The sequence below is a fragment of the Peptoniphilus sp. KCTC 25270 genome (genome assembly GCF_021012875.1).
Classification (GTDB): Bacteria; Bacillota; Clostridia; order Tissierellales; family Peptoniphilaceae; genus JAJMZJ01.
Window position 1 is genome coordinate 576,715 of record NZ_JAJMZJ010000001.1, and the last position, 57,671, is coordinate 634,385.

At 36.1% G+C, this 57,671-nt stretch carries 62 protein-coding genes and 2 tRNA genes (3 of these 64 cut by a window edge); 3 read left to right on the plus strand and 61 right to left on the minus strand.

What is annotated here, in order from left to right:
- From scfB to LQU94_RS03025, 51 genes are all read right to left on the minus strand, one after another.
- Window positions 1–1,325, minus strand: partial view of a thioether cross-link-forming SCIFF peptide maturase gene (scfB, locus tag LQU94_RS02780; protein ID WP_230635049.1) — the 5' portion only. The gene continues 28 nt to the left of window position 1, outside the view; only the first 1,325 of its 1,353 coding nucleotides appear in the window; the start codon lies at window positions 1,323–1,325; the stop codon falls past the left edge of the window.
- A gap of 46 nt (window positions 1,326–1,371) precedes the next feature.
- Window positions 1,372–1,518 (minus strand): six-cysteine ranthipeptide SCIFF, encoded by a 147-nt coding sequence (scfA, locus tag LQU94_RS02785; protein ID WP_230635051.1) that lies wholly within the window; start codon window positions 1,516–1,518, stop codon window positions 1,372–1,374.
- Between the two features lie 10 nt (window positions 1,519–1,528).
- The gene (yajC, locus tag LQU94_RS02790) at window positions 1,529–1,879 is read right to left on the minus strand and encodes a preprotein translocase subunit YajC (RefSeq protein ID WP_370631499.1); all 351 of its coding nucleotides are present in this window, start codon (window positions 1,877–1,879) and stop codon (window positions 1,529–1,531) included.
- 18 nt (window positions 1,880–1,897) lie between these two features.
- On the minus strand, window positions 1,898–3,013 hold the full coding sequence (gene tgt / locus LQU94_RS02795) for a tRNA guanosine(34) transglycosylase Tgt (RefSeq protein WP_230635053.1): 1,116 nt from the start codon (window positions 3,011–3,013) through the stop codon (window positions 1,898–1,900).
- An 8-nt stretch (window positions 3,014–3,021) separates the two neighbouring features.
- The gene (gene queA / locus LQU94_RS02800; RefSeq protein ID WP_255702372.1) at window positions 3,022–4,044 is read right to left on the minus strand and encodes a tRNA preQ1(34) S-adenosylmethionine ribosyltransferase-isomerase QueA; all 1,023 of its coding nucleotides are present in this window, start codon (window positions 4,042–4,044) and stop codon (window positions 3,022–3,024) included.
- Window positions 4,045–4,054: 10 nt separating this feature from the next.
- Window positions 4,055–5,338 carry a SpoIID/LytB domain-containing protein gene (locus LQU94_RS02805; protein WP_230635055.1) on the minus strand — a complete coding sequence of 428 codons (1,284 nt, stop codon included), beginning with the start codon at window positions 5,336–5,338 and terminating at the stop codon, window positions 4,055–4,057.
- A gap of 1 nt (window position 5,339) precedes the next feature.
- Window positions 5,340–6,350, minus strand: a complete 1,011-nt coding sequence (gene ruvB / locus LQU94_RS02810) for a Holliday junction branch migration DNA helicase RuvB (protein ID WP_230635057.1) — start codon at window positions 6,348–6,350, stop codon at window positions 5,340–5,342.
- 18 nt (window positions 6,351–6,368) lie between these two features.
- Complete coding sequence (ruvA, locus tag LQU94_RS02815; RefSeq protein WP_230635059.1) at window positions 6,369–6,971, minus strand: Holliday junction branch migration protein RuvA; 603 nt, start codon at window positions 6,969–6,971, stop codon at window positions 6,369–6,371.
- Between the two features lie 8 nt (window positions 6,972–6,979).
- Window positions 6,980–7,474 carry a crossover junction endodeoxyribonuclease RuvC gene (gene ruvC / locus LQU94_RS02820; RefSeq protein WP_230635061.1) on the minus strand — a complete coding sequence of 165 codons (495 nt, stop codon included), beginning with the start codon at window positions 7,472–7,474 and terminating at the stop codon, window positions 6,980–6,982.
- 42 nt (window positions 7,475–7,516) lie between these two features.
- Window positions 7,517–8,269, minus strand: a complete 753-nt coding sequence (locus LQU94_RS02825; protein ID WP_230635063.1) for a hypothetical protein — start codon at window positions 8,267–8,269, stop codon at window positions 7,517–7,519.
- Between the two features lie 80 nt (window positions 8,270–8,349).
- Window positions 8,350–9,348, minus strand: coding sequence for an aspartate--ammonia ligase (asnA, locus tag LQU94_RS02830; RefSeq protein WP_230635065.1), 999 nt, complete (start codon window positions 9,346–9,348; stop codon window positions 8,350–8,352).
- Between the two features lie 234 nt (window positions 9,349–9,582).
- Window positions 9,583–10,218, minus strand: a complete 636-nt coding sequence (locus tag LQU94_RS02835) for a zinc dependent phospholipase C family protein (protein WP_230635067.1) — start codon at window positions 10,216–10,218, stop codon at window positions 9,583–9,585.
- A 78-nt stretch (window positions 10,219–10,296) separates the two neighbouring features.
- Window positions 10,297–11,964, minus strand: a complete 1,668-nt coding sequence (locus LQU94_RS02840) for a glycosyl hydrolase family 18 protein (RefSeq protein ID WP_230635069.1) — start codon at window positions 11,962–11,964, stop codon at window positions 10,297–10,299.
- 153 nt (window positions 11,965–12,117) lie between these two features.
- Window positions 12,118–12,465 carry a 50S ribosomal protein L19 gene (gene rplS, locus LQU94_RS02845; protein ID WP_230635071.1) on the minus strand — a complete coding sequence of 116 codons (348 nt, stop codon included), beginning with the start codon at window positions 12,463–12,465 and terminating at the stop codon, window positions 12,118–12,120.
- Between the two features lies 1 nt (window position 12,466).
- On the minus strand, window positions 12,467–13,201 hold the full coding sequence (gene trmD, locus LQU94_RS02850; RefSeq protein WP_230635073.1) for a tRNA (guanosine(37)-N1)-methyltransferase TrmD: 735 nt from the start codon (window positions 13,199–13,201) through the stop codon (window positions 12,467–12,469).
- Window positions 13,198–13,698 carry a ribosome maturation factor RimM gene (gene rimM, locus LQU94_RS02855; protein WP_230635075.1) on the minus strand — a complete coding sequence of 167 codons (501 nt, stop codon included), beginning with the start codon at window positions 13,696–13,698 and terminating at the stop codon, window positions 13,198–13,200. The genes trmD and rimM overlap by 4 nt, the downstream gene beginning before the upstream one ends.
- Window positions 13,695–13,931 carry a KH domain-containing protein gene (locus LQU94_RS02860; RefSeq protein WP_230635077.1) on the minus strand — a complete coding sequence of 79 codons (237 nt, stop codon included), beginning with the start codon at window positions 13,929–13,931 and terminating at the stop codon, window positions 13,695–13,697. Before LQU94_RS02860 ends, rimM begins: the two co-directional genes overlap by 4 nt.
- Before the next feature lie 17 nt (window positions 13,932–13,948).
- On the minus strand, window positions 13,949–14,266 hold the full coding sequence (gene rpsP, locus LQU94_RS02865) for a 30S ribosomal protein S16 (protein ID WP_230635079.1): 318 nt from the start codon (window positions 14,264–14,266) through the stop codon (window positions 13,949–13,951).
- Between the two features lie 23 nt (window positions 14,267–14,289).
- Window positions 14,290–15,627: a signal recognition particle protein gene (gene ffh, locus LQU94_RS02870; RefSeq protein ID WP_230635081.1), complete on the minus strand. Its 1,338-nt coding sequence runs from the start codon at window positions 15,625–15,627 to the stop codon at window positions 14,290–14,292.
- Window positions 15,617–15,979 (minus strand): YlxM family DNA-binding protein, encoded by a 363-nt coding sequence (gene ylxM, locus LQU94_RS02875; protein ID WP_230635083.1) that lies wholly within the window; start codon window positions 15,977–15,979, stop codon window positions 15,617–15,619. Before ylxM ends, ffh begins: the two co-directional genes overlap by 11 nt.
- Before the next feature lie 72 nt (window positions 15,980–16,051).
- Window positions 16,052–17,221 carry an alanine racemase gene (alr, locus tag LQU94_RS02880; protein WP_230635085.1) on the minus strand — a complete coding sequence of 390 codons (1,170 nt, stop codon included), beginning with the start codon at window positions 17,219–17,221 and terminating at the stop codon, window positions 16,052–16,054.
- Between the two features lie 43 nt (window positions 17,222–17,264).
- Window positions 17,265–18,629 (minus strand): GlmL-related ornithine degradation protein, encoded by a 1,365-nt coding sequence (locus LQU94_RS02885; RefSeq protein ID WP_230635087.1) that lies wholly within the window; start codon window positions 18,627–18,629, stop codon window positions 17,265–17,267.
- On the minus strand, window positions 18,629–20,935 hold the full coding sequence (gene oraE, locus LQU94_RS02890) for a D-ornithine 4,5-aminomutase subunit OraE (protein WP_230635089.1): 2,307 nt from the start codon (window positions 20,933–20,935) through the stop codon (window positions 18,629–18,631). Before oraE ends, LQU94_RS02885 begins: the two co-directional genes overlap by 1 nt.
- A complete protein-coding gene (locus LQU94_RS02895) occupies window positions 20,935–21,300 on the minus strand; it encodes an ornithine aminomutase subunit alpha (protein WP_230635091.1) in 366 nt (121 codons plus the stop codon). Before LQU94_RS02895 ends, oraE begins: the two co-directional genes overlap by 1 nt.
- Before the next feature lie 17 nt (window positions 21,301–21,317).
- Entirely contained in the window at window positions 21,318–22,742 is a 1,425-nt protein-coding gene (gene ortB / locus LQU94_RS02900; protein WP_230635093.1) for a 2-amino-4-oxopentanoate thiolase subunit OrtB, read from the minus strand.
- Complete coding sequence (ortA, locus tag LQU94_RS02905; RefSeq protein ID WP_230635095.1) at window positions 22,739–23,050, minus strand: 2-amino-4-oxopentanoate thiolase subunit OrtA; 312 nt, start codon at window positions 23,048–23,050, stop codon at window positions 22,739–22,741. Before ortA ends, ortB begins: the two co-directional genes overlap by 4 nt.
- A gap of 220 nt (window positions 23,051–23,270) precedes the next feature.
- Window positions 23,271–24,716, minus strand: coding sequence for a signal recognition particle-docking protein FtsY (gene ftsY / locus LQU94_RS02910; protein ID WP_230635097.1), 1,446 nt, complete (start codon window positions 24,714–24,716; stop codon window positions 23,271–23,273).
- Window positions 24,682–28,260: a chromosome segregation protein SMC gene (gene smc, locus LQU94_RS02915; RefSeq protein WP_230635100.1), complete on the minus strand. Its 3,579-nt coding sequence runs from the start codon at window positions 28,258–28,260 to the stop codon at window positions 24,682–24,684. Before smc ends, ftsY begins: the two co-directional genes overlap by 35 nt.
- 4 nt (window positions 28,261–28,264) lie before the next feature.
- Complete coding sequence (locus LQU94_RS02920) at window positions 28,265–29,296, minus strand: elongator complex protein 3 (protein ID WP_230635102.1); 1,032 nt, start codon at window positions 29,294–29,296, stop codon at window positions 28,265–28,267.
- Window positions 29,289–29,993 carry a ribonuclease III gene (gene rnc, locus LQU94_RS02925; protein ID WP_230635104.1) on the minus strand — a complete coding sequence of 235 codons (705 nt, stop codon included), beginning with the start codon at window positions 29,991–29,993 and terminating at the stop codon, window positions 29,289–29,291. Before rnc ends, LQU94_RS02920 begins: the two co-directional genes overlap by 8 nt.
- On the minus strand, window positions 29,974–30,201 hold the full coding sequence (gene acpP / locus LQU94_RS02930; RefSeq protein WP_230635106.1) for an acyl carrier protein: 228 nt from the start codon (window positions 30,199–30,201) through the stop codon (window positions 29,974–29,976). Before acpP ends, rnc begins: the two co-directional genes overlap by 20 nt.
- Before the next feature lie 10 nt (window positions 30,202–30,211).
- Window positions 30,212–31,174 (minus strand): phosphate acyltransferase PlsX, encoded by a 963-nt coding sequence (gene plsX, locus LQU94_RS02935; protein WP_230635108.1) that lies wholly within the window; start codon window positions 31,172–31,174, stop codon window positions 30,212–30,214.
- A 136-nt stretch (window positions 31,175–31,310) separates the two neighbouring features.
- Window positions 31,311–31,394 (minus strand) — tRNA-Leu (locus LQU94_RS02940).
- A gap of 68 nt (window positions 31,395–31,462) precedes the next feature.
- A tRNA-His gene (locus LQU94_RS02945) sits at window positions 31,463–31,539 on the minus strand.
- 76 nt (window positions 31,540–31,615) lie between these two features.
- A complete protein-coding gene (rdgB, locus tag LQU94_RS02950) occupies window positions 31,616–32,197 on the minus strand; it encodes an RdgB/HAM1 family non-canonical purine NTP pyrophosphatase (protein WP_230635110.1) in 582 nt (193 codons plus the stop codon).
- A gap of 46 nt (window positions 32,198–32,243) precedes the next feature.
- On the minus strand, window positions 32,244–33,434 hold the full coding sequence (locus LQU94_RS02955; protein ID WP_230696359.1) for an N-acetylmuramoyl-L-alanine amidase: 1,191 nt from the start codon (window positions 33,432–33,434) through the stop codon (window positions 32,244–32,246).
- A gap of 95 nt (window positions 33,435–33,529) precedes the next feature.
- Window positions 33,530–34,540, minus strand: a complete 1,011-nt coding sequence (locus tag LQU94_RS02960) for an AIR synthase family protein (RefSeq protein ID WP_230635113.1) — start codon at window positions 34,538–34,540, stop codon at window positions 33,530–33,532.
- Complete coding sequence (locus LQU94_RS02965; protein WP_230635115.1) at window positions 34,530–35,984, minus strand: hypothetical protein; 1,455 nt, start codon at window positions 35,982–35,984, stop codon at window positions 34,530–34,532. The genes LQU94_RS02960 and LQU94_RS02965 overlap by 11 nt, the downstream gene beginning before the upstream one ends.
- A 22-nt stretch (window positions 35,985–36,006) precedes the next feature.
- Window positions 36,007–36,735 carry an A24 family peptidase gene (locus LQU94_RS08105; protein ID WP_370631500.1) on the minus strand — a complete coding sequence of 243 codons (729 nt, stop codon included), beginning with the start codon at window positions 36,733–36,735 and terminating at the stop codon, window positions 36,007–36,009.
- The gene (locus LQU94_RS02970; RefSeq protein ID WP_230635117.1) at window positions 36,716–37,108 is read right to left on the minus strand and encodes a type II secretion system protein; all 393 of its coding nucleotides are present in this window, start codon (window positions 37,106–37,108) and stop codon (window positions 36,716–36,718) included. Before LQU94_RS02970 ends, LQU94_RS08105 begins: the two co-directional genes overlap by 20 nt.
- Window positions 37,109–37,119: 11 nt before the next feature.
- Complete coding sequence (locus LQU94_RS02975) at window positions 37,120–38,304, minus strand: type II secretion system F family protein (RefSeq protein WP_230635119.1); 1,185 nt, start codon at window positions 38,302–38,304, stop codon at window positions 37,120–37,122.
- 8 nt (window positions 38,305–38,312) lie between these two features.
- Window positions 38,313–39,686 carry a GspE/PulE family protein gene (locus tag LQU94_RS02980; protein ID WP_230635121.1) on the minus strand — a complete coding sequence of 458 codons (1,374 nt, stop codon included), beginning with the start codon at window positions 39,684–39,686 and terminating at the stop codon, window positions 38,313–38,315.
- Window positions 39,687–39,700: 14 nt separating this feature from the next.
- Complete coding sequence (topA, locus tag LQU94_RS02985) at window positions 39,701–41,773, minus strand: type I DNA topoisomerase (RefSeq protein ID WP_230635123.1); 2,073 nt, start codon at window positions 41,771–41,773, stop codon at window positions 39,701–39,703.
- A 17-nt stretch (window positions 41,774–41,790) separates the two neighbouring features.
- Window positions 41,791–42,870, minus strand: coding sequence for a DNA-processing protein DprA (gene dprA / locus LQU94_RS02990; RefSeq protein ID WP_230635125.1), 1,080 nt, complete (start codon window positions 42,868–42,870; stop codon window positions 41,791–41,793).
- Window positions 42,867–44,396 carry a YifB family Mg chelatase-like AAA ATPase gene (locus tag LQU94_RS02995; RefSeq protein ID WP_230635127.1) on the minus strand — a complete coding sequence of 510 codons (1,530 nt, stop codon included), beginning with the start codon at window positions 44,394–44,396 and terminating at the stop codon, window positions 42,867–42,869. The genes dprA and LQU94_RS02995 overlap by 4 nt, the downstream gene beginning before the upstream one ends.
- A 2-nt stretch (window positions 44,397–44,398) precedes the next feature.
- On the minus strand, window positions 44,399–44,758 hold the full coding sequence (locus tag LQU94_RS03000; RefSeq protein WP_230635129.1) for a YraN family protein: 360 nt from the start codon (window positions 44,756–44,758) through the stop codon (window positions 44,399–44,401).
- The gene (locus LQU94_RS03005; RefSeq protein WP_230635131.1) at window positions 44,755–45,381 is read right to left on the minus strand and encodes a ribonuclease HII; all 627 of its coding nucleotides are present in this window, start codon (window positions 45,379–45,381) and stop codon (window positions 44,755–44,757) included. The genes LQU94_RS03000 and LQU94_RS03005 overlap by 4 nt, the downstream gene beginning before the upstream one ends.
- On the minus strand, window positions 45,362–46,228 hold the full coding sequence (ylqF, locus tag LQU94_RS03010) for a ribosome biogenesis GTPase YlqF (RefSeq protein ID WP_230635133.1): 867 nt from the start codon (window positions 46,226–46,228) through the stop codon (window positions 45,362–45,364). Before ylqF ends, LQU94_RS03005 begins: the two co-directional genes overlap by 20 nt.
- 3 nt (window positions 46,229–46,231) lie before the next feature.
- Window positions 46,232–47,059 carry a Cof-type HAD-IIB family hydrolase gene (locus LQU94_RS03015; RefSeq protein ID WP_230635135.1) on the minus strand — a complete coding sequence of 276 codons (828 nt, stop codon included), beginning with the start codon at window positions 47,057–47,059 and terminating at the stop codon, window positions 46,232–46,234.
- Between the two features lie 43 nt (window positions 47,060–47,102).
- Window positions 47,103–47,918 (minus strand): ABC transporter permease subunit, encoded by an 816-nt coding sequence (locus LQU94_RS03020; protein WP_230635137.1) that lies wholly within the window; start codon window positions 47,916–47,918, stop codon window positions 47,103–47,105.
- 3 nt (window positions 47,919–47,921) lie between these two features.
- Window positions 47,922–49,307, minus strand: a complete 1,386-nt coding sequence (locus LQU94_RS03025) for an ATP-binding cassette domain-containing protein (RefSeq protein ID WP_230635139.1) — start codon at window positions 49,305–49,307, stop codon at window positions 47,922–47,924.
- A 130-nt stretch (window positions 49,308–49,437) separates the two neighbouring features.
- Here LQU94_RS03025 and ychF point away from each other — a divergent pair, with 130 nt between their 5' ends.
- Window positions 49,438–50,523 carry a redox-regulated ATPase YchF gene (gene ychF / locus LQU94_RS03030; RefSeq protein WP_230635141.1) on the plus strand — a complete coding sequence of 362 codons (1,086 nt, stop codon included), beginning with the start codon at window positions 49,438–49,440 and terminating at the stop codon, window positions 50,521–50,523.
- Window positions 50,524–50,661: 138 nt separating this feature from the next.
- On the opposite strand, the gene LQU94_RS03035 is transcribed toward ychF, so the two are convergent.
- From LQU94_RS03035 to LQU94_RS03070, 8 genes are all read right to left on the minus strand, one after another.
- Complete coding sequence (locus tag LQU94_RS03035; RefSeq protein WP_230635143.1) at window positions 50,662–51,222, minus strand: DUF4355 domain-containing protein; 561 nt, start codon at window positions 51,220–51,222, stop codon at window positions 50,662–50,664.
- Window positions 51,223–51,318: 96 nt separating this feature from the next.
- Window positions 51,319–51,522, minus strand: coding sequence for a hypothetical protein (locus LQU94_RS03040; RefSeq protein ID WP_230635145.1), 204 nt, complete (start codon window positions 51,520–51,522; stop codon window positions 51,319–51,321).
- Window positions 51,515–51,979: a polymorphic toxin type 50 domain-containing protein gene (locus LQU94_RS03045; RefSeq protein WP_230635147.1), complete on the minus strand. Its 465-nt coding sequence runs from the start codon at window positions 51,977–51,979 to the stop codon at window positions 51,515–51,517. Before LQU94_RS03045 ends, LQU94_RS03040 begins: the two co-directional genes overlap by 8 nt.
- Before the next feature lie 213 nt (window positions 51,980–52,192).
- The gene (locus tag LQU94_RS03050) at window positions 52,193–52,441 is read right to left on the minus strand and encodes a hypothetical protein (RefSeq protein WP_230635149.1); all 249 of its coding nucleotides are present in this window, start codon (window positions 52,439–52,441) and stop codon (window positions 52,193–52,195) included.
- 11 nt (window positions 52,442–52,452) lie between these two features.
- Window positions 52,453–52,935 (minus strand): hypothetical protein, encoded by a 483-nt coding sequence (locus LQU94_RS03055; RefSeq protein WP_230635151.1) that lies wholly within the window; start codon window positions 52,933–52,935, stop codon window positions 52,453–52,455.
- A 64-nt stretch (window positions 52,936–52,999) separates the two neighbouring features.
- The gene (gene rpmF, locus LQU94_RS03060; protein ID WP_230635153.1) at window positions 53,000–53,179 is read right to left on the minus strand and encodes a 50S ribosomal protein L32; all 180 of its coding nucleotides are present in this window, start codon (window positions 53,177–53,179) and stop codon (window positions 53,000–53,002) included.
- Window positions 53,180–53,191: 12 nt separating this feature from the next.
- Window positions 53,192–53,713 carry a DUF177 domain-containing protein gene (locus LQU94_RS03065; protein WP_230635155.1) on the minus strand — a complete coding sequence of 174 codons (522 nt, stop codon included), beginning with the start codon at window positions 53,711–53,713 and terminating at the stop codon, window positions 53,192–53,194.
- Between the two features lie 61 nt (window positions 53,714–53,774).
- Window positions 53,775–54,971, minus strand: a complete 1,197-nt coding sequence (locus LQU94_RS03070; protein WP_230635157.1) for an acetate/propionate family kinase — start codon at window positions 54,969–54,971, stop codon at window positions 53,775–53,777.
- 132 nt (window positions 54,972–55,103) lie between these two features.
- Here LQU94_RS03070 and LQU94_RS03075 point away from each other — a divergent pair, with 132 nt between their 5' ends.
- Window positions 55,104–56,261 carry a nucleotidyltransferase family protein gene (locus LQU94_RS03075; RefSeq protein ID WP_230635159.1) on the plus strand — a complete coding sequence of 386 codons (1,158 nt, stop codon included), beginning with the start codon at window positions 55,104–55,106 and terminating at the stop codon, window positions 56,259–56,261.
- A 246-nt stretch (window positions 56,262–56,507) separates the two neighbouring features.
- Entirely contained in the window at window positions 56,508–56,933 is a 426-nt protein-coding gene (locus tag LQU94_RS03080) for a hypothetical protein (protein ID WP_230635161.1), read from the plus strand.
- Window positions 56,934–57,236: 303 nt separating this feature from the next.
- Here the strand turns inward: LQU94_RS03080 and LQU94_RS03085 are convergent, their stop codons facing one another.
- Window positions 57,237–57,671, minus strand: the 3' portion of a protein-coding gene (locus tag LQU94_RS03085; protein WP_230635163.1) for an ATPase. 9 nt of this gene lie beyond the right edge of the window; the window shows 435 of its 444 coding nt (coding positions 10–444); the start codon falls outside the window, past its right edge; it ends in the stop codon at window positions 57,237–57,239.
- Window positions 57,658–57,671 carry the final stretch of a pantetheine-phosphate adenylyltransferase gene (gene coaD, locus LQU94_RS03090; RefSeq protein WP_230635165.1) on the minus strand. Its footprint extends 490 nt past the window's final position, so 14 of the gene's 504 nt are visible here — the last part of the coding sequence; its start codon lies beyond the right edge, outside the window; its stop codon occupies window positions 57,658–57,660. Before coaD ends, LQU94_RS03085 begins: the two co-directional genes overlap by 23 nt.

Here is a 57,671-nt window from a genome sequence, read left to right on the forward strand (position 1 = left end):
AAGGCACATTCTAAACGTTTCTTTTCCATTTCGCATCCAAGCTCAAAAGGTTTCATTATATCGTTGTTGTTGTAATAGGCATTGGCATGACAACCACCTGAGCAATAATATTTTGCCCAACATACATTGCAAGATTCTTTATGATATACGTCTGCATTTTGGAATTTCTCTTGCAGCTCACGGTTTAATTGTTTATCATAAATGGTTCCTAATTTGTATTCTTCTTCCCCTACAAATTGATGGCAAGGATAAACATCTCCTTCTGGAGTTACGGCAATATATTCAGAGCCTGCTCCACATCCAATGGCTTTCTTATAAGCGCAAGGGCCTCCCGATAAATCAATGTTAAAATGGAAAAAATTAAACTCTGGATTTTCTTTACGAATTTCAAGATATTTTTCAGAAAGAATTTCATACTCTTTTAGAATTTCTTCCAAATGTTCTTCGCGAATGGCATATTCTTCCTTTGAATCTGTCACAACTGGCTCCATAGAAGTTTTATTAAATCCCAATTCATGATAAAGCTCTACATCTTTTGAAAAATCTAGATTATGGTTTGTGAAAGTTCCTCGAATAAAGTAATCCTTCTCTCCCCGACCATCCACTAATTTTTTGAATTTTGGAACAATCAACTCATAGCTTCCTTTTTCGTTGACTGTTGGTCGCATTTCGTCATTAACTGATTCTCTCCCATCCAAGGACAAAACAACATTATCCATTTCTCTATTTAAGAATTCGATAATTTCATCGTCTAGTAAAACTCCATTGGTTGTCATCGTGAAACGGAAATGTTTATTAAAATCTTTTTCTCTCTCTCTTCCGTAGACCACTAAATCTTTTACCAAATCAAAGTTCATCAAAGGTTCGCCGCCAAAAAAATCTACCTCTAGATTGTGTCGATTTCCACTATTTTCCAAAATGAAATCTAAGGCTTTTTTCCCTGTTTCTAGATCCATTAACATTCTTTGGCCCTTAAAGTCTCCCTGACTTGCAAAGCAATATTTGCAACGCAAATTACAATCATGGGAAACATGCAAACACATAGCTTTTATATTAAATTCCGGATTGAATTTCGAAAGTTCCAATTCACTATCTTCTGTATATAAAAGACCCTCTTCCATTAGATATTGCAATTCCTCAAAAGCTTCTTTCAAATCTTCTTTGGAATATTGGGATTGATATTTTTCTACAATTTGATTGTAATCTTTCTCCCATACGTCCTCTACAATATCGTAAATAATAGGATCTACAATGTGAACCGCACCAGATGCTACGTCCAACACAATATATTGATTATTTAAATGAAATCGATGTATATGTTTCAAAAAAAACTCCCTCTAAAATAAAAAGGTGTGGCATCGCCACAACCTTTTATCTTTCGTTATTCTCACATTTTTGATTGCCGACAGTACAAGATGTTTTGCAAGCAGATTGGCAAGAAGTTTGGCACTCGCCACATCCAGCTTTTTCTAAACCTTTTCTTAATGATCTTTTTGTAAGAGTTTTTATGTATTTCATAATCTTCTCCTTATTCTGCAATTTCTTCTTCTTTTTCTTCTTCTAATTCAGGATTTGTATTTTTGCTTCCTTTAGATTTTGATAAAGTTTGAATTCCCCACTTTTCGAATTCTAAGCGAGTTTTCATTCCTGTTGTCTCAATAATTACACGATCTTTTTTTACTTGAACAATTTTACCAACGACACCACCGATTGTTACGATTTCATCGCCTACAAGCAAATTATCTCGCATATTTTTGACTTCTTTTTCCTTTTTCTTTTGTGGACGAATCAATCCAAAATAGAAGATTGCCAACATTAGTATCAAAGGTATAAAAGTCCCTAACATTCCTGAATTTTGTGCATTTGCTAATGTACCCATTGATTCCCTCCTTTAGTCTTACACTTTATTATAACCGTATTTTTTATAAAAGTCATCCTTAAACTCAAGGAAACTATCTTCTTCAATAGATTTTCTTATCTTTTCCATAAGTTTTAGCAAAAAGTATATATTGTGAATACTTGCTAAACGAAGCCCTAATATTTCATTTGTGTGGAACAAGTGGCGAACATAAGATCTTGTGAAATTCTTACAAGCGTAACAATCGCATTCTTCGTCCATTGGTCTTTGATCCAAGGCATATTTTGCATTTTTAATTACCAAGCGGCCTTGGCTTGTCATAACGGTTCCGTTTCTTGCAATCCTTGTTGGCAAAACACAATCTGCCATATCAATTCCTCGTTCAACGGCTTCAAATAAATAGTCTGGAGTCCCTACTCCCATTAGATATCTTGGCTTGTCCTTTGGAAGAAAATCCGTTGTATAATCCAATACATCCTTCATAACCTCTAAAGGTTCACCTACGCTAAGTCCTCCAACAGCATATCCTGGAAAATCCATCGGAACCAAAGCGTTGGCACTTTCTTTTCGCAAATCTTTATACATACCACCTTGTACAATTCCGAATAAATTCTGTCCTGGCTTATTGTTGTGGTAAACTTTACAGCGTTCAGCCCATCGAGTCGTTCTTTCCATAGATTTTACAATATAATCATAGGTAGAAGGATACGGAGCACATTCATCAAAAGCCATCATAATGTCAGAGCCCAAAGTGTGCTGAATTTCCATGGCAATTTCTGGGGATAGAAATTTTTTGGATCCATCAATGTGAGAACGGAACATAACCCCTTCTTCTGTTATTTTTCTTCTGTGGCTTAAACTAAAAACTTGGAATCCACCACTGTCTGTTAAAATTGGTTTGTCCCAATTCATGAATTTATGCAATCCTCCAGCTTGCTGGATCACTTCCATCCCAGGACGCAAAAACAAGTGATACGTATTGCTCAATATAATTTGTGCACCCAACTCCGCCACTTCATGAGGAGTCATGGTTTTTACTGTGGCTTGTGTCCCAACTGGCATAAAGATAGGAGTTTCGATTACTCCATGTTCTGTATGAATTCTTCCTCTTCGTGCCTTTGTATTGGAAGATTCTTTCAATAATTCAAATTTCATATTACTCCTTATTCAATAAACATCGCATCTCCAAAACTGAAGAAACGGTATCTCTCTTTTATCGCATGCTCGTAAGCTTTTAGGATGAATTCACGATTGGCAAAAGCACTAATTAACATAAGTAAGGTAGATTCAGGCAAATGGAAGTTTGTTACCATAGCATCTACCATCTCAAAATCATATCCTGGATAAATAAAAATATCTGTCCAACCTTTTCCTGGCTTTAATAATCCCTTTTCATCGGTCTGTGATTCCAAAGTTCTTACGGAAGTAGTTCCTACGGCAATGATTCTTTTCCCTGCTTTTTTCCCCTCATTAATTTCTTTTGCAACTTCTTCTGATATCTCAAAATATTCACTATGCATAACATGATCCAAAATATCATCTTCCTTCACAGGACGGAATGTTCCCAAACCCACATGGAGAGTGATTGGTAATATTTTTACTCCTTTTTCTCTTAATTGAGATAGGATTTCCTCAGTGAAATGCAATCCTGATGTAGGTGCAGCTGCTGAACCTCTATGTTTTGCATAAATGGTTTGGTACCGATCTTTATCCTCTAATTTTTCGTGAATATAAGGTGGCAAGGGCATCTCGCCCAATTCATCTAAAATTTCTTCAAAAATTCCATCGTAGTGAAATGCAATAATTCGAGAACCTTCTTCTGTAATATCTACAACGGTCGCACTTAGACGAGGAGAAAAAATAATTTTTGTGCCTATTTTCATTTTGCGACCGGGTTTTACTAAACATTCCCACTGTTTTTGTCCTGTCTCTTTTAATAGCAAAACTTCAATTTTTTCTTCTTTATTTTCTCGACTTCCAAATAAACGAGCTGGTATTACTTTTGTATTGTTTACTACCAAAACATCTCCTGGGTGGAAAAATTTTACAATATCATAAAAATGACAATCTTCAAAAGTCTCATTTTCTCGATTCAAATGCAGTAATTTTGATTCAGACCGTTTTTCCATAGGATGTTGAGCAATCAACTCCTCTGGCAAATCATAATAAAAATCTTCTTTTTTCAATCTTTCCCTCTTATCTAATTTCTGTGCCTGGATAATAGAAACCTAAAATATAGCGATAATCTTTTCCATCATTTCCCATATTTATGGCACCATATTGGCTCATCCCAACTCCATGTCCATATCCACGGCCTTGTAAATAAAATTCTTCTCCCTGTATTTCTTCTGCCTTAGCCATTTGTATCTTTCGTTGCCCATTGGCTGTAAGAATTGTTTGTGAACTTCTTTCTGTAATTCCTGTTGCAGAAATGATTCTTTCCAGTCCATTAAATGTTTTTCTTCCTGTACTGGTTATTACTTGTTCTGATAAAGTAGAGCCTTGTCCGTTTACAGTAAAATCCGTACTTTTTATTTTTACTGCTCCTAAATCCAAACGAAATTGATTCCCTGAAATTTTATAGGATCCATTGGTTCCAGTAATTTCAATCCAACGAATGCGGTTGCTGCTTGTTCGTTCCAATATCTTAAACCCTGTTACCTCGCCTACTTTTCCACTATATTTATTGTTCAATTCCGATTTGCTTATTGTTGCTTCCCATGTACTATTTCTCGTATTTACAGAATAAGGATCCTCTTGAACCTTCAAATAAGGGATAGAATTCCCGCCCCAAACATCTTCTATGGCCTCTGTTTTTCCGCCAGATGTAGCATGGAAAATGGTATTGGCAATGGAGTCACCATAATACAAAACTTGGCCTCTTGTTGCTTCTACCGCTTGATTGGTTGCTTCACTTTCTACATCCATTCCGCCATATACTTGGGAAGATGTTGTATCATCCAAATTATAACCGTTTTTCAAAAATTTATTGTAGTTAGCGTACGCAAAAGATCTAGACACTACAGACTGTGCCTTTAGAGCCTCTCTATTGGTAGATGTACCAATCTCTTTTGGCAGTACTCCCTTTAGATACTCTTCTACAGGCAACTGATTTACAACAGAAAGAAGATTTCCACTGTTAATAAAGTAAAAACTTCCTCTATATCTTTTTCCATCTACGCTTGCATTGTTATTTTGCGGTTGAATTCGATCTACATTCTCTTCTATCTTATATTCCCCTTGGGCCGATTTTACCTGAATTTGGTCTTGCCCATAGGGAGAGAGTTGTAATGTTGCTGTAGATATACGTATTTTTTTTCCGTTGGATTGAATCAATTCAAATCCATTTGTACTTTCTAAACGAACAGAGCTTCTTGTTGCCCCAATTTTAACAGAAATATCTGCAGGTTGACTGGCATATATAGGAGTGGATAATCCTAAGATAAAAATTCCAACCAATAATAAAGCTAACTTTTTCATTTTACACCTCTTCCTTTGTAAAAGGTATCCCTAAATGTTCATAGGCTTTTCTTGTAGGTATTCTTCCTCTTGGTGTTCGCTGAATATAGTTATTTTGTAACAAAAAGGGTTCGTACACATCTTCAATGGTAATTCTTTCTTCTCCTAAGGAGGCTGCTATCGTTTCAATTCCCACAGGGCGCCCTCCATAATTGATTACCATCGTCCGAAGAATGGTTCGGTCTAGTTCATCCAATCCATCCATATCTATTTCTAGCATTTTCAATCCATCTTTTGCCACTTTTTCTGTAATAATCCCATCACAGACTACTTCCGCATAGTCGCGAATTCGTTTTAATAAGCGGTTGGCTATACGAGGTGTGCCTCTAGAACGAGAAGCGATTTCATAAGCTCCTTGATCTTCAATGGGAATTTGCAAAATAGAAGCAGAACGCAAGATAATGTCTTTTAAGCTTTCATTATCGTACAATTCCAAATTTAGCAATACGCCAAATCGATCTCGAAATGGGGAAGCCAATTGCCCTGATCGAGTCGTCGCTCCAATCAAAGTAAAGTGATTTAAGTCCAAACGAACAGAGCGAGCAGAAGGACCTTTCCCAATGATTAAATCCAAAGCAAAGTCTTCCATTGCTGGATATAAAATCTCTTCTACAGAACGAGATATTCTATGAATTTCATCAATAAACAAGACATCATTGTCTTCCAAATTGGTTAGAATACTAGCTAAATCACCAGGACGCTCAATGGCAGGTCCTGATGTAATCTTCACATTTACACCCATTTCATTGGCAATAACACCTGCCAATGTAGTTTTACCGAGGCCTGGTGGACCATTTAATAGACAGTGGTCTAACGCCTCTCCCCGATTCTTCGCTGCTTCAATAAAAATACGCAATTTATCTTTCGCTTTTCCTTGTCCAATATATTCTTCCAAATATTTTGGACGCAAGGAAATTTCTATTTTTTCTTCATCCGGCAACTGGGCCTTTGAAACAATACGATTGGTTTCCAAATTATCCCTCTACCTTTCTTACTGATTCTTTGCCAATTGTTTTAACGCATCCTTTAACATCGACTCTAAAGGCTGATTTACATCTATGCGACGCAAAGCATCGTTTATTTCTATTTCCCTATATCCTAATAAAATCAGAGCCTCTTTTACTTCCTGTACTTCATTCCCGCCTTGAATCTCTGTATCCAGCGGCCCCATTTCCTCATCAAAAGCCAAATCCAAAGCGCCTATTTTGTCCTTCAATTCTAAAATGACTCTCTCTGCTGTCTTTTTTCCTACACCAGGAGTTTTTTGAATGGTTTTAGCATCTTCCAAGGCAATGGCTTTTGCAATGGCTCCAATGCTAAATTGGCTTAACATAGAAAGAGCTACTTTGGGCCCAATTCCTGAGACCGAAGTTAAAAGCTCAAAAACTTTTCTTTCCTCTAATGTATAAAACCCAAACAAAAGAATCTCTGTTTCTTTTACTTGCATATGTATATACAAACGAGTTTCTTTCAAATGCATAATCTCGCGTCTTGTAAAATCGCTAATGGAAATAGAATATCCAACTCCATTTACCAATAAAACGCACCGTTGTAAATCAATATCTTCTATATTTCCTTGAATAAAATCAAACATTCCATCACCTACTTTACTCGAAACATTTCTTTGTGCTTTCTTGAATGGGCATGTGTTATAGCAATCGCCAAACCATCTGCTGCATCGTCCGGTTTCGGAATGGACTTCAAGTTCAAAAGCATCTTCACCATTTCTTGTATCTGTTTTTTTTCTGCTCGACCATATCCAACAACCGCCTGTTTTATTTGCAAAGGAGTGTATTCATAGACCTCTAACCCTCTATTCATACAGGCCAAAAGCTCTACTCCCCTTGCTTGGGCCACTTGGATCGCTGTCTTTATATTTTTATTAAAAAACAACTCCTCTATGGCGGCCTCCTGAGGATTGTATCGATCTATCAATATATTCATGGAATCGTATATGCTTTTTAAGCGTTCCAGCTCATCCATAGTAGAAGGCGTTTCAATAATTCCATAATCTACCACAGAAAATCCATTTCCAACTATATCTATAATACCATATCCAACAATCGCAATTCCTGGATCTATTCCAATTATTCTCATATTTCTCCTTAAAAAAGAGCTCTACAACTAGAGCTCTTGATTTTATGAATGGTACCGACGTAAAACCAAGTCATTTAACCCATTCCAATATGCAGTTTCATAAATACGAATTCCATCTTTGTACATAAATCGAAGAAGTTTCTTATTTAGCCCTAGCAATTCACGATAAGACAATACATTATCTATTACTTGTATTTCTTGTTCACCGTTTCGAATATCAAAATACAATTGCCTGTCTACGTGATCATTTAACTTAAATATTTTCTTCTTTAAGACTTTTGCGTTATACCAATATAGCTGTTCCATAATCTGCCCCACCAATCCCTTTGAATGGTGAAGTTCACGCATAATTTCTTCTCGAAATAATTGTACATCTTGGTTTTCATTTTCATAATGATATAACAAATTTCTGGAATAAAGCGTTTCAAAAGTAATATCTCGTAAAGTAATCACTTCTAAGTCATTGGCATGATCATAAGCACGAAAACCTCTTTTGTACCCATTCAAGTACACGATTAGCTCAAAACGGTTGATATCATCATGTATCAATTCTGTTAAATTGGAAGCGATTAATTCTTTTCCCTCCTTGTTTCTAAGGAACTGAAGAATATCTTTTCTTAAAGACTTTACCGAAATATAATTGGGAAAAACATTATCGATTTGTTCTTCTAGTTTGTATATATTTAACAAAATTTGCATCGATTCACTATCTGCACTATAAAGGAAATTGCGCAGTAAAGCTTTTTTTATTTCTGAAAAACTTGGCTCTTTTTGAAGCTTTTTTAATGTCCGCATAATTCCCTCCATTTATCTGTAGTGACTCATAGAAATATTATACTATATCTTTCAAAATAATTCGACGCATTCCAAAAAGTTTATAAAATATTCAATCCCTTAAGTTTTGCTTCTAGCAAAAAGTCTTCTGGCCAAACCGATGCTTGTACTTCTCCAAGGCTCTTCTTTTCCAAGAAGAACATACAAATTCTAGACTGCCCAATTCCACCACCTACGGTAAATGGCAATTCCCCATTTACTAAAGATTTATGGTAGTCTAATTCCATTCGATCTTTTTCATCTGCAATCTCCAATTGACGCACTAAACTTTCTTCATCTACGCGAATACCCATACTAGATAATTCAATAGCGGAATCATTTACTGGGTTATAGAATAAAATATCTCCGTTCAAATCCCAATCATCATAGTCTGGGCTTCTGTCATCATGTGGATGTCCACTATTCAAAGCGCTCCCTATCCCCATAATAAATACTGCTTTCTTTTCGCGACAAATAGAATTTTCTCTTTCCTTTGGCGAAAGGTTAGGATACATATCTTCTAACTCTTGAGAAGTTATAAAGAAGATTTGCTCTGGTAATTTTTTTGAAAGAGCAAAGGGATATACGCTATTAATATAAGATTCTGTCCGCTTAAAAACAGAAAAGATTTCCGAAACAATAAACTTTAAGTAATCAATTGTACGATCTTCACGACGAATAATCTTTTCCCAATCCCATTGATCCACGTAAATAGAATGAATGTCATCAATTTCTTCATCTGGACGAATGGCATTCATATCTGTATATAACCCTTCGTAATAATCAAACCCATAAGTTTTCAACGCATATCTTTTCCATTTCGCTAAGGATTGCACAATTTCTACCTCGATTCCATATTTCCGTAAAGAAAAAGAAACCGCCTTTTCTGTTCCGCTTAGATTATCATTCAAACCTGTTTCTGGTCTTACAAATAATGGGGCTGAAACACGAGTTAAATTTAACGTATTTGCCAAATCTCTCTCAAAAAAATCTTTTAAGCTCTTAATCGCAATTTGTGTTTCCTTAATGTCTAATTTCGTTGCTTGTGAATTGTTTCTCATAATATACTCCTTCAAAAAAAAAAACGAAATTTCATCAAAGGACGAAATCTCGCTGTGCCACCTCTTCAAGTACAATATACTCTATTACATTATAACGGGTAAATCCGTCTACCTCTACTAATTAAAACGTTCGAAGTAGAACCTCACGGGCGTTTATCCATAAACGGAACTCAGTGGCTTTCACCATCCCACATTCGCTTTAGAGCCAATATTTACTTCACTCCCGATCAAAGGCTAAATCATTTGTAGTTGTGTATCTTTTTCCAACGCATAAACGGCTTCAAAAATTAGGTCTACTATAAATAAATTTAAGTTGACGGCATAATTTATATCCGTTTCTACGGTAATTGGCAATGCCATATATTCTTCCACAACATTGTGGATTTTATCCATAATATAGTTTCTTAAATCGATCCAATCTCCTTCAAAAGCAGAAAAGTCCCAATTTTGCTTGATGCTAAAATCAACGGAATGATTTTTAATGGATTCATTTAATTTCGCCTCATAGGCAAAATGGTCCTTTAACCCTTTCCTTGTTGTACAAGTAATTCTTCTTGCATGGGGATGAGTGGTATAGTCCGTTAAATAATGACTGATTACTCCTATGCGCTTGCTTAGTTTCGCCATTTTTATTGGATTTGCTATTCCTTCTTCATCCAACAAAGATAATGTTAGTATTACTTTTGTAATTTGACTGGCTACATAAAGAATGCTTTCGCTTTTGTAGTGTCGAATCAATTTATATTTTGGCATAATATCAGGAGCAATAGAGCCCCATAATAATTTATTTTTATCCAATTGCAAAGAATATTCTTCTTCAAAATGCTTATATATTTCTTTCGCAATCCATTTGTGGGATTCAGGTACCATATCTTCTCCTTAATCTACGTCTAAATTGCTCACTCCTAAATCATACTAAAGAAGGAGTGTTTCTGTCAAGAAGAAGCATCACTTAAACATAAAATTGTAATGAGATAATTCATTTTGAATCATTGGCCAGATATCATTGGTTTCAAATCCATAGCGCCAAGAAGAAACTCCTGCCAAATTGTATTTTCTAACAAGGCTGGTTTTCCACTGTAAACTTTGGGCATCTTCAATCCAAATTTTCTCTACCTTTCCATCTTTTTCCATTTCTATATAATACTGCTTTGCATTGTCATCCCATGTTGATTGCATACCGTGACTTTGAATGTATTGGCGGGTCGTTTCCATGCCGACTGGCGTAGATTCTACATTGTTACTTCCCTCTTTCCAAAGGCGTGTATAGAATGGAATACTCAAAATAAATTTTTCTTGTGGTATATCTTTTAATAATATGTTTACGTTGCTTTCTACCCATTTGTATTCTGCCACAGATCCTGCTGTATCAGAGCTACCCCAATGTTGATCATAGGCCATAAGGATTACATAATCCGCCACCTTGGCTAAGGCTGCACGATTGTAAGGCTCATCTTCTACATTGGAGGAAATTTGCGGCGTAACACATACACTTAAAATCAAATTATTTTCTTTACAAGCAAGGGACAATTCTTCTACAAATACCGTGAAAGGATCCCTTTCTTCAATATTCATATTTTCAAAATCAACATTGATTCCCTTCATGCCATATTTTTTCGCTGCTGCCACTAAATTTTTAATCGCATTGGCACGGCCAGTTTCATTGGATAAAAATTCTTTCGACAAGTCTTTATCAAATTTATTATCCACATATCCCCATAAATCAATTCCCTGAGCGGCATAGGCTTTAGCATATCTCGCATCTCCTCGATCAATTAAATCTCCGTCGGCATTGTCTATAGAGAACCAAGTAGGAATCATAGCATCCAATCCTGGAATCGGTTTAATGGCAGAAATTACAGAGTCTTTAACTTTTCCATAGGTGTAATCCCATGTAATGTTAATCGGTTTTCCAATGGCTGATTTTCTTGGAGATTCTTTTTCCTTAGAAATTTGTCCATCAATTTCTGATATTTCTAAGTTGTCTCCACGTACCCAACCGCCGAACCCTTCGTGGTTTCGTACATTGTACCATCCATTTTCTTCCCGGTATACGGTCAAAACATCTTCTGAATTTAGTGTTTTTACAATTGGTTTATCCAACGCCCCCTCTAGACGCATATTAACGCCGTCCCCTTTGGGTTTTGCCGTTGCATATTCCTTTGTCTTGTTTTCTAATACAAGAATATTATGGTCCATATTAAAGCTAGCCCAGTATGGATAATCATACAAAAATGCTTCAATTGGAATGAATAGTTTGCCTTCTTTTTCAAACAAAGGGTCTCGCAATCCTATGGTTTGGTCATTTAATAGTGCTTTCTTTTCTCCCACAACCATAGATTTCTTCCCTGCTTCGTTATTGAATTGAACCGTTTTGCTTGATTCGTCGTAAGAAACATTTGGATCAATGTATTCTTTAATAAAATCTAGAGTGAAATAATATTGTCCCTCTACACGGTCATAATAAGATTTATCGATGGCCTCTCCGTCCATTACGACTTGAAATGAGTTGTAAATGTCTGTAAATGTATTGGATCCACTCGTTCGAAACAAGAATAAAAAGGCTGCAATTCCCAAGGATAATAATATAAATATTAATAAAATAAGTTTTTTCATAGTTCCTTCCTTTACGTAATATCGAATTATGTATATGTCAAATAAAGTATATCTATTTGCACCCCATTTACTTAGTATACTTCATCCATAATTATTTCGTAAAGAGCAATAATCAAAAAGACATTGTTTTGCAACAATGTCCTTCTGTCTTAATTAATAGCTTTTTTTCTCTTTAATCTTAGCGGCTTTACCTTGACGGTCACGTAAGTAATAAAGTTTTGCTCTGCGTACTTTACCACGACGTACCACTTTCATAGATTCAATACGTGGAGAGTGTAATAAGAAAGTTCTTTCTACGCCTACACCATATGAAATTCTACGTACAGTAAATGTTTCGTTTGCTCCGCCACCTTGTTTTTTAATTACAGCGCCTTCAAACATTTGAACTCTTTCACGAGATCCTTCTACGATTCTATAGTTAACTTGAACTGTATCACCTACGCGGAATGCAGGTAAATCAGATCTTAATTGTGCTTGTTCTATGGATTTAATAATGTCCATTCTAATCCTCCTTCAAATTCTCTTTTAATCTATTTAGATATTCCAAATCGGCCTTTGATAACTCTGCCTTTTCCAACAAATCAGGCCGTCTTCTATAAGTAACCTCTAGAGATTTTTCTCTACGATATTTCTCTATTTTTTCATGATTACCACTGATCAGTACCTCTGGTACCAAATGGCCTTCAAAATCAAAAGGTCGAGTGTAATGAGGGTATTCAAGTAAACCACTTGAATGAGATTCCTCTTGTATGCTTTCTGCGTTGGACAAAACACCTTGTAATAATCGAGAAATTCCATCAATTAATACCAAGGAGGCAATTTCTCCCCCAGATAAAATATAATCCCCAATGGAAATTTCTTCGTCCACATAATTTTCAATGACTCTTTCATCAATCCCTTCATAATGACCATTTAATAAAATCAAATGTTCTTCTTTTGAAAGGTCCATTAGCTTTTCCTGGGTTAGTACTTTCCCCCGAGGCGATAAATATATCACTTTGCTAGACGGCGCCTTTACCGATTGAATCGCATCTACTATTGGCTGGGCTTTCATAACCATTCCTGGTCCGCCTCCATAGCTGTAGTCATCTACTTTTTTGTGTTTATTGGTACTGAACTCTCGAATATCAATCGTTTCATAGGTGAAAGAAGAATTTTCTACACCCTTTCCAATTACAGAGTAAGTTTCCAAAAATTGAAACACTTCTGGAAATAATGTTAAAATTGAATATTTCATTCAATCAATCCTTCAATTACATGAATAAATATTTTTTCTTCTTCTAAATCAATCTCTTCTATAAAAGCTTTGACAAAAGGAACCAAAAACGTTCCAGAAGAAGATGCAATTTCTAAAACATCATTTGCACTTTGTTCCATCACATTTTTTACTACGCCTAGAGTCTCTTTGGTTTCAAAATGAATGACCTCTAATCCAATCAAATCTTCTATAAAAAATTGTCCTTCGTCCAATTCTTTTCGATCCTCTTCTAGAATAAACAATTGTACTTTTTTCAATTTTTCCGCTTCGTTTCGATTGGTTATGCCTTCAATTTCTAATAAAACCAAATTTTTTTGTACTCCAACACGTTTCACTTTTACCCTATCTTCAGATTCGCCCAAAAAAACGGATTTTATCTCCTTGAATCGATCCAAATCGTCGGTAAAAGGGAAAACTCGAACATGGCCTTTAATTCCATGAGCACTGGTGACTTCGCCTACTAATACTTTCTTCATGCTTTTTCTTCAATATCTAAAATGATATTTTTTCCTTCTTTTAAGGCAACGGCTTTCAAAATGGCGCGAATTGATTTTGCAATTCGTCCTTGTCTACCTATCACTCTTCCCATATCTTCTTTCTTTAATAAAAGCTTTATTTGAATTCCATCCTCACTATTTTGTGCAATTACTTCTACTTCTTCTGGATTTGAAACCAATTCTTGGGCGATATATTTGACAAGTTTTTCCACTTAAAACCCTCCTAGACTTACGCCTCTTCTTCTGTTTGTTCTTCTTCTTTTTCTTCTGCTTCCACTTCTTTTTCTTCTACTTTTTCAGAAGTGTTGTATACGTCGTTTTCACGGAACAAACGATCTACAGTATCTGTAGGTTTCGCGCCTTTTTTAACCCAATCTTGAACCTTTTCAGCATCTACTTTTACTGTCTTTGGTTCTGTTAATGGATTGTAATATCCTAATTCTTCAATGAATCGACCGTCACGAGGAGCTCTAGAATCTGCTACTACAATTCTGTAAAATGGACTTTTCTTTGCTCCCATTCTTTTTAATCTAATCTTTACTGCCATAAAAAAACCTCCTAAATTATATACTAGAAAGGAAAAGGCATACGCATTTTTCGTTTTCCTTTACCCTTACCTACACCACTAAATTGCTTCATGATTTTTCTTAAGTCCTTAAACTGTTTCAATAAAGCATTTACATCCTTTACATCCGTCCCACTACCAGCTGCAATTCTACGTTTTCGAGAACTATCGATAATTTCCGGGTTGGATCGTTCTTTCTTTGTCATTGATTTGATAATTGCTTCAACTTTTGCAAAATCCTTCTCATTTACATTGATATTTTTTAGCATTTTATTGTTTACGCCAGGAAGCATTCCCAATAAATCTTCAATTGGCCCCAAATTTTTCATTTGCTCCAACTGATCCAAAAAATCATCAAAGGTAAATGTTTGTGAACGAATTTTTTCTTCTAAAGCTTTTGCAGAATTTTCATCTACCATATTTTGAGCTTTTTCAATTAAACTCAAAACATCTCCCATTCCTAATATACGATTGGCCATTCGATCTGGATGGAATACTTCCAATTGATCCAACTTTTCTCCCATGGCTACGTACTTAATGGGAACATTTGTAACGGCGCGAATGGAAAGAGCAGCCCCGCCTCTCGCGTCACCATCAAGCTTAGTTAAAATAACACCTGTAATCTCTAAGGCTTCATCAAAGGCACTTGCTACATTTACAGCGTCTTGCCCTGTCATAGAGTCCAATACCAATAAAATTTCAGAGGGATTTAAGGCAGATTTTATTCCTTTAATCTCATCCATCAAATCTTCATCAATATGTAGACGCCCTGCCGTATCCACAATCACTACATCATTCCCATTTCGTTTTGCGTATTCCAAACCCGCTTTTGAAATGTCAATTGGATTTACATCTGTGCCCATTGTAAAAACAGGAACTTCTACTTGTTCACCCACAACTTGTAGCTGTTTTATGGCTGCCGGTCTATATACATCACAAGCTACCAATAAAGGACGTTTGTTTTGCTTCTTAAAAATTCGCGCAAGTTTTGCTGTTGTTGTCGTTTTACCTGCACCTTGTAAACCGGTCATTAAAATAACGGTTGGATTGCTAGAAAAATCAATTTTGACTTCCTGTGTTCCCATTAGGTTGCATAATTCTTCATTTACAACTTTAATGACCTGTTGACCGGGAGTCAAACTTTCTAAAACGTCGCTACCTAAAGATCTCTCTTTTACTTTTTTAATAAAGTTTTTTACTACTTTGAAGTTTACATCGGCCTCCAATAGAGCCAACTTAACTTCTCGCATAGCAGCATCGACATCTTTTTCGGTAACTTTACCTTTGCCTCTTAATTTACCAAGTGTATCTTGAAGCTTATCTGAAAGGGATTCAAATATCATCTCTACCCTCCTTTAAGCTTAAAATGGACTCCAATTCTTCTAAAGTTTCTGTAAATTTTGGTTCTTGAGAATAAGAATATAGACTCTGAATCAAATGAGAAACTTCTTTCAAATTTTCATCCTCCTTACTTTGCAACTCACTTAACTTTAATTTTTGTTCAAACTCTTCTAAATTGGATTCCGCTCTTTTTAAGTTATCGTGTACCGCTTGTTTACTAATAGATAATATTTCAGCAATTTCATTCAAAGAATAATCTTCCTTATAATATAAATCCATAACATCTGCTTGTTTTCCACTTAATAAAGCTTCATAAAAATCCAATAATTGGTTGATACGAAATGTTTTTTTCATTACAACTCCTATTAGAATAAGGTCAAGGGATTTCCTTGACCTTATTCAGTGTATCACTTTATGAAGTTGCTGTCAACATATTTCTTCGGTTTCTTCCACCAAATCTACCACTTTTGTCACTTTTCCATTTTCAATATAAACTCGAGGGAATCTCTTGTTAAAATGTGTAACGAAAGAAGTTGGAATTTCTCCTGCTTTTTCTGCAATTTCCTCAATTGTGATTTCTTCATCCCCTTGTTTCCCGATGATAACCACTTCGTCTCCAACTTTTGCATCAACGCCTGTAATATCTACCATACATTGATCCATGCAAATTCTACCAATTTGTTTGCATCGTTGTCCATTTACTAATACATCAATTTTATTAGACAATAGTCTTGGAATTCCATCTGCATATCCTAAAGGCAAAGTAGCAATGGTCGTTTCCTTATCTGTTACATAAGTTAAACCATAACTAACTCCTTCTCCAGCTGGGACGGTCTTAATGTGTCCAATTTGTGCTTTAATGCTTCCAACAAATTTTACATCAAAATCTTTTCCATATGGATCGCCTTCTACACTACCATATTGGATTACTCCTGGACGAACGAAATCCAAATCGAATTCTCTATATCTCATAATCGCGTGAGAGTTAGAAACGTGTAGTAAAGGTGTAATTCCGTTTTCTTTTAAGCCTTTTACCATAAATTGGTAATTGTCAAATTGTTTTCTTGTATAGGCATCGTCTTCATCTGCTACAGCAAAATGAGTAAACATACCAACGATTTCAACATTTTCCAATTGATTCAACTCAACAATATCAGCAATGCTTTGTTCCGTTGGCTTAAATCCAATACGATTCATACCAGAATCGATTACAATGTGAACTCTACCTTTTTTTCCGCATTTTTTTGCGTGTTCATTGATAATTTTGGCCATTTCTAAAGAAGATACACCCATTTGAATTTTATTTTCAATCATTTTTTCCATTAAATGTTCTGGCGTATATCCTAAAATCAAAATTTCTATATCATCAAATTCTTTTCTTAATCCTATGGCTTCGTTTGGAGTTGCAACAGCAAAATTCTTCACATCGATAGAACGCAACGTTCTTGTAATTTCATTGGCACCAAATTCGTAACCATCCGCTTTTACAATGGATATGATTTTTGTATGATCCGCTACTTCTCTGCGAATTACTTCAACATTATGCTTAATGTTATCTAAGTTAACTTCTAGCCAAGCAGGTCTTGAGTATTTCATAATTTCCCTCCAAAATAAAAACTCTGTAGCATCAGCTACAGAGTTAAATTCCAATACTTTTTTTAAGCAAAGCAAGAGCTTGCTCTGGATGCTGACGACTCATAACACCTAAAGATGCCATAATATAATCATTGTCAACTAGAATTTCTGCCTCTTTTGTAGGCAACAATTCATGTCCGGAATTTGAACGAGCAATTTTCTTCATCATTTCGATGCGATTTGGCAATCGAGACAATGCACCGCCCGTACCAATTATATATTTTACTGTTGTTAAATCTTTACCTTGTGCTAAAGTTTTCTTTCCTTCAGCCCCATACATATCTCTATAGGTTCCAGCATGTCTTTTTACAGCAGTAATTGTTGCATATTCTGCTAAAATTTCTGAAAATTGAATGTCGATCTCTGTAGAAGGAATTGGCTGATGTTTTTCGATAATTTCTTCCAATTCTTCCATAGAAACGTTCATCTTTTCTGCAATATTTTCTTTGCCTATAAACTCTACCACATTTGGCATACTAACATAGCATCCCAAATCTCCCTCTACGGAACGCTTCGCCTTTGGTTCTGGAGAAATTAAGATTCTTTGAATCTCTTCGCTGACTTCAGCTACAGAGTGAACATCTGTTGTCGCTCCGCCAACATCAATAGTCATCAAGTCCCCTAATTCTTCATATAGCAATCTGCTTGCTTCCATTACAGCGCCAGGCGTAGGCATAATAGAGCCATTTACCAACTCAGTAATTTTTTCCATACCAGGAGCATGGATAATATGACGTTCAAAAACATCTTGAATTACAGCACGAGTTGGTTCAATATTCAATTGATCTATTCTTGGATATACATTGTCAACAATATAGATTTCCATTCCTGCTTCTTCGAAAATCAATTTGATTTCTTCATCGTTTTCAATGTTTCCTGCATAAATAATAGGAGCTTTAATATCTAATTGCGCTATTTTCTCTGCATTTTCTATGGCAGTATCTCTTTCCCCATAGTCAATACCTCCAGCAATTAGAATAATATTTGGCTGAATTTCTTCGATTTTTTTCAAATCGGTTCTTCTTAATTTCCCAGAAGTGATGAACTTAATATTCGCACCAGCTCCTAAAGCAGCTTCTTTTGCCGCTTTAACCGTCATATCATAGACTAGACCATGAACTGTCATTTTAAGTCCGCCAGCAGCTGAACTAGTCGCAATCAACTGATCCCATTCAAGAGAGTCGAAACCGGCGTTTTTTTTGAAATCCTCGATTGCATTATTGACTCCAATGTTAACATCACCGTCTTCTACGGATGTGAAAGCCTGACCCTGACCTATAAAAATAGGTTCAGAGCCAGAGAAATCAAATCCATTTATAACAGTTGTCGTTGAGCCAATTTCTGCTACGAGCAAACTGATTTTAGACATTAGTTACCCTTTCTGCGATTTCTTTCTTTTACTAAGAAAGTAGCTACATCATTACCATGAGTACCACGACCGAAACCTGCATCTACACCAGCTTCTACGGCTAAGTCATTAGATACTTGAGTACCACCACCAACGATGATAATATCGTCGCGGATACCTTTTTCTACTGCGATTTCATGAATTTTTGCCATGTTTTTATAGTGAATGTCGTCATGAGAAATAATAGTAGAAGCCATGATGCCATCTGCTTTTACTTCGATAGCGGCATCAACCAATTTTTCTGGTGGTACAGAAGTTCCTAAATAATGAACTTTGATACCATATTTTTCAACACCACCGTGTTTGATGTCGATGATTTCACGTAAACCTACAGAGTGCTCATCTTGTCCTACAGTACCAGCAACTACTGTCATTGGTTCTTCTTTGATAGCATCACGTAAGACATCGTCACTATAGATTTCTGGTTTAGGTGGAATTACCAATTGATCCAAATCGATATCAAATGGTACTTTCCCTTTAATTTCTACACGGCAACCTTCTGCTTTTTGAAGAACTTCAACGTTGATACATTCAACGTCTTTAAGGCCAAGATTTTGCCCCATTTTAATGGCTGCATATTCGGCTGTACGTGGATCGGTAGTCAATACAGTTGTAATTTGAACAACTCCGTCCCCTCTCCATTCCATTTCTGGGATGATGATGTTAGAGTTTACATATTTCTTTTGATTTTCCAAACGAACATTTACGTTGTCTGTTTCATCCAATTCATCAATGTAGATGATTTTTTCTGGATCTTCTAGTGTACAGTTTCCAATTAGTTTAGATGGATTATCAACAGCAGATTCATCGTACTGAGCTACATTGTTGTAACCGTAGTGAGCGGTTACAGGAGCCAAATAATCTTCTGCTCTTTCATATACTGTGTTTACACCAACTCCACCTTCAATATCACGAGCGATACCGTCGCCATTACGCGCTGGGTATTCTGCTGAATCTACGAAGAAACCTTCTTGAACTGCGTTGAAGTAACCACCAGCTGCGATAATTTCTTCTAGATATAAGATAGATTTTTCTTTGATTTCACGAATTTTAGATTTCAAAGGTTCTTCATCAGAACGAACCTTAATAAATTGCATAATACCGTCTAAGCCGTTATATGCTTGTTTTGCGTTGTCACATGCTTCGATATTGAAAATATGCCAAGGTACATTACGTCCTTCATCTGGAGTAATTGTAGATTGGATATCTGCACTTGTTAATTCTGAAGTTAAAATATCTAAAATATGAGTTACTGTTGCTTCACGAGTTGAAGCCGTCATATATTTTGTATTTTGTTGTGCTCTCATTTTGTAGTCAGTGAAGAAATCTCTCAACGCTACAGCGTATGGAAGATTCATTCTCAAACTTGGAGCGGGTTGTGCTACTGGAGGTACTGTTGAAAGACAGATATTGTCTTTTTTCATACCAACTTTTACAGAGTATAAAGAGTTGATACCGTGTTGTACCATCAATTCAGGAATTACTGTCCATGCTTGGATTGCTGTTGCATTGGCATTGTGAGCACCGTCAATTTGAGCGATACCAGCATAAGCCATAACTGTTTTTGCTTCCCCAGCATCAACGAATGAACGAATCATGTTAATGTTTCTGTACAATACGTTGTATTGAGGGTCTTGGTGAGCACCGTTAACGCCTTCTTCTGCAAACAATACAGCAACTTCTGGTCCAGCTACCCCAGATACATAAGAATGGTAGTTAATTGGTCTTCCTACTTCGTCCTCGATTAAGTCAATTGCTTTTCTTTGAGCACGTAAGTGTTTTCTAGTAATGGCATTACCACCAGTACCTTGTGGAGTACCTTCCATCAAACCATCCATGTGAGATTGACCCGCAGTACGGATTACCATTAAGTGGTCGGCACCATGCCATGCGCCCATTCTCATACGGCGAATATCATCTTCTGGACGTCCAGAAGCGATTTCTGTTGTAATTACTGGCATTGGTTGTGGGTCAATACCTTTCAAAGAAGAGATAGAACCTGGTAGTGGTTGAGAATTTTTCAATGGCTCAGAAGTTTCATAGTATGTGAAATCTCCGATTTTTCTTTCTTCTCCTCTACCATTTCTCCAGTGCCATCCACGGCTTCTTGGATAATAGTTTTCCAAACCTTCAAAAATTTCTGGAATATTAATTTTTTCGTCTGGATTTAATGGCTTCATGCCATTCATACGTTTTGCATCTTCTTCTGGAGTTAGCTCAAGTCTATAATAGTCATCTTTAATGTGTTTCCATTTTCTCTCAGCCATTATTTATCTCCTCCCTTAAATACTGCGATTGCTTGATCCCAAAGTTCGCCATCGATTAGTTTCAAACCAGCATCACGGATTTCAAGGTTGTTGTCTTTTGCCATTCTATAAACAATATGACCAACCCCATGAGAAATCAAGCCGCGGTCTAAAGCTCCTTCAACCAATGACATTGTTTCAACACTTGAGAATCCCATTCTTAAAAGAACAGAACGTTCAATAGAAGGAGTTGTATTCTTTTTAGCCAATTCAGTAATTGGATCTACTACTTGTTCAACAAGCTCCCAAAATCTTTCTTTTAATTGCTCATCCGTTAGATCCGCAAGATGTTTTCTTCTTTCCTGAAAGTCATCTTTTCTTTCCATGTTTCGCCTCCTATAAATTATTTAACGTAAGGAATTTCCAACTCATCTAAGAAACCTTTTACAGCGTCAACGTCTGATTTAATCTCAGCTGCTAAGAATTCAAGGTCTTCTTTAGATACTTCTTCAACCTTATGATTTTTTACTGCATTTTTAACATAAGATCTTCTAGTTTTATTTATATCCATTTCTGATACTTTTACTAGACTTGGGTGAGAAGGAATAATGATATTTTCTCCTGGAACTTCTTCAGCAGGATCACCTACTCTTACATCAATTCCATTTTCTTTCGCAAAAGTCAACTGAGGATTGATGTGTTTTCCTGCACCAGTGTATTCTGTTTCTTGTACTACTAAGATTGCATCTTCTGGTAAAGTTTGGGCAACCTTAAAAGCTACTGCCAAGGAAGTATTCCCTGCTGGTCCTCTTTCCATACCTTCTAGCTGAGCCAATAGCTCTGTAATATAGAATACAGAACCTTGAGTAACTGTTACATAGCGGTCCATATATCTCATTGGGCGAGCCGCACTTCTTGGAACGTCACTACGATCTGGATACGTCGCAAATGGTACACCAAATCCAGTATGCCCTGTAGTAAAGCTTTTACGGTTAAATTGATTATCACTAGCCATGTGCAAACCAGACAAGTCAACAGACGCTGCAATCACTTCTGTATCTTTTGCTCCTGCTCTTAATAAACCTCTAGCAGTACCTGTTAAGTTACCGCCACCAGCATTTGTAGCAATTACTACTTCTGGATATTTTCCATATTTTTCTTTACATTCTTCTGCAATCTCAACACCTAGAGTTTCGATACCACGAACTCCAAATGGAGAATACAAAGAAGCATTGAAGAAACCTGTTTCTTCTAATAAAACTAAGTTGTAATAGAATAATTCAGGACCTACAGTTAATTGTGCAACTTCAGCGCCAATTGCTTCACAAGCTCTCGCTTTTTCGATGATTTCTGGTTGACCAACGCCACGTGAATCAAAACATTCTTGAACGACAATGGTTTTCAATCCTACCATAGCCGCTTGTGTTGCTACACCAGTACCATAGTTACCACTTGTTGCTGCAATAACGCCTTCAAAACCTTGTGCTTTTGCGTATTGAACGCTAGTAGAAGCACGTCTTGCTTTATATGATCCAGAAACATTGCTTGCTTCGTCTTTTACAAGAATACGAGCACCCATTCCTTCAGGCGCACAAGTACGAGCCAATTTAGTTAGGTTTCTAAGTTCTAATAAAGCTGTATTACCTACCCCATGATTTAATTGATAATCACGGATTTCTTCAAAAGTATAAGGTACAGATTCCATCATGCCTTCATAATCAAAAGCGATTCCACCTGTTTCGAATTGTGCATAATCGAAACCAAGGGCTTTTTTCATAATCTCGCCATTACGAGACATAACTGCATCATAACTTAAATCTCTTGTCATTTTGCATCACCTTCCTCTGCTAAAATTTCACGAGCTTGACGTCCGATGAATAGCAATTCAGGAACGTTTTTACCATAACTATGGCTCCAGAAAGGATTTACCTCTGTTAAAGTTCCCTTCACTGTACGACCGATATAAGTTTCTACCTCAACTTCATCTCCGATTGAAGCTTCATCAGCCAATAAAAATCCTTTATGCCATAATTCCAAAGGTACATTTGCTGTATCTTCAGGCACGCTACCAGCACGTTCGCCAGCAGGAAGTACAATGGCATGAACTCTTACCCAATCTCCTCTTTTAGCGTCCATATTTCGACTCCTTTCAAAACAAACATTTTAATAAATTAAAATTATTTACAATCTTGCATAAGCAAAATTCTTTAATAGATGACAAGCTCTTGTTCGATAAAAAATCGACAAAAACAACACTTTAGACAGATTTATGTCTATATTCTAATTATGCAACATTCTAGAATTCCTTTCAAGTCGAATTTGTGATTTTCAATATCTTAACCAATTACACAATATATCAAGTTTCGTCGTCTAATCCCATTAGAGCGTTGGCGAAATCCTCTCCATTAAATTTTTGTAAATCATCAATCCCCTCACCAACACCTATCATTTTGATAGGTATGTGAAGCTCATGCACCAATGGTAATATTACCCCTCCTTTGGCAGATCCATCCAATTTTGTCAAAACTATTCCCGATAAATTTGTTGACTCATTAAATGTTTTTGCCTGGGATAAAGCATTTTGCCCTGTTGTAGCATCTAACACCAACAATGTTTCTCTTGTTGCATCAGGGGCTTCTCTATCAATGATTCGATTGATTTTTTCCAACTCGTTCATAAGATTTTTCTTATTATGAAGACGGCCTGCCGTATCACAAATCAATACGTCAACGTTTTTAGACTTTGCGGATTGTACACCATCAAAAATTACCGCTGCAGGATCGGCCCCTTCTTGGTGAGCAATTACTTCCACATTTGCTCTTTGTCCCCATGTTTTTAACTGATCTATAGCCGCCGCTCTAAAAGTATCTCCCGCTGCAATCAATACAGATTTGTTTTGATTCTTCAACTGTTGAGCCAACTTCCCAATGGTTGTCGTTTTTCCTACACCATTTACCCCAACCATTAAAATAATCGTTGGAGAATCTTGTACATGAAGTTCTGAATCAATGTCTTCGCGAGTTAAAATTTTTCTCATTTCGTCAGCCAATAATGGACGAACCTCTTGAGGATCTTTTATTTTTTCTTCCCGAATTCTTTCGTTCAATTGATCAATTAAATACATAGTTGTATTCATTCCAATATCAGCAGAAATCAAAGTATCTTCTAAGTCTTCCATCATTTCATCGTCAATTTTTACATAGCTTCCAAGAATATCCCCTATTTTATTTCCCATATTCTTGCGAGTTTTCGTTAACCCTATTTTTAATTTTCCGAAAAAAGATGGAGCTTCTTTTTCTATTTCGCCCTTTTCTTCTAAAACCTCTTCTGTAGATTCTTCTAATGTGCTTTCCTCTACCATTTCCGGCGAATGGTTGTAGTCATCGGCCGCTTCAACCAATTCATCCTTTTCTTCTGGAATCTCTTCTGTAGATTCTTCTAATGTGCTTTCCTCTACTATTTCCGGTGAATGGTTGTAGTCATCGGCCGCTTCAACCAATTCGTCCTTTTCTTCTAAAACCTCTTCTGTAGATTCTTCTAAGGTACTTTCCTCTACTATTTCCGGTGAATGGCTATAGTCATCGGCCGCTTCAACCAATTCGTCCTTTTCTTCTAAAACCTCTTCTGTAGATTCTTCTAAGGTGCTTTCTTCTACCATTTCTGGTGAATGGCTATAGTCATCGGCCGCTTCGATTGGTTTTTCTTCAGATCCTTCTTTTTTTTGCGATTCTTCTGATAAGTTTTTACCTTCTACTTCTTCCTTTGTTTCAGATTTGAACTTCTTTTTTATCCAATCCAACATGTTGATTCGCCTCCTCTAATTCCATAGATAATACACTCGATACACCTTTCTCTTGCATAGTTACCCCATATAAGTAATCTGCGATCTCCATCGTAGATTTTCTATGGGTAATCATAATGAATTGTATATCGTCCATTTTTTGTAAGTAACTCGTATATCTCTTAATATTTGCCTCATCTAGGGCTGCATCAATCTCATCCAAAATACAAAATGGCGATTTCCTTCGTTTTAGCAAAGCAAACAATAAAGCCACCGCTGTCATAGAGCGTTCTCCCCCTGATAAAAGAGATAAGGACTGCAATTTCTTCCCTGGCGGCTGCACACGAATTTCAATTCCTGATTCCAATAAATCTTCCTGCTCTTCTAGATGAACTTCCGCTTTTCCACCATTAAATAAAATTTTGAAGATTTCATTAAAGTAGATTTGAATTTCTCCAATGGCTTCTTGGAACAAAATACGCATTTCTTTTTCCAGCCTTTTAATGACTCCCTCCAGCTTATTTTTCGAAACGCTTAAATCTTCTTTTTGGTGGGTTAAAAATAACAAACGTTCCGATACTTCCTTATATTCTTCAATGGAATTTTCATTAATCGGCCCAAAACTAGAAAGCTCTCGCTCTACTTTTTTCAAATTTTTGTTCAACTCTTCCAAAGAAGTTTCCGTATCAAATGTATTATTCTCACGATCAAAAGGAGAAATCGTCTCTTCCATTTCTTGAAGAATTTCTTCTCTTTCGCTACTATAATTTTCCAAACGCACTTTGTATTGCTCTTCTTGTCGATTCAAACGAGTTAACGCTAAGAAAAGTTTTTCCAATTCTTCTTCCTTTGCTTTTAACTGCTCTTGAAAATCTTTCTTTTCTGAAAATAATTTTTCCATTTGCTCTTCAATTGCATTTTTTTCTTGCAATTCTTCCTGAAGAGTTTTTTCCCATTCTTGAGAATGAAACGTTTCTTCTTCCCACTCTTTCTCCTTCTCAATTTTTCTTTGGGCTAAGTTTTGATTTTCTTTGGAATAGTTATTTATTTCCTTTACAACTTGATCTTCACGAAGAGTTAATTCTCTTAACAATCCGCTATATTCACTTACTTTTAAGCGAGATTGATGAAGGTTGCCAAAAACCTCTTTTACCTTTGCTTCCCATTCTGATAAATGATTCGAAGGAGTAGGAATCGTTTTTTCCTCTTCTTGATTTAAGAAAAGAATTTCTTCCTCTATTTCCCTCAATTCCAAAACATTATTTTCCATTTGTAAATTTTCGTCTTGGACTTGCTTGTCTAACTCTTCAATCCTACTGTGAATGGATTCTTTAGAAGATATGCTTCTTTCAAAAATCTTTTCCAAGTAAAGGATGGATTTTGTTAATTTTTCGATTTCCTCTTCTACGAATTGATTTTGAGACTGGATTTCTTCTCCCTGAAATTTAATCTTCTCTAAAATTTCCTTTTCTTTTTCCAAAGATTTTTCAATTTCTTTTATCGATTGCCTTTTTGCTTCTATCTCATTTTTTCGGTTGTATAAATCCGTCTGATTGTTACGAATCGATCCACCAGTAATGGAACCACCTATTTGAAACAACTCCCCAGAGGTCGTCACAATTTTATACTTTTGGTTTAATTCTCTAGATAATTTTTTTCCTTCCTCTATGGAATTTACCACGAGAATTCTCCCCAGTAGATTTCCTATCGCAGCGTGAATCTTTTCATCATAACGAACACAGTCTAAAGCAATTTGAAAATCTACTGTCGTACGATTTCTCAAACCACTTTCAATAGATCTTGGTTCGATTGTGTTCAAAGGATAAAAAGTTATACGTCCCATTTTATGGTTCTTTAAGAAGTCAATCATTTGAGAAACCTTTTGATTGCTTTCAATGATAATATTTTGGGCTCCTCCGCCTAATGCAACAGATATGGCCGTTTCATAGCCTGTTTTTACAACAATATTTTCTGCAACAGGCCCCAATATTTCTTCATACCACTCTTGGTTCTTTCCATTTTTTAGAAAATTTCGCACAGAATGAGAGTAACCTTCAAAGTTTTCCAATACTTTTTTTGAAAATTCCCATTCTCTTTTCATTGACTCATGCGTTCCTGTAAGTTTCCTTAGGCGTTCCAACCCTTCATTATAAGAAATCGCCAAAGAATTTCTTTCTTGTTCTCTCTGCTCTTTTTCTTTGGATAAATTTTCCTTTTTCTCCAAATAGGAATCCATCTCTTTTTGACGTTTCTCTATTTCCTCAATGACTTCTTTTTCTTGTCCTTGAAAAGATTGTAGATGGCGCAAAAGATTTTCTTTTCTTTCAGATCTTTCTTTTAAGAAATATTCCAAAGAATCCCTTTTTGCCAATAATTTGCTACGATTTTCAAAATTCGCCTTTCCCTGTCTCTCTAATTCAAAGGCTTTTTCCTTTTCCGACTCAAAAATTCCATTCTTTTTCTCGTAATCTTTCTCTAGAAAATCTAAGCTTTCTTTTTCTTTATCCAAATCAAAGGTAAGAGCGGTTTTTTGAGAAGATATTTCCCTTAATTCTTCCTGCAAACCATGAATTTTTTCTTCGTTTTCTAAAATCTTTTCTCCCCACTCTTTTCCTTGGGTAACCATAGATTCTTTCTTATAAGTAAAATTCGAGAGTTTCCCCTTTATCTCTTCCATATGGCGAACTTTTTCAATTCGCTTTTGCTGTAAATCTTCCACCGCTTCCTCTAACTCAAGAATACGCTGAGTTCCCGCTTCTTGATCTTTGGCCAGTTGTTCTTTCACTTCCAACTTACTTTGAAGAATTTGATTGTTTCCTTCAATTTTTTCTTGAATTTCTTGGACTTTCCCTTGAATTTCTTTCTCTTTCTTTGTCAAAAACTGACTGAGGATTTTCTCTTTTTCTTTCCGCTTTTCCATTACGGTCAAAGCCTTTTCGCTTTCCACTTTTAGATGCTTTTCTTGGGAAGCTACTTCCCTTAATATATCATCGATACGCAAAAGATTATCTAACGTTTTATTTAAGGAGCGTTCCGACTCTTCTTTTCGTGTTTTGAATTTTGTAATTCCTGCCGCTTCTTCAAAAACCGCCCGACGATCCTGTGGGCGATTGCTTAGAATTTGATCAATTTGACCTTGGCCGATAAAAGAATAACCATCCTTCCCAATCCCCGTATCCATAAACAATTCACGAACATCTTTTAGACGAACTTTTTGCTTATTAATATAGAATTCACTTTCCCCGGAACGAAACATTTTTCTTTTAATGCTAATTTCTTCATAGGCCATAGGCAAGTATTGATCTTTGTTATTAAAATACAAAATAACTTCTGCATAACCTAAAGGACTAATCGTATCCGTCCCTCCAAAAATAACATCTTCCATTTTGCTTCCGCGCAGTTGTTTGGCACTCGTTTCTCCTAACGCCCACATGATGGCATCGATAATATTGCTCTTCCCGCTACCATTGGGCCCTACTACACCGGTTATTCCATCGGTAAAATGAATTTTCGTCCGCTTTGCAAAGGACTTAAAACCAAATAATTCCATTTGATTCAAATGCATGCTCTCACCTAAAATCTTTCATCGAAACTTCTAACGTTTCTTTTCCTGTATCTATTAAAAATTTTTCTGGGTTTTTTGTATTTACAAATTGCACTCTTACATTAAAGGCATCTTCTATTTTCTTTTTCCCTATTTTATTGGGACCAACCAACCCATTTATATTTTTTTGTGTCCCTTTAATGATTAGATGATTCCCTATTTCATTTCCCTCTAAAACGCTTCGTGTACGATAATACACGCGCAAGGAATTGGCCCATTCCCTCATTTGAGGGTGAACGGGTCCTGCTACAAAAGAGCTTTCTTCTTCAAAAGGAGGAAGCCCTACGCGAATAACAGAAATCTTGTGTTTAGAATAAAACTCCAATAACTCTGCCACCCATTCTACAGATTCTTCCAGAAACAAGGGATGATACTGCCCTTTTTTATACATTACTTCCAGTTCTGTATCACGAATAACCAAAGTTGGGTAAATCCTCACAAAATCTGCTTTCATTTTTTTAATCCAACGAGCCGTATCCATTGTTTTTTCAAAGGTATCTTCGGGTAGTCCAATCATTTGTTGAAGCCCTAAATCCAACTCCAACTGGCGAATTGTTTCGATAGACTCTTCATAGATTTTTATATTCCCTCCTCTACCAGAGGCCTCTCGCACTGTGGAATCTATACTTTGAATGCCCAGTTCTACCGTTTTTAATCCCATTTTCTTTAGTTCCACTAATTCATTCTTTCGAATTGCATCGGGGCGAGTGGAAAAACGAATGGAATCGATGATTCCTTTTTCCATATAATTTTGAACCCCTTCAAAATATTCCAACTGCTTTGAAAATGGCAACATGGTAAAAGTTCCACCATAAAAAGCCACCTCGATTGGATGGTCTTTTTTGAAATAAGAAATCTGTTCCTCAATTCTTTGGCGAATTCCATCCAAAGATAGGGTCTCCTCATTTCCCGTAATCCGATTTTGATTGCAGTACACACATAAATGAGGACACCCTTGGAAAGGAATAAAAATTGGTATGATGTTCTTTTTACTCATAATCAATGCCTTCCAAAGCCATTTTGGCCGCTACCGTTTCCGCCTTTTTTATAGAACTACTTATCCCTGTTGCTATTTTTTTCCCATCAATCCATAACTCCACTGCAAAACTCTTATCATTATCTGGCCCAAAGGATTGTACTAATTTGTATTCAATGAGATTCCGCTTCCATTTTTTCTGCACCCACTCTTGTAACTCCGATTTGTAATTTCTTCTTTCCACAGAAAAATCATATTCTGATAATAATGTTCTTTCTACAAACTCCCCTACAACATCTAGGCCCTTATCCAAAAAAATAGCTCCCACGATTGCTTCATAGACGTCATCCAAAGGGAGCTTATATTTTTTATTATTTTGTAGATTCACAGATATTTTTACAAATTTTTGAAGATTTAATTTTAATGCAGCTTTATACAAAGAACTGCCCTGTACAATATTTGAACGTATTTTCGATAAATCTCCCTCTGAATATTCCGGAAATTTTCGAAAAATATATTGTCCAACGTAAAAACTCAAAATAGAATCTCCCAAAAATTCCAATCTCTCATAGCTTTCCAAAGAAAGTCTAAACTCCCTCTCCCGACAATAGGATTTGTGGGTTAAAGCTTGGAAATAAAGCTCATTTCTCTGAGATTCAATACCTAACAAATCTAGGAGTTCTTGAAAGATTTTCTCCTCAAGCTTCAATGTTTTCAATCAACTCCAATACATCCCCAATGGTTTTGATTTCCGCTAACTCTTCATCTTCCAATTGGATATCAAATTCTTCCTCTAAACTCATTACCATTTCTACCAATTCAATAGAATCCGCATTCAAATCATCCACAAAGTTTGTATCTCCATTTAAGTTCTCAATGGAAACATTGAACTGTTCTGCAATCATTTCAAGTATTTTTTCTTTCATTTTCCTACTCCTATATACTCATTTTTTCTATCATATTGCTCTCTATCATCTTAGCCAAAACAGCAGCGCCATTGTAAATCGCTTCTCCATTGGAAGAACCATGAGCTTTAACTACCGGTTTCTTCAATCCCAACAACGGAACACCGCCTTGTTTGTTATAATCCAAATCATGGAAAATAGATCCCAACAGTGTTTTGATTTGCAACATAACTTCCGGTGCCAAATCTGCTTTTGCCATGTTTTTTTGCATCGCACCAAGTAAATATTCTACCACACCTTCAGCCGTTTTTAGTGCAATATTCCCAGAAAATCCGTCTGCAATCACTACATCCACATTCCCAGAAAAAATATCTCGTCCCTCAACGTTTCCAATAAAATTCCAGTCTGATTCTTTCAATAGTTGGAACGTTTCCTGTGCACGTTTGTCGCCTTTTCCTTCTTCTGTACCCACGTTCAAAAGACCGATACGAGGATTATCTATTCCAAGGACATTTTCCAAATACGCTTTTCCCATTTCAGCAAAGCTAACCAACAACTCCGGATCCGTATCCATATTCGCACCAGAATCTAAAACCAAAGTTTTTCCATTTTTATTTGGAAGAAGTACCGGTAACGCTGCACGTTTTACTCCATCCAATCTTTTTACAATAAACAAGCCGCCAGCAAGTAGCGCACCAGTACTACCAGCACTAAGAAAACCGTCCACTTCCCCACTGGCAAGGGCTTTTAAGCCAACTACAGTGGAACTGTTCGGTTTTCTGCGAATACTAACCGCTGGATCATCTGTATTTTCAATTACTTCTGTCGCCTCAAATATATGATTTTCTTCTTCCTTTTGAATCAAAGGACGAAGAATTTCTGAATTTCCAACAAAATAGGGTGTAATACCAAGCTTTTCTTTTGCAAGATAAGCTCCTTCAATTATAGCCTCTGGAGCATGATCTCCTCCAGCGCAATCAAATAATAATTTCATAATATCCCCTTTCTTAGTTCTATAAAATAAGTGTACAACATGGAGGCTTAAGAATGCAACAAATAGAACCTATTTTCTCTTCTTTCCTATGGAAAAGGAAAATAAAAAAAAGCACAATTCCTCAGAACTGTGCTTTTGGTGCGGGAAAGAGGACTTGAACCTCCACGTCGTTGACACTAGATCCTAAGTCTAGCGCGTCTGCCAATTCCGCCATTCCCGCATATAAATTTGTTACTTGATAATGATAACAGCATCGCTGTTTATTGTCAAGTTTGTTGGAAAAAATTATGGGGTGGATAGTGGGGATCGAACCCACGACCTCCAGAGCCACAATCTGGCGCCCTAACCGACTAGGCCATACCCACCATATTTTTTACAACAGAAATATAATATCATGTAGAAAGAATTCAGTCAATAGATTTTTTACATTTTTTTTAATAATTATTTTAAGAATTTTTTCAATTCCCTTAAAGCGTTGCCTCTATGAGAAATTCCATTCTTATCATCTTCTGACATTTCAGCAAAACTATTTGCATATCCTTCTGGGATAAACAATGAATCGTAACCAAATCCATTTTCCCCTTTTTCTACTTTAGCTATTGTACCATAGCAACGTCCTTTTAGAAAGTGAATTTCCTGATCTTTTTTTACAGCCAATACTGTTTCAAAATAAGCCTTTCTGTTTTCGGTTCCTTCTAATTCTTGAAGCAATTTCTTGCGATTTTTATTATCATCACACTCTTCTCCTGCGTAACGAGCCGAAAATACCCCTGGTCGACCCTCTAAAGCTTCTACAAATAGCCCTGTATCATCGCCTATAAAATAAGTTCCAGGATCTTGAAATGCTTCTATTTTTTTCTTTGCATTTTCTTCTAAAGTTTCCCCGTCTTCTACTACCAAGATTTCTCCATAACCTGCCTCTGTTTTTGTCAAAATTTCGAAATCTAAATCTTTCAAAATTTCTTTTATCTCATGAATTTTATGTTGGTTATCGCTTGATAATACAATTTTTTTTCGTTCCATAATTTCCTCCAAAATAAAAAGAGGCTTAGCCTCTTTTCATTTATCATTATAAATATTTTGCTTTGTAGCTATTAATACCATTATAAATTCCTGTTGCCAATTTATCAAGATATCCGGATGAATGAATGGTATTCATATCTTGTTCATTTGATAAAAATCCTAATTCTACCAAGGCAGCAGACATTTCGGTTGTTCGAAGAACGGCTAAATCTGGACGATTCTTAAGGCCTCTACTATGTTCTCCTGTAGCTTTAATTAAAGCATTTAGAACTTCTTGCGCTAAAGCTTTTTGGTTTCCTTTTTTAATACTTACATCATCTTCTGAAGCGTAAAGTACTTCAATTCCGTGGGCTTGTGTACTTCCGGCAGAGTTAAAATGAATGCTTAAGAAAATATCCGCACTGGCATCATTTGCAATATTTGCTCGGTTATACAAGCCAATAAATTCATCTCTAGAACGAGTCATAATTACGTTGTATCCGTTACTACGCAATTTTGCTTCTAATTTTTTCGCAACTTCTAAGTTTAAGTCTTTTTCTCTAGTTCCATCAAAACTAACTGCACCACTATCTTTTCCACCATGGCCAGCATCTACCACTACTGTTGTACCTGCCGTATTTTTGGGTGCAGGCGTTGGTTGTGGAGTTGGCTCTGGAGTTGGTTCCGCCACTTCATTTGAAGCGACTGGCTCAGTATAGCTTGTTTCTGGAGCGACTACTTCATCTTCAATCCATGTTGGGCCTTGTACAGATCCATTGGAAATTCTTGCGATTGTATCTTTTTGATTCCATTCTACATTAAAACCAAAGGATTCAGATAAGAATCGCAAAGGTACCATAGTCTTATCTTCTCCGCCCTTTTGCATATAGTAGGCTAATCTAGGAATAGAATCACTATTCAACGTCTTTTTTACTCCATTTACATAAACGATATTGCTGTTAATTTTTAATGTCACACTTTGTTCTCTTAATTGAATGGTTACAGATTTCGCTCTTTGATTCCATTGCACATTTGCTCCCATTAATTCTGTCAATTCTCGAATCGGTACAAACGTACGATTCTCATCTATGTAAGGAGAGAAATTGCTACGCAAATAAAATCCATTGACCTCAACATCCGCTCGGTATACTTGTCTTTGTCTTCCGTTTACTTGAACTCGCATCGCTTCCGCCTTAGCGTGAGATGCATCTGTAAAGCCTATCACAACAAAAAGACAAAGCAATAAGCCGAATATCACTTTTTTCAAATAAATACCCTCCTTTTTTAACACTCTGTAATCTTTATTATTGCGGTTTCTACAGACAATGTCAATAAAGGAGAGATTTTGTAACTCTATTGTAATGAGTCAACAGAATATAACGCATCGGCTTTTGGTGGTTCAATTGTTTTTTTGATTCCATCAAAATTTGTAATGATTTTTTCATTGGTCGAAGTGACCACCCCTATTTTCGCAAAGGGGATCTCTTTTTTCTCTAATTCCGTTTTTAATTCTTTGTAATCTTCCGGATGAATAACAATAAGCATGGATCCACTAGAAATTAATTTGTATAAATCAATTTGGAAATGTTCTGCAATGGCTTTTGTAGAAGGTAGAACCGGAATGGATTCTCGCTCAATTTCTACTCCATAGCCAATTGCTTCGGAAGCTTCCCAGATGGCTCCTTCTATTCCCCCTTCGGTTACATCATGCATATATCCTATGCGATAGGAAATGGCCATTTTCCCTTCTTCACTTACACTTAATAAATTTACTAAGTTTTTTCCCTCTTCAATTAATTCTTTGTCTAGTGCCTTTTGAAGAGATTCTTCTTGATCTTGAGCCAAGATTGCAGTGCCTTCTAACCCAGCGTATTTTGTCATGCAAACAAAAAATCCTGGTTCAATTATATCTTTTTTAGGAATTTTATTTTTAGGAACTCTACCAATAACAGTGGTAACGATTAAAGGTTTTGTAACAGCGTCTGTAACCTCTGTATGACCACCAATTAAATCCATATTTAATCGTTCACATTCTTCGTTTACTTCGTCCATAATTGTTGTAATCACATTTTTATTGCTATGAGGCGGCAATAATAGAGTAATTAATATCCCTACTGCATCGGCTCCTTTTGTAGAAATATCATTTACGCTTACATGAACGCCTAATTTTCCAATATTTGAAACAGCTCCTGTAATTGGATCTGAACTTAGGATGATATAATCTCCTTCAACATCCAATACAGCAGTATCTTCTCCAACAGATGCACCTATTTTAACTTCTGATCTTCTAGTTTGTATTTCATTTAGAATTAGACGATTCAATTCTTCATTGGACAACTTTCCAATCTCTAATTCATTGTTCATTATTGACTCCTTCGTTTGCATTGCCATTGATTACATCGTTACTTGCTTCAGTGGAACCATCTACAATCGTAAAGCGAAAATATTCTACTCCGTCGATGGTGGAAGATGGTTGTTCTTGGATTTCTCCCATCCCCATAGATTTTAAGTCCCCAATCCATTTATCCAATGGAGCACGATCTTGCGCCTGTCCGTTGATTTCTATGGATCCATTGGCATATTGAATGCTAGAAACATTAATTTCTTCTGGCTTAGAAGCGTTAATCGAATTAATTTTCATAGATAAATCCACATCCCCTTGGATTTCTTGTGAAGCTCCTACTTCCTCATAAGTTGTACTGCTTGAATTAGAGGAGTCAGACAGCTGGGCCTGTAATTCTGCATTCTTTGCCTCTAAATTTTTCCCATACAAAAAAGCACCTAGGATGGTTAATAAACCCAATATTAAAATTATTGTAAGACCATTTAAGGGCAGCTTTTTTCCGTTTTTCTGTGGTTCCTCTTTTGTTACCATATCTTTCTTTTTATTTTCCATAAAATTCTGTATTACCTCTTGAATGGGTAAAAATTCTTTCCCTTCAAATCCTTCCACTGTGTTTGTTATTGTATCTGCACCTATTTCCTCTGCCAAATCTCCAAAAATTATTTTTTTGGATTCTCCCGTAAATCCAGAGGATAAAGAGCGGATACCTTCTTGATCATTGTATAGCGATTGAGCAAATTCTTTTTGAAAATCTTCTTTTGAAAAATTCAAAATTCTTTCGTCAGATTTTCCTATCATTAAATGATGATAGTCTTGATTGGATAATTTATACTTCTCTGACAATCTTCCCATACTTTCTGCCTGAAAATTTTTAGAATAAAATTCCTTATTTCCAAATCGATGAAATCCCCAAAGTCTATGGCCTATTTCCCAAACCTCAGTCCCCTCTTTGTCACCTAAGTAACCGGAAATTACCAAGGATAGAGGAATTATTGTCAATTTTTTAATGGAAAAATCTCGAAGCATTTCTTCCCATGCTTTTTTCAAATCTTTAGGAATAATGGAAATGAACAGGTTTTTTTCTAAGGAATCATTCGGTTTTTCCACCTGAATCGATTCCCATTCGTATTGATCTATATCTTGTATAAAAATTTCATTAATTTCATTTGTCACAAAAGACCGAACTTCTTCTTCCTTTAAGTCGGGGATTAAAACACTACGAGTAACAATCTCTGAAGAGCTTAAAAATATAGATAGTTCTTGTAAGTTCACATCTAAATTTCCATTGGCGACCATCTTTTTTATAAAATAGCGCAATTGACTAGAATCTTTGGGGTATCCATTTTCCAAAATTCCCGGCGCAAAAGAAAGCTCTTTTGTAGCGGTAAAACGTTGGTCTATTGAGATAAATTGACGAATCTTTGTGTCATCTATAAATAAAATTTGTTTTTTTGAATTTGCCATAGCTACCTCCGTCTATATTATATCAATAGAAAAGTAAAAAAGAAACAAGGGAGCCTAAGAGTAAAAAGGGAAACAAGGGAATTTTCGTCTTTCTACTTCCCTTTTTTTGAAACAGAAGAAACCCTCCGTAAAGACTTGCCATTCCAAAGCCCAATGCAACCACCCATAAAAACTCTATAAAAGAATTGTGGAATAAAGACAGGATGGAAAGCAAAGCAGAATCTCCCATTCCAAAAGAATTCTTTTTTATAAAATGGAAAGCAAAACATGCAACCGAAACCAAGGCAAAGGAAACGATAGAGAAAGATCCTAGAATTATTCTACATAACAGGGCCATGAAAAAAAGAAAAACCAAATCTCTTATATAAACCTCCATTGTTGAAATATCTTCTAAGGCCAAAAACAGGAAAAGGAAATAAAATCCTCCAATAAACCAGAAAAGAAAAGAGATTTCTCCTATTTTGTAAAAGAGCAAAATACTTAGCAAGCCGCCTAAGAACTCTATGATTGGATACTTTTTCTCTAGCTTTTTTCCACAGCATTGACTTTTCCCTTTTAGGATAAAATAGTGAAAAATAGGGATTCTTGCTACAACACTCAAATTTTTTCCACAAAAATCACAGTGGCTTCTTCCTTGAATCCACTGCTCCTTTTGGCTTCTTCGATAAGATATAAGTTGTAGAAAAGAAGCGAGAGAAGCCCCACATAAAAAGAATAAAAGATAAATCATATTACTCTGCTTCTGGTCCATTTACTTCAACGATTTTATCGTCATTTACCTCAACTTCTCCTGGAGAAACTTCAATATTTCCATTTTTATAGGTTACCGTAAAGTTCTCCGCCCCTGTTCCTTTGGCCGGTTTTGGCATTTTCCCTTTTTCTAAATATTTTGCCAATCCATCATTTATGGGCCCATCTTCTTTCATTTCTGGATGATCCGAAACATAAAGCATACCTGCATTTTTTAGGATTCGAACGTTCGCATTATGGGCTGTTGCCTGAGCTGATAAGTTAGATTTTTGATATTTTGGAATCGCAATGGCCATTAAAAGAGCCAAAATTGCAATTACAATAACAAGCTCAATCAGCGTAAATCCTTTTAATTTCTTCTTTGCTTTTCTCATAATTTTCTCCTTTACAAAGTATTTACCATATCAAACATAGGAATCGCAATTGAAAATACAATAAATCCTACGATTAGGGCCATAATAATAATTAAAATTGGTTCTAAATAGACGCCTAACTTCCCTATAAACTGATCCATTTCTTCCTCTAATAATTCAATAGATATTCCAAGCATCGGCAGGAATTGAGAAGTTTTTTCTCCTGTATGTAGTAGGGCGTATTCCCTTTTTTCTAATATGTCGTTTTGGTAAAGAGATTCCACAAAAGGCTTCCCCTTTTCCAAATCATAGATTACTTTTTCAAACAATTCTTTCAAATAAAAGTTTTCCGTTAAATGCCTTGTATTTCCCATAATTTGAAGGAGAGGCACACCCGTCTTCATCTGAATTTCTAAAGAGCGAAAAAAATTTAGTTGAAATTGCTTACGGTAAAAAGAGCCCAGTATAGGAAAATGATAGAAAAATCGATCCATTTTTCTTCTTGATTCTGGCTTTTTATAGAAAAAATAAAATAACACAAGAAAAAGCAAAAGGAAAATTCGGTAAAACATTCCATATTCTTGGAAATGGGTAGAAATAAAAATTAAAAATCGCGTTCCTAAAGGAAGCGCCGAAATTTCTCCCAATGTATCAGCAAAAACAGGCAATACATATTCTAGAATAATTTGGCTCACTACAATAGATGTTATAAGCAATAGAATCGGATAAGAAATGGCATTTACAATTTTCTTTTTGATTTCTTCTTCCTTTTTGTAATATTGAGCCAAGCTTTGGAAAGTAAACCCTAGTTCGCCGCTTACTTCTGCACTTTGTAACATTCCAAAGACCAAGGGAGGAAATACTTTGGTTTCCTTTACAGCATAGGATAACATTTTCCCCTCCACCAAAAGGGAGTGCATTTGATCTAAGGCTTTCTTTTTCCAGCCTTTGGTTTCATATTTTATAAATTCAATTCCATCTACCAAATCAATCCCATGATTGATAAGCAACGCCAATTGAGAAAACAAAACGCTCAAATCTTTGGCATTATATCTCCTTGGAAGCAAAATTTTAGAAGACTTCTCCGCAGAATCGATTGAGATGATTTTCCAATTTTCTTCTCGTAATTTTGATTTTGCCTCTTCTATGGATAATCCTTCTACAATCCCTGCTATCCGCTCCATTTTTTCATTGTATGCTTTGTATCTAAATTTCATGGCAGCACCTATAATGTCGTAATCGCTCGATAGGCTTCTTCTAAAGAGGTTTCCCCTTGGAGTAATAATTCCCGCAAATTTTCTTTTAGAGAAACCATCCCCATCCTCTCTCCTTGTTTTCGAATGGCATCCAATTGCAAATCCTTATGAATCATAGAGCGAATCTTATCATTTACAATTAGAATTTCAAATACTGCTTTTCTTCCTACGTATCCATCTTTACAATGTTGACATCCAACTTTTTTATAAATGGTTTGATTGTCCAATGCAAAAATCGAATCATTCGTCTTTTCTTCTGTCTTGCATTTAGGGCAGAGAACACGAACCAATCGCTGAGAAATTACAGCAGTAATTCCCGCCGAAACCATATAGGGCTCTACGCCCATATCTAGTAATCGAATAATAGAAGAGGGAGAATCACTAGTATGAATCGTTGAAGTTACCAAATGTCCCGTAATGGAAGAGCGCAGGGCAATTTCTGCCGTCTCCGCATTTCGAATTTCCCCGATCATCAAAACTTCTGGGTCTTGCCGCAACATAGATTTTAGACCATTTTCAAAAGTTATCCCTGCCTTTGGGTTTACTTGTATTTGATTCACCCCTGGAATTTGAAATTCAACAGGATCTTCTATTGTTATAATATTTCTCTCTTCTGTATTCAGCTGTTGCAAAAATGTATATAGAGTCGAAGTTTTACCTGACCCAGTTGGACCTGCTACCAAAATAAGTCCTTGTGGTTGCTTTAATAACAATTCCATCAACGTCCGCTGCTTTTCGTTCATTCCGATTCCTTCCATGGAATATTCCAATCCCAAAGGATCCAATAAACGAAGCACAATTTTTTCTCCCACAATGGTAGAAATAGAAGAAACTCTTATGTCAATTTTTTTGTTTTTCAAGTTTTGGGTAAAACGACCATCCTGAGGCTTTCTTTTTTCTGAAATATCCAAGGACGATAAAATTTTAATTCGAGCAATCAATTCCGAAAGCAAAGAAGAATTATACTGGCGATAGACAAAAAGAGAACCATTTTTTCGCATACGAATCCGGAACCCTTTTTGAAAGGGTTCAATATGAATGTCAGAACATAGGTTTTCTGCAGCATATTCAATTAAATGTTCCAATAAATGAACCGCTGTTTCTTCTTCCCCATTCTCTCTTTCTTCAAAAAGAGAACTCGGTTCTTCTTTTCGCGCTTCTTCTCCAAAAAATATTTTTTCCGATACTTCCACCAGCTCAATGGAATGCCCCAAAAGAAATTCCATATCATCTTTCACTGTGTGGGAATATTTCAAAATACCAAAGCGAATTCCTTCTCCATTATCCAAAGAACACACAGGAAATGTTTTGAATACCTTTGAATCTATGCCAGAACTCTTCATACATGCTCCTATTTTTATTTATCATTTCTCTGATAATCACATTTTGCATTATGACATCGGATTTGCGTGCTATTCTTAAATTCTTTCTTCGTCAATATACTTCCGCATTTTGGACATTTTTCATTTATTGGTTCGTTCCATGAAACAAACTCACACTCTGGATAATTGCTACAACCGAAGAATTTTCGTCCCTTTTTGCTTCGTTTTACAATAATATCTCCCGTTTCACAATCTGGGCATTTCACGCCAATTTTTTCTTCAAAGGGCTTTGTATTTCGACAGTCTGGAAAACCAGGGCAAGCCAAAAACTTTCCGTAACGGCCCATTTTTATAACCATGTTCTTTCCACATTTGTCACAAATTATATCTGTTGGCTCATCGCGAATTTCTACTTTTTCAATTTCTTTTTCTGCTACAACTAAGTATTCTGCCAACTGTTTATAGACACGATCTACAAGAACTTTCCATTCTAAATCCCCTTCAGCAATTTCATCCAAACCAGATTCCATTTTCGCCGTAAAGTCTTTGTCTAAGAAATTGGGGAAATATTCTACCAACAAATCATTAACGGTTTCTCCCAATTCCGTTGGAGCCATCCTCTTCTCTTCCAATACAACGTAATAGCGAGAAAGCAAGGTTGTCAATATAGGAGAATACGTACTTGGTCTACCAATTCCTAATTCTTCCAAGAGTTTAATCAAAGACGCCTCATTATAGCGAGCGGGCGGTTGCGTAAAATGTTGCTCTGGCTTGATTTCCTTCGATGGAAGACTTTGTCCTACATCCAATAGAGGAATGTCTGAGTTTCCTTCTTCTTTCATAGGATATACACGTAAAAATCCTTCAAATACCAACGTGCTACCAGAGGCTCGGAAAATCTGGTTATTGGATAAGAATTGCAATTTCTGTGTTTTGTATTGAGCACTTTGCATTTGAGAGGCCACAAAACGAGTCCAAATCAAACGATACAATTTTAACTCATCCCGAGACAAACTGTCTGAAATACTCTCTGGTGTGCGAAAAACATCCGTAGGACGAATGCATTCATGAGCATCTTGAGCATTGCCCTTGGTTTTTGACCAAGAATTCGCCGCTGAATATGTATCACCAAATTCTTTAAGAATATATTCTTTTGAACTGGCTACTGCCTGAGCCGAAATACGGGTTGAGTCGGTTCTCATATATGTGATCAAACCAACGGATCCTTCTCCTGGCAAACTAACCCCTTCGTATAAACTTTGCGCTACACTCATGGTTTTTCGTGTAGGAAAATTCAAACGTTTTGAAGCCTCTTGTTGCATGGTTGATGTAGTAAAAGGAGGTTGTGTCTTTCGACTTCTTTTTCCTTCTTTTGCTTCATCTACAACAAAACTTTCCTTATCCAAAGATTTCATTACTTTTTCTACATCTTCTTCATTGGATAAAGGATTGCTTACATCTTTTCCATTTTCACGAATACCAAAATATTTTGCTTCTAACTTCTTACGACCATTTTTTAAGGTCGCTAAAATGCTCCAATATTCCTCTGGAATAAAAGATTGAATTTCATTTTCTCTATCACAAATTAATTTCAAGGCAACTGACTGAACGCGTCCCGCACTTAACCCTGATTTTACTTTTTTCCACAATAAGGGACTGATTTTATATCCTACCAAACGATCCAAAGTACGGCGAGCCTGCTGAGCATCGACCAAATCCATATCGATTTCTCTAGGACTTTTAATTGCTTTTTTAACCGTATCTTTGGTAATTTCATTGAATGTTATACGAATCGGACCTTTTGGATCCAAGCCCAAAATATGACTAAGATGCCAGCTAATGGCTTCTCCTTCACGATCCGGGTCGGTAGCAAGTAAGATTTTATTTGCTTTTTTTGCTTCTTTTTTTAGCTCTTTAATCAAATCGCCCTTGCCACGAATGTTAATATACTTCGGTTCATAATTGTTTTCTATGTCAATTCCCAAGGTGGATTTTGGTAAATCACGAATATGACCTACAGAAGCCACTACCTTATAATTGCTTCCTGCAATTTTTCGAATTGTTTTTGCCTTTGTCGGTGATTCGACAATAATTAAATTTTTCGCCACATTAACCCTCAATCTATTTACAATATACTTATTCTTTCACTGTCTACTCCCGTAATATATCCTTTTAACTCCAACATTGTCAAGATAGACATTATGGCAGAAGCGTCATATTTTAGATTTATTGAGAGCAAATCGAGATTCTGAAACCCTTGAACAATCCCATTAAATACACATAATTCATCTTCTGATAGATCATCCATATTCTTTTTTAATTTTTTCTTATTCTTTTCAATTTGTTTTACTGAATCAAATATATCTTCTACAGAAATCAAAGGAATCGCTCCATCTCGAATCAGTCGATTGGTTCCTGTGCTGTAAATCGAATCGATATTTCCGGGAATAGCCAACACTTCTTTTCCATACTCTGCAGCCAAGCGAGCCGTAATTAAAGAACCACTTTTTTCTTGTGCTTCCAAAACAATGAGACCATGGGAAAGAGCGGCAATAATCCGGTTTCTTTCCGGAAATCGAAAGGGCTTGGGAGGAGTTCCAGGAGGATATTCACTAAGAATCAATCCTACTTCTTTCATCTTTAACCACAAATTGTAGTTAACTTTTGGATAGCATTGATCGATTCCATTTCCTAAAACGCCAATCGTAGGAATTCCATTTTCTAAAGAGGCCCAATGGGCTACTCCATCCAAACCATGAGCCAATCCACTTACTGAAACCAACTCACAATCTTTTAACTCATATAAAATTTTCTTACAAACTCTAGCTCCATAATCTGTATGTTTTCGAGCTCCAACAAACCCCAGTCTAGGGTATTCCAAAAGCTGAATATCCCCCATGTAATAAAGGACTACTGGTGGATTATCCGTCCGCGCCAGCTCTTCTGGATAAAAATCATCTTCTATTATAAGAGTATGAATTTGCATAGTCTCCATCTTTTTTATAGCCAATTCAAAATCAAAGGAAGAAATACGAAGGAATCGATTTTTCCATTTCTTATCCATCTCTCCCCTTTCTTTTCCTGATAAAAAAGAAAGATATTCTTCATACTGTCTTTCCAAATCTTGATACAAAAACAAAAGGTGCTTATTTTCTATTCCAGACAAAGAAGCCCGTAATAAAAACTCTCTATATTCTTGAATCATACATTCCCCCAATATTTTGATTCAATAGACCGATATCGAATGGCCTCTAACACATCTCCATCTTCAATCTTATCATTTCCTTTCAAATCTGCAATCGTTCTAGCAATTTTCAAAAGTTTATTCAAAGATCTCGCACTAAATTTATATTTTTGGTAAGCCATTTCCATAATTTTTTTGGAGCTTTCTTCCAATGGACAAAATTCCTTCAAGTATTTATCAGGTAAATTGGCATTGTTACGGAATCCTAGCTCTTTATAACGAATTCTTTGAATCTCTATGGCCTTCTCGACTCTTTCTCGAATTTCTGCAGAAGTACTTTGCTTTTTCTTAGATTGCAAATCGGAATACTCAACTGGCGCCACCTCCACATGAATGTCAATCCGGTCCAATAAAGGATGGGAAATTTTCGCTAAATATCTCTGAATCTGGTTTACGGAACAGCTACAACTTTGGTTCTGATTTCCATAGTTGCCACATGGACAAGGGTTTAGGGCGGCAATTAACTGAAAATTCGCAGGATAAATCAAACTGGCATTGGCACGAGCAATATGAATCATCCCTTCTTCCATGGGCTGTCGCAAAACTTCCAATACCTTGGACTGAAATTCTGGGATTTCGTCTAAAAATAATACACCATGATGAGACAGAGATATTTCCCCAGGCTTCGGTATTCTTCCTCCACCAATTAAGGACACAGAGGAAGCGGTATGATGAGGCGCTCGAAAAGGCCTTTCTGTCATTAACTCTTTGGAATTTAGTAAACCAGCCACACTATAAATTTGAGTCACTTCTACTGCCTCTTCAAAGGTCATATCTGGTAAAATTGTAGGAAAACGCTTTGCACTCATGGATTTCCCTGAACCGGGAGGACCAATCATAAGAATATTATGACCTCCAGCCGCTGCAATTTCCATAGCCCGCTTAATTTGTTCTTGCCCCTGAATTTCTGAAAAATCTACAGAATATACACGCTCTTTTTTCATAGGATTTTCAATATAATAGCTAGAAATTTCCAGCTCTCCATTCAAAAATTCTACTACTTCTCGCAAATTTTCTACGGGATAAATTTCCATATCGTGAATCACCGCGCATTCTTCAACATTTTCTTTAGGGACAATGCATTTTTTATAACCTAAAGAGCGCAAGAAAATCACCATAGGAAGAGCTCCCAAAATGGCTCCAACATCTCCATTTAGCTGCAATTCTCCTAAAAATACGAAAGATTCCAAATTTTCATTATGTATCAATTGATTGGCCGTTAAAATAGAAATTGCTATGGCCAAATCCATTTGTGACCCATCTTTTTTTATATTGGCAGGAGATAAATTAACGGTAATTCGGCTCATAGGAAACTCATAACCTGTGTTTTTTATGGCACTACGCACCCGTTCTACCGATTCTCGAATGGCCGCATCTGGCAGTCCTACAATGGTCATTCTCGGCAAACCTCTTGCTATATCCGTTTCGACTTCTACTAAATTCCCCTCTAATCCTTGTAAACTACAAGTGTTGGTTCTCCCATACATTTTTAGCCCTCCACATCGTTGCCATTAAATGCGTTTTTTATATGTACTATTTCCAATCCATTTTCTAAATATACTTCTATGACATCAAATCGAACCGATACATCGTAAAGATGATTTTTGTGTAAATACATTTTCGCCGTATTATAAATTTGCACTTGCTTGTGATAATCTACCGCTTCCCTTGGTAAACCATAGGTTTTTGTATTTCTTGTTTTTACTTCCACAAAAATATACATCCCCTTTCCATAGGCGATGATATCGATTTCACCGTTTCTATAACGAAAGTTTCTTTGGACCACTTCATACCCATGATCCAAAAGAAATTCCGCTGCTAATTCTTCTCCTCGATTTCCAATTTTCATTTTACATCCTTATTTAGAATTTTCCCTAAAAACGACATCCGGTGCAATGGAGTCGGTCCTAGATTTCGCAAAGCTTCCCGATGAAATTGGGTCCCATATCCTTTGTTTTTCCAGATATCATACCCGGGATACTTTTCATCCCACTCTACACAAAGTCTATCTCGAAATACTTTAGCAACAATGGAAGCACACCCAATGCTGTAAGAAAGATCGTCCCCATGTTTTATGGAAATTTGGCGAACATCCAGATCTACAGATTCCGCGTCAATTAAATAGGTTACAGGAACGTCTACTTCCCCTAAATTCTCTCTACAATTTTCTATGGCTATTTTCATAGCCAAACGAGTTGCTTGGCGAATGTTTATTTCTTCAATGGTTTCTACGTCTACCCTACCAATTCCAACAGCCAAAGCCTTCTCTAAAATTTCGTCATAAAGCTTTTCTCGCTTTTTAGGAGAGAGTTTTTTGGAATCTCGTATTCCTTCAATAGGGTCATCTAATGGCATAATCACACAGGCCGTTACTACCTCTCCAAATAGACATCCTCGGCCAACTTCATCAATCCCCGCAAGAAGACCTTCTGTTCCTTCTAAAAGTTCCAAATCATGATTCAGAGAATTCATAATTTAATGGCACCTCCAAAGAAATTCGTCCCATTTGCCCGCCACGGAATTCATCCATCACAATATGAGATACTTTTGTATAATCAATTTCTGCTCCACGCATTAAAGCGCCTCTTCGCTTTCCAATTGCATCCATAATTTCTACCGGATCTTCCAATGGATTTTGAATTTCGTATCGATTGTATAATTTTTCAGGAAAATTTTTCATGGCTTCTTTTATAAATTCAAAGGCCAAGGTTTCAATGTCCATGATTTCATCTTTAATCGATCCCGTAAAAGCCAAATGTCTACCACGAATCGGTGGATCCAATTTAGGCCAAAGTACCCCTGGGGTATCCAATAAATCCAATTCTCCTACACGCATCCATTGGTTGGTTTTGGTAACGCCAGGACGATTTCCTGTTTTTGTGCCCTTTCGACCAGAAATTTGATTGATAAAGGTAGATTTCCCTACGTTGGGAATTCCTGTTACCATAGCACGAAGTTTTGTTGCCGCCATTCCCTTTTCCAATTCTTTTTGTCGTTTTTCTTTTAATAATTCTTCAGCCTTTTGGATTAGTTTTTTCGTATTTGTTTTTCCTACAGAAATCCATTCCATAGCTACTGCATTTTCATTTTCTTCAATGGAACGAATCCATTCTTTCGTTGTTTTGTCATCAGCCAAATCGGCCTTATTCAAAAGATACAAGACGGGTTTATTTCCAATTACTTTGTCCAAAAGCGGATTTTTACTACTCCAAGGAATGCGAGCGTCCAACAACACAATCACAAAATCTACCAACTTCAAAGATTGTTCAATAGACTCTATGGTTTTTTTCATATGCCCTGGATACCAGTTAATATTCATATGCTACTCTCTTTCTATTATTTCTTTTACAAAGGAAATGGCTCCATAATTTTTAGCCACATCATAAGTTATATAATTTGCTACTTTCTTTACTTCCTCTGGGCTGTTGCACATAGCAATTCCTACGCCAGCGTTCTGAATCATCTTCATATCGTTTCGATCATCCCCCACAGCGATAATCTCTTCACGAGAAATTCCATAAGATTGGGCATATTCATAAATGGTATTCCATTTGTTTGTATTTTGCCCTAATACCTCCATCATTCCTGTGTGAGATATTCCTTTGGCAATATGGTGCGTCTCTAGACCTTTGGTTAAAAAAGAAAGTTCTTTTTTCACTCTTATATATTCTTCGTAATTCATATACATTACAACAGATAACACGTCTTTTTGGAAGATTTCTTCCTTATTTATTATTTTATAACGATTTTGATAATTCTGCACATAGTTCTTTGTAATTTCGTCTGGCTCTTCTAATAAATACATATCGACGCCATTTTTGAAATCATCTATATGAAAAGTCGCATGATAAGGCAAAGATTCAATATAAGGCAAAATTTTTTCTAAAATTTCCTTATGAATCGGTTTTTGAATCTGAATGGAATCATCTAAAATGCACCGCATCGTATTTCCATTATTGGCAATTACATCAATAGGAAGGTCATATTTCCCAAAAATATTTTTCAAAGATCGATAATTTCGCCCACTGGCTATGATGACTTTTCTTCCCTCTTCTATCCAATTTTTTAACGTACTTAAGATGGTTTCATCCATTTCTTGCCCAGAATCAATTAATGTCCCATCAAAATCAAAAGCTATCAATTTATACATAAAAACTCCTAAAGAAAAAAGCGACTTCTCAGTCGCCTTTTTTTTAAAATTTTAATTCTTTTCCATTGTAGAATACATATCCTAAGAGCAAGAACACAATTGCCAAAACAATGTTAGCCCCTATAGCCACAATATTTACTCCATTTAGAATATTTAGCAATGGATTGAATGCATCAAATGGGAAATACATTCCTATATTTCCTACTTGATTCCCTAAAATAACCAATACCATCCACGCAACCAAAAGAATCAATACAATGAGTACACTTCCTCCTTCTGCATGGCTAGAGCGGTTGGATAAAGCAGAATATAAAGTTCCTAAGAATAAGAATAAAATTCCCATTCCCAAAAGATAAAGGAAAACCTGTCCCAATACCAAAGCTACTTCTTGTACATTTAAGTTTCCTTTACTAAATACAAAACCAAAACCAAAAGTAGCCAAAACAGTAATCAATGCAATCAATATATATAGGAATAGATTCGCTGCCCATTTGTCAGAAACAATTTTTGAACGAGATACAGGTTGTGAATACAAATATTGAATGGTACCTGCACTTTGTTCTTTTGACAAACTCTTTGCCCCCAACTGGATAGCAAAAATAGCAAACAATACGCCAATATATTGATAGATAAATGGAATATACTCGCTTAAGTTTCTATAATCCACCTCAGGGGATAATCCCAACATGTGACGTGCATTATCTGAAAATCCTTGACGGAATCCTTCCACCAAAGATAGAATGTTGTCTTCTTGCATTAATGGAAAGAACGCCATTAATAGCCCTGTGATAATAATCAATACGAAAAGCCAAGTAATTGCTTTTCCCATATTTGACTTAAATTCTAATCCAAATACCATGGCTTATTCTCTCCCCTCTACTTCCTTATTTTTTTGTCCAGAATCTCCTAACCAAGAACCAGAAGATTTTTTCGTTTCTTTTTGAATCGGTTCCATTGTAATGGTCTTATCATTTTCTACCGTCTCCACTTCTTCTGGAACGGTTTCTGTAGAAGTTTCCATTTTTTCCACTGGTTTTGCAGACATTGCGTAAGAATCCACAGGCTCAATCTTCACTGTTTCCTCTTTCTTCTCATCTACTTTCTCAGAAGTATATGGAGTTTCTTCCTCTGATTTCACCGTCAAAACCTCTGGATTTTCTTCCATTTTTTCCTCTGTAGGTTGAGCTGAAACGATATTTTCGGTTCCATCTACTGGCTGAATTGGCGCTGTATCAGCACTCTTTTCCTCCACTATAGGCGCTACAACTACAGTATCTTCTTCTTTTTCCTCTTTCACCACAACGGTTGGTTCTGTAACATCTTCTGATTTTTTCAAATCCTCTCCAGAAGCTGGTTTTGCATAATTGGCCGGTCCAGTATAACTGTAGGACTCAATTTTCTTTTCCAACGCCGCATCTTCCAAAGTATAATTTTTGATTCTCTCTTGGTATAAAACCGTTGTTAAGGTAGGCAAATATCCATCATAGAAAAATTCATACTCTGATGGCTCGCTACGTAAAAGTTTCGCCCCGATGGACTCAAAAGCCTCAGGATATACTTCTTCCTCAAAGATTTTTAACAATTTATCATTGGAATCTTTCTCTTTAATATATTCCATATCCACAATGGCCCCGTCTCGTAAATATCCTACGCGATCGGCATATCTTTGACCTACAGACAAAGAATCAGTAAGAATTAAAGCACTTAATCCTTCTTCTCTTTGCAAAGTACGCAAGTGTTTGAACACTTTTTCTACCATACTAGGAGATAAATCCTTCGAAGGTTCATCTATAATTAATAATTTTGGTTTTGTAATTAACGCATTGATTATCGCAACCAATTTACGCTCTTCATCATCCATATCCCCAAATTTTTTGCGATTGCTTAACCCAAATAAATCCATTAAATAATCTGCATCATCTAAATTCTTTGAATCATGGAATCCAACGGTGTTCTTAAAAATTGCCATAGGTTTCAAATGATCATACATCCATACATCTTGAGGAACATAACCACAGAAGCCTTTTATCGCTTCGCTCTCTTTCACCGCATCCATATCAAAGACCATAATGCTCCCTTGATTTGGCTTTAAGAAATGAAAAATAGTACGAGCAAGAGTCGTCTTACCAGACCCCTCTAACCCCAAAAGAGAAAAGAACTCTCCATCGTTTACTTCTAAGTTAAAATCTTTCAGTACACTATTTCTACGAAATTTTTTCGTTAATCCTCTAACAACAATAGCACTCATGCCTTCACCTCGCTTTACAATATGTAAATATTATACCCTAAAAATAGGGAAAATCCAACGAATCATGACAAATCATTATCGATAATATGTTATAATAAATAGGCGATTTGAGAAGAGAGGAAGATGAGATATGAAATTAGGCATTGTTGGACTTCCCAATGTTGGAAAATCCACATTATTTAATGCAATTACCCAAGCAGGTGCAGAAGCGGCTAACTACCCTTTTGCCACCATTGAACCAAACATCGGAACGGTTCAAGTTAATGACGAACGTTTGAAAGTTTTATCCGATATAAGTAAATCACAAAAATTAATCTACGCTACCATCGAATTTTATGACATTGCAGGCCTCGTACGCGGCGCCAGCAAAGGCGAAGGATTGGGAAATCAATTTTTGTCCCATATTCGCGAAGTCGAAGCCATCGTCCATGTCGTACGTTGTTTTGATGATGAAAATATTATCCACGTAGATGGAAGTATCGATCCAATTCGTGATATTGAAACCATTAATTTAGAATTGATTTTCTCCGATTTGGAATTGTTAGAAAAACGCTTGATACGCGTAAACAAACAAGCCAAAGCAGACAAATCTTTATTGGTTGAAAAAGAATTGATTGAGCGAATTATTGCTACCCTAGAAGCACAAAAACCCGCTCGTAGTTTAGATCTAAGCGACGACGAATTGAAAATGATCAAAAGCTTCAGCCTACTTACTATGAAACCGGTTATTTATGCTGCCAACGTTTCAGAAGACGACATTCATGACGGAAACGAATGGGTAGAGAAAGTTCGAGAATATGCCGCACCATCAGGAGATGAAGTTTTGACCATTTCTGCCGCTATTGAAGAAGAAATCGCCTCCTTAGACGAGGAAAGCAAAGAAATGTTCCTAGAAGAAATGGGCTTAGAAGCATCTGGATTGGACCGTTTGGTAAAAAGTTCTTACCGTTTATTAGGGCTCATCAGCTTCTTGACTACAGGAGAAGTAGAAACCAGAGCTTGGACAGTAGAAGTAGGATCCAAAGCGCCTGCGGCTGCAGGAAAAATTCACTCTGATATTGAACGCGGATTTATTAAAGCCGATACGATCTCTTACGAAGATTTGGTTGCCTGTGGATCTATGGCTGCCGCAAGAGAAAAAGGCTTGGTTCGAAGCGAAGGAAAAGAATATATTATAAAAGACGGAGACGTTGTTCACTTTAAGTTCAATGTGTAAAAATAAAATGGCTTAGATACTTACCTATAGTATTTAAGCCATTTTTTATGCCTCCCTTTTTCTAAATCCATTGTTTCCATCTTTCGCGTTCATCAACAAAACATTTTCTGGATTAAAAGTTGCCATAATTCTCTCTCCTTAACTTCTGATTTTTCTTTTCTCACTTGCGTACTTCGCCAAATCAAAAACGCTTGATTCTGGCTTTGTTGTTCCCACCTTAGGAGCGCTTCCACTCAAACGAAGTTTAACGGCCTTTTCCACTTCCTCTGCAAACACTTCTTCAAAAACTTCAACATTCTTCATAGAGGAATCCGCGTCTTCCCCCATTAAAAAAGAGCTTAATTTCGGATTTAAGCCTTTCTCACTTAAGGTCTTAATCACTTCAAGCTCCAATCTTTCTTTGTTGAATTTTTCCCGTTCTGCTTCAAAAGCTTCCTTTTCCTTCTCCATTTGCGCTTTTGCCCTTTGGGCTTCGGTCATTTTCGCAAACTCAGCCGCCTCATCTCTTTCTTTTTGAACCCGCGCCTCCTCCTCTTTTTGCCAATTTTTCCGAGCCGTCTCTAAGGCTTCGTTCACTCTTCGGTCTGACTCCGATTGAAGTTTTTTCTCAAACTCCTCTTGAGTATACGTAACCGCTTCCTTGTTTTGCCCCTCTAGATTCTTTTCAGCCCCTACAGTTGCATCCTTTGTGTTTTCCATAAAACTCTCCTTTTTGAATATTAAAAAAACAGCCCAAAAGCTGTAATTTTTCGCATAATAAAAGCACCTTAATAACTTACCTTGTTATTTGGGTGCTTAATCAAGTATCTCAACAAAGTCTATATCTTTTACTAGCAATGACATAGGTTCATTATTTTTGGTCCAAATAAAGAAAAGATCTTCTTCTTCGCCAATTTCCTCACCAATTTCTAATCCATTTCCAGATCCAGAAATTATTTCGCCATTTTTTAAATATATTTTTAAACTATTCGCATTTTCTGCTTTTTCCCAATTAATCAAAATTATTCCCCCTTATGGGTACAACATGGGTATCATATTTACTATAATAAATCCTTACTTTAGTGGCAGCATATTCCTTCCCTTTATCCACATAATACCCAATAACTTTTCCTACATTCACTTCTTCAGTTATCTTATCTTTATTCTTCCCACTTTTATACACTATACCTTTCCCATGATATTCATATATTATTTTTTGTGCCTCTTCTTCTGAAATAATGAGTCTAGCTTGCGGTCCCCAACCTCTATTTCTTCTTGATTCAAGATAGTTATTATATTGGTTGGTGCCTTTATAATGCTTTTCATAATGTTCATGGTTTAAATTTAATTTAATTTCTCCATTTTTTACTCTTCCTAATATTTCTATTGCAGATGAATATTGGGTTAGTTTTCTTACGTCTCGTTTTTCTTCAACATTTCCCTCTACATACTCCTTATGCCATTCCCTATAAGTCATTCCCGCAGGAACCTTATACGCTTTCCCATCACTATCCCTAGCGGCCCTAGTTCCTTCTTTGTCTTTTCTATAGACAATCGTCGCAGATCTACATCTAGGATGAAGTGGCGGATAATTAAGACCGGGAACGGCTCTTATGGTTTGCTAATAACATCCTTTTATATAAAAAGCACCTTAATAACTTTTCATTATTAAGGTGCTTTTTTGTATTTTTTATTCTATAGGGACTGTTGACATTACCACATTTACTGAACTCACTAGATAGGTATTGCCATCCATTGTTATTTGAAGTTGTTCTCCTTCGTAGTCGGTCCAACTATCTACTTTTCCTTCTACAATTCTCCCGTCTGGCAATTTAATTTGTGCATAGTTAAAAGTATAGGTAAAATCAAATTCTTTTTTATTTCCACATCCTGCCATAATAAGCATGATGGAAAGTAGCAATACGGCAATTTTTTTCATTTTTCTTCCCTTTATCTTTCTCTTCTCTTTTTTGCAAATAGAAAAAGTTCTTCCGATGTATATTTTTGTTGTAAGGTAGAGATGTATTGCAAAGCTTTTCTACCGGACCAGTCTTTCATCTGAGAAATATTTCCGATAAATTCTTCTCCCTCTTCTTTTGGCAAAAATGTTTTGTGCGTTCCGTGAATGGTATTGTCTTCAATATCTGCCAAAATAATTTCTATAGGAAAATCTCCTTCTTTCCATGGTTCTAGTTCTTCTTCTGATATTTCTCCACGGAAAAAGACGGTTTCATAAAGAGGTTGATCCACAAAACGCCACAAGATTGTTAAAACGCCTTGAGAAGGAACCCATGCAAAATCTTCTAATCCTTTTTCAATGCTTTCTACTTCTTCTTTGGTTGGATTCTTTAGCAAAATCAGCAATTCTCCACCACGTTCTGTGATTTGAAATTTTGATCCTTCGTTTTTATATTTCCCTTCAATTTTGTTCATTTTTTCTGCCTTCTTTCCTTAAAAAAATAAACCTCCCTGGCATGCCAGAAAGGTTTATCATTCATCAGTCAACAGCGATTACTTCTCTTCCATCATAGTATCCGCAAGATGGGCAGATACGATGTGGCATCTTTGTTTCATGACAGTTAGGACATTCAACGATAGTCGTCTTATTTAAACGATAAGAAGATGCACGTCTTTTGTTCTTTCTTTGTTTTGATGTTTTTCTCTTAGGTACGGCCATTCTTACACCTCCTTATTTTTCGGTAAATAGCTCTTTTAGTATTTCAAATTGGTTGCCAGACTCTTCTTGTTCACAGTCACATGTTCCGTGATTTAAGTCTTGGCCACATTGAGGACATAGACCTTTACACTCTTCTTTGCAAAGAGACTTTTGTGGGATGGAAGAAATAATTTGAGAGAATAGCAAATCTTCCAGTTGGAATCTTTTTAATTCTTCCACATAGTAGATATCATCGATATCGGTTTCTTCTTCCTCTTCCAATTCTACTCCTTCACGGATGGTAAAATGGGAAGTATCTTCCACTTTTTCAGTTACAGGTATTAAGCATCGACTACAATTTGTCTCTACTTCATACTCTAAATACAAGTCTAGTTCTAGGTCATCTTCGACTTTGTAAAGATCTACCTCGTAATATACCGGATATGTGATTTTTAATCCTTGCATATCATAAGGATTTTCCATCTCTTCCAGTTCCCCTGTCCATGATTCTTGGAACAAATCACTTTCGAGGAATGTAGACATTCGATTGTTCAAAGTGACCACCTCTCAAAAAAGCATTGCAAGTTATTATATTATAAATACAGCGTTCTGTCAACTATTTAGCGATTAAACGTTGTGTTTCTTTTGCAATTTTTAATTCTTCGTTTGTTGGAATTACTAGCAATTTAATGGCTGAATCTTCTGTACTGAAAATTGCTTCTTTCCCACGAACGTTGTTCTTCTCATCGTCTACTTTAATACCAAATGCTTTTAATCCTTTGGCTACATTTTCTCTTGTTGTAATAGAGTTTTCGCCTACACCAGCTGTGAAGATGATTCCGTCACAGTGATCCATTTCAGATAAGAATGCTCCGATGTATTTGCGTACGCGGTTTTCGAAGATATCCAAAGCCAATTGTGCTCTGTCGTTTCCTTCTTTAGCTGCTACTTCTAAATCTCTGAAGTCGCTGCTTACGCCACTGATTCCCAATACACCACTTTTTTTGTTTAATACATTTGACATTTCTTCTGTAGATAAGTTTTCTTTTTCCATAATGAATGGAATGATTGCTGGATCAATATCTCCAGAACGAGTTCCCATTGCCAAACCTTCCAATGGAGTGAATCCCATAGTTGTATCGTAGCATTTTCCACCTACGATAGCAGAAATACTAGATCCGTTTCCTAAGTGACAAGTTACCAAGTTTACTTCAGAAAGATCTTTGCCTAAGATTTCAGCGGCTCTTTCTGTAATGTATTGATGGCTTGTTCCGTGGAATCCAAATCTACGAACTTTATATTTTTCATAATATTCATATGGTAGTGGATAAATATGATTTACCGCTGGGATGGTTTGATGGAATGCTGTATCAAATACGGCTACCATTGGTACTTCTGGTAAAATTTCTTTGATTGCATCGATACCCATAATGTTTGGTGGATTGTGCAATGGAGCGATTTCTACGTTGTCGTTAATGGCTTTCATTACAGCGTCATCAATGACTACAGATTCAGCAAAGTCTTCGCCACCATGTACTACACGGTGTCCTACAGCATTGATTTCGCTTAAATCTGCTACAGCACCATATTCTTTATGAGCGATAGAATCCAATACGATTTTTAACGCTGCTTTATGGTCATCCATAGTATCTTCGATTACAACTTCTTCTTTTCCCGTAGTTTCATGTTTTACTCTAGCGCCTTCAATACCAATTCTTTCTGCCAAACCTTTTGCTAAAATTGATTCGTCTTCCATATTAATTAATTGGTATTTTAATGAAGAACTACCACAGTTAATAACTAAAATATTCATATTCATCCTCCTAATCATCTTGTTCAAATTACCTATGATATTATACCATATCTGAACAAAGAAACAACGAAAAATAGGGAAATTCCCTTTACTTTCGATTATTTTTTCGATATATTCACTTAGAGGTGAATTATGAAAGTTACAGGATTGATTGCAGAATTTAACCCTCTCCATAGAGGACATGAATATATTATAAAAAAAGCCAAAGAAAACGCCGACGTTCTGATCGTTGTCTTAAGTGGCTCTTTTACCCAACGAGGGGAACCCGTTGTTGTAAATAAATTCGATCGAGCCAAAGATGCCATTTCTGCCGGGGCGGATTTGGTGATTGCCCACCCCGTTTATACGGCAACTTCTTTTGGCGATTTTTTTGCTGAGGGAGGAATTTCTACTTTATTAAAGTGCCCCAACGTATCAAAAATTGTTTGTGGTGGAGAAATTTCTGATCTAAATCTTTTGGAATCTTCCTTAAAGATTTTGGAATCCTCGGATTTCTTTCCCCATTTTGTTCAACCTTTTTTGGATTCTGGAGAAAGTTATTCCACTTCCTATCGAAAAGCTTTAGAAAAGAAGAATCCCGAATTCTCGAAACTTTTCCAATCCAATATGATTTTGGCTATGGGATATGGAAAAGCTCTCTATAAGAGAAATGCTTTACATCTTTTGGAAATCATTCCTCGTATTGATTCTTGGAAGGAAGAAACTCTTGTGAGCGCTTCGGAAATACGAAAAAATTTTAATAAGAACCCAGGAAATTTCTCTCGTTTTTGCGTTGGAAAGCCGCCTCAGTACTCCCTTGAAAATCTAATGGAAACTCTTTATTCTTTCTCCCGCTTCCATTTTTTCATGCATCCTATTTCTTTGCATTCCTATGATGGATACGAAATCGGAATAGAGAATCGTCTTATGGACGGATTTTCTCGTTGGAATTCTTATGATTCCTTTCGAAAAAATATTCCTACCAAACGCTATTCTCTTCCAAGAATTCAGCGCTTGATTCTTCATTCCCTCTTGAACTTAAACCATGACTCTATTCAGGATTCCATTCAAAACCAAAGAGTTTTTCAAGTATTGGCTTTTAATGAACAAGGGCAAAGATATTTGAAAATAGCAAGAAATTCTGATGTAACATTCCTTACCAACTTCAAATCCATGCATCAACTTCCACCAGAACAAAAAAAATATTTAGAAAAAGAAAAACAAAGCTCAGATTTATGGGCTTTGTTGACCAATCATTCCATAAATTTGGATTTTAAGACTTCCATTTCCCCCCAAAAAAACACCCCGTGATTATTACTATAAAATTATTTTTATTTCTAAACAATTAAATATTTTCCTAAATAAAAGATTTCAAAAAAATATTTCAAAAAGGCTCTATATCTATGGATTCACTTTATAGATATAGAGCCTTTTAATTAATTAAATTGTAATTTCTTGTTATATTAGGTTGATATATATATATACATATGATAATATATCCTCAAGAAATCGATTTCTTGAGGATATATTGCTTGAATTCTTGTAGTAGGAAAAAATATGAAAAAGTTTTTATGTGTTTTATTGGCCGTTTTGCTTACTTCACAATTCCTGTGTTCATCAATCGCTCAGGCTAAATCTCTAGAGGAAATGAACAACGAACAAGTTTATATTAGTAAATATGGAAACTATTATACAGAGAATGAAATCCAATCTATGTCTGAAAAAGAAATAAATGAATTACAAATAGAACCTCTAGCAGTAGGGGCCGTAGCAATTTTCTTTCTAGGAGTTATTGTGGGGTACGTTGGTGATGGAGTTATTACATACAAAACTGGCAAAGCTCCCGGCCAATGGATTGCATTAGGTTTGAAGAACATAGAAAATAAAATAAAAAGAAAGCCTAATGGAGTGAAAAGAATTGTCGTTTATAATGATGGTAGAGTAGCATATTGTTATTCTGGGGGGTGTCAAGTATCATGGTAAATAGAAATTTACGTTTCTTATTGATTTTTGTATCAGGAATTTTGGTCGGTTTGGTTATATCCTATCTTTTTGGGAATTTTCTCGTCTAAATTTTTGTATAGTTTAAACATTGAACCTTTCTTATTATAAAATAAAAACGCGTTTTTTCATGCGTTGAATTTGAGAATATTATTATACAAACTCCTTGAAAAACAAAACTCTTTTTTATGAGATTTTTAACCAACCCTATTTATTCCCTTTCATTATTACAACTTCCATTTTCCCGCAAAAAAACTCAGGTCTATAAGCCTGAGTTTTTTTTATTTATTCGTTTCTTAATTCTTGGCGATTTGCGTTTATGGTTTTAATCAAATCAGACAATTGAACTTGTGTTTCTTCCAATAAACCATCGACATATTCACGAGAAGACTTACGAATCTGTGTGCTTTCTTCTTCTGCACGATCCATCATTTCTTTCGCTTTTTCTTGAGCTAAAATAACCAATTCGTCTTCATCTACTAATTTTTGTGCTTCCATATGGGCTGCTTGGACAATTTGTTTTGCTTGCATATTGGCATCTTCTAAGATTTCATTTTCTTTTGCTACAATATTTTGCGCATTGGAAACGTCTTGAGGAATTTGGTTTTTCAATTGGTCCAAAATATGCATTACTTCTTCTTTGTCCACCATAACTTTTCCTGTTAAAGGAATGGTATTGCTAACTTCCAACATATCCTCTAAATCTTCAATCAATCGAAT

Excerpts from the sequence above, each read along its gene's own strand:
- scfA (WP_230635051.1), bottom strand. The coding sequence starts at position 1,518 with ATGAAATACATAAAAACTCTTACAAAAAGATCATTAAGAAAAGGTTTA.
- yajC (WP_370631499.1), bottom strand. The coding sequence starts at position 1,879 with ATGGGTACATTAGCAAATGCACAAAATTCAGGAATGTTAGGGACTTTT.
- tgt (WP_230635053.1), bottom strand. The coding sequence starts at position 3,013 with ATGAAATTTGAATTATTGAAAGAATCTTCCAATACAAAGGCACGAAGA.
- LQU94_RS02805 (WP_230635055.1), bottom strand. The coding sequence starts at position 5,338 with ATGAAAAAGTTAGCTTTATTATTGGTTGGAATTTTTATCTTAGGATTA.
- ruvA (WP_230635059.1), bottom strand. The coding sequence starts at position 6,971 with ATGTTTGATTTTATTCAAGGAAATATAGAAGATATTGATTTACAACGG.
- ruvC (WP_230635061.1), bottom strand. The coding sequence starts at position 7,474 with ATGAGAATAATTGGAATAGATCCAGGAATTGCGATTGTTGGATATGGT.
- LQU94_RS02825 (WP_230635063.1), bottom strand. The coding sequence starts at position 8,269 with ATGCGGACATTAAAAAAGCTTCAAAAAGAGCCAAGTTTTTCAGAAATA.
- asnA (WP_230635065.1), bottom strand. The coding sequence starts at position 9,348 with ATGAGAAACAATTCACAAGCAACGAAATTAGACATTAAGGAAACACAA.
- LQU94_RS02835 (WP_230635067.1), bottom strand. The coding sequence starts at position 10,218 with ATGGTACCTGAATCCCACAAATGGATTGCGAAAGAAATATATAAGCAT.
- LQU94_RS02840 (WP_230635069.1), bottom strand. The coding sequence starts at position 11,964 with ATGAAAAAACTTATTTTATTAATATTTATATTATTATCCTTGGGAATT.
- rplS (WP_230635071.1), bottom strand. The coding sequence starts at position 12,465 with ATGGACATTATTAAATCCATAGAACAAGCACAATTAAGATCTGATTTA.
- trmD (WP_230635073.1), bottom strand. The coding sequence starts at position 13,201 with ATGAAATATTCAATTTTAACATTATTTCCAGAAGTGTTTCAATTTTTG.
- rimM (WP_230635075.1), bottom strand. The coding sequence starts at position 13,698 with ATGAAGAAAGTATTAGTAGGCGAAGTCACCAGTGCTCATGGAATTAAA.
- rpsP (WP_230635079.1), bottom strand. The coding sequence starts at position 14,266 with ATGGCAGTAAAGATTAGATTAAAAAGAATGGGAGCAAAGAAAAGTCCA.
- ffh (WP_230635081.1), bottom strand. The coding sequence starts at position 15,627 with ATGATATTTGAATCCCTTTCAGATAAGCTTCAAGATACACTTGGTAAA.
- ylxM (WP_230635083.1), bottom strand. The coding sequence starts at position 15,979 with ATGAAAAAAACATTTCGTATCAACCAATTATTGGATTTTTATGAAGCT.
- alr (WP_230635085.1), bottom strand. The coding sequence starts at position 17,221 with ATGAAATACTCAAGACCTGCTTGGCTAGAAGTTAACTTAGATAACATT.
- LQU94_RS02885 (WP_230635087.1), bottom strand. The coding sequence starts at position 18,629 with ATGTCTAAAATCAGTTTGCTCGTAGCAGAAATTGGCTCAACGACAACT.
- oraE (WP_230635089.1), bottom strand. The coding sequence starts at position 20,935 with ATGGCTGAGAGAAAATGGAAACACATTAAAGATGACTATTATAGACTT.
- LQU94_RS02895 (WP_230635091.1), bottom strand. The coding sequence starts at position 21,300 with ATGGAAAGAAAAGATGACTTTCAGGAAAGAAGAAAACATCTTGCGGAT.
- ortB (WP_230635093.1), bottom strand. The coding sequence starts at position 22,742 with ATGACAAGAGATTTAAGTTATGATGCAGTTATGTCTCGTAATGGCGAG.
- ortA (WP_230635095.1), bottom strand. The coding sequence starts at position 23,050 with ATGGACGCTAAAAGAGGAGATTGGGTAAGAGTTCATGCCATTGTACTT.
- ftsY (WP_230635097.1), bottom strand. The coding sequence starts at position 24,716 with ATGTTGGATTGGATAAAAAAGAAGTTCAAATCTGAAACAAAGGAAGAA.
- smc (WP_230635100.1), bottom strand. The coding sequence starts at position 28,260 with ATGCATTTGAATCAAATGGAATTATTTGGTTTTAAGTCCTTTGCAAAG.
- LQU94_RS02920 (WP_230635102.1), bottom strand. The coding sequence starts at position 29,296 with ATGAGTAAAAAGAACATCATACCAATTTTTATTCCTTTCCAAGGGTGT.
- acpP (WP_230635106.1), bottom strand. The coding sequence starts at position 30,201 with ATGAAAGAAAAAATACTTGAAATGATTGCAGAACAGTTCAATGTTTCC.
- plsX (WP_230635108.1), bottom strand. The coding sequence starts at position 31,174 with ATGAAATTATTATTTGATTGCGCTGGAGGAGATCATGCTCCAGAGGCT.
- rdgB (WP_230635110.1), bottom strand. The coding sequence starts at position 32,197 with ATGGAACGAAAAAAAATTGTATTATCAAGCGATAACCAACATAAAATT.
- LQU94_RS02960 (WP_230635113.1), bottom strand. The coding sequence starts at position 34,540 with ATGAACAATGAATTAGAGATTGGAAAGTTGTCCAATGAAGAATTGAAT.
- LQU94_RS02965 (WP_230635115.1), bottom strand. The coding sequence starts at position 35,984 with ATGGCAAATTCAAAAAAACAAATTTTATTTATAGATGACACAAAGATT.
- LQU94_RS08105 (WP_370631500.1), bottom strand. The coding sequence starts at position 36,735 with ATGGACCAGAAGCAGAGTAATATGATTTATCTTTTATTCTTTTTATGT.
- LQU94_RS02970 (WP_230635117.1), bottom strand. The coding sequence starts at position 37,108 with ATGAGAAAAGCAAAGAAGAAATTAAAAGGATTTACGCTGATTGAGCTT.
- LQU94_RS02975 (WP_230635119.1), bottom strand. The coding sequence starts at position 38,304 with ATGAAATTTAGATACAAAGCATACAATGAAAAAATGGAGCGGATAGCA.
- LQU94_RS02980 (WP_230635121.1), bottom strand. The coding sequence starts at position 39,686 with ATGAAGAGTTCTGGCATAGATTCAAAGGTATTCAAAACATTTCCTGTG.
- dprA (WP_230635125.1), bottom strand. The coding sequence starts at position 42,870 with ATGATTCAAGAATATAGAGAGTTTTTATTACGGGCTTCTTTGTCTGGA.
- LQU94_RS02995 (WP_230635127.1), bottom strand. The coding sequence starts at position 44,396 with ATGTATGGGAGAACCAACACTTGTAGTTTACAAGGATTAGAGGGGAAT.
- LQU94_RS03000 (WP_230635129.1), bottom strand. The coding sequence starts at position 44,758 with ATGAAAATTGGAAATCGAGGAGAAGAATTAGCAGCGGAATTTCTTTTG.
- LQU94_RS03005 (WP_230635131.1), bottom strand. The coding sequence starts at position 45,381 with ATGAATTCTCTGAATCATGATTTGGAACTTTTAGAAGGAACAGAAGGT.
- ylqF (WP_230635133.1), bottom strand. The coding sequence starts at position 46,228 with ATGAATATTAACTGGTATCCAGGGCATATGAAAAAAACCATAGAGTCT.
- LQU94_RS03015 (WP_230635135.1), bottom strand. The coding sequence starts at position 47,059 with ATGTATAAATTGATAGCTTTTGATTTTGATGGGACATTAATTGATTCT.
- LQU94_RS03020 (WP_230635137.1), bottom strand. The coding sequence starts at position 47,918 with ATGGTATTTGGATTAGAATTTAAGTCAAATATGGGAAAAGCAATTACT.
- LQU94_RS03025 (WP_230635139.1), bottom strand. The coding sequence starts at position 49,307 with ATGAGTGCTATTGTTGTTAGAGGATTAACGAAAAAATTTCGTAGAAAT.
- ychF (WP_230635141.1), top strand. The coding sequence starts at position 49,438 with ATGAAATTAGGCATTGTTGGACTTCCCAATGTTGGAAAATCCACATTA.
- LQU94_RS03035 (WP_230635143.1), bottom strand. The coding sequence starts at position 51,222 with ATGGAAAACACAAAGGATGCAACTGTAGGGGCTGAAAAGAATCTAGAG.
- LQU94_RS03045 (WP_230635147.1), bottom strand. The coding sequence starts at position 51,979 with ATGACTTATAGGGAATGGCATAAGGAGTATGTAGAGGGAAATGTTGAA.
- LQU94_RS03050 (WP_230635149.1), bottom strand. The coding sequence starts at position 52,441 with ATGAAAAAAATTGCCGTATTGCTACTTTCCATCATGCTTATTATGGCA.
- LQU94_RS03055 (WP_230635151.1), bottom strand. The coding sequence starts at position 52,935 with ATGAACAAAATTGAAGGGAAATATAAAAACGAAGGATCAAAATTTCAA.
- rpmF (WP_230635153.1), bottom strand. The coding sequence starts at position 53,179 with ATGGCCGTACCTAAGAGAAAAACATCAAAACAAAGAAAGAACAAAAGA.
- LQU94_RS03070 (WP_230635157.1), bottom strand. The coding sequence starts at position 54,971 with ATGAATATTTTAGTTATTAACTGTGGTAGTTCTTCATTAAAATACCAA.
- LQU94_RS03075 (WP_230635159.1), top strand. The coding sequence starts at position 55,104 with ATGAAAGTTACAGGATTGATTGCAGAATTTAACCCTCTCCATAGAGGA.
- LQU94_RS03080 (WP_230635161.1), top strand. The coding sequence starts at position 56,508 with ATGAAAAAGTTTTTATGTGTTTTATTGGCCGTTTTGCTTACTTCACAA.